Annotated in this window: 45 protein-coding genes (1 of these 45 cut by a window edge); 34 read left to right on the top strand and 11 right to left on the bottom strand. The window is 65.8% G+C overall.

The window, feature by feature from the left end:
- Nucleotides 1–684, top strand: partial view of an NAD(P)H-dependent glycerol-3-phosphate dehydrogenase gene (locus AC5RVN_RS03245; RefSeq protein WP_494039974.1) — the 3' portion only. 387 nt of this gene lie to the left of the window's left edge; 684 of the gene's 1,071 nt are visible here — the last part of the coding sequence; its start codon lies beyond the left edge, outside the window; its stop codon occupies nucleotides 682–684.
- Nucleotides 685–686: 2 nt separating this feature from the next.
- Nucleotides 687–1,835: a D-alanine--D-alanine ligase family protein gene (locus AC5RVN_RS03250; protein ID WP_494106445.1), complete on the top strand. Its 1,149-nt coding sequence runs from the start codon at nucleotides 687–689 to the stop codon at nucleotides 1,833–1,835.
- Nucleotides 1,836–1,921: 86 nt separating this feature from the next.
- Here the strand turns inward: AC5RVN_RS03250 and AC5RVN_RS03255 are convergent, their stop codons facing one another.
- Nucleotides 1,922–2,425 carry a DUF3515 domain-containing protein gene (locus tag AC5RVN_RS03255; RefSeq protein WP_494039972.1) on the bottom strand — a complete coding sequence of 168 codons (504 nt, stop codon included), beginning with the start codon at nucleotides 2,423–2,425 and terminating at the stop codon, nucleotides 1,922–1,924.
- Nucleotides 2,426–2,530: 105 nt separating this feature from the next.
- Here AC5RVN_RS03255 and thiL point away from each other — a divergent pair, with 105 nt between their 5' ends.
- Genes thiL through rsmD form a run of 4 tightly spaced genes read left to right on the top strand, consistent with a single transcriptional unit; the run spans nucleotide 2,531 to nucleotide 7,518 of the window.
- Nucleotides 2,531–3,574 (top strand): thiamine-phosphate kinase, encoded by a 1,044-nt coding sequence (thiL, locus tag AC5RVN_RS03260; RefSeq protein WP_494039971.1) that lies wholly within the window; start codon nucleotides 2,531–2,533, stop codon nucleotides 3,572–3,574.
- Nucleotides 3,575–3,596: 22 nt separating this feature from the next.
- Complete coding sequence (locus AC5RVN_RS03265) at nucleotides 3,597–4,583, top strand: DAK2 domain-containing protein (RefSeq protein ID WP_494039970.1); 987 nt, start codon at nucleotides 3,597–3,599, stop codon at nucleotides 4,581–4,583.
- A complete protein-coding gene (locus AC5RVN_RS03270; protein WP_494106444.1) occupies nucleotides 4,573–6,837 on the top strand; it encodes an ATP-dependent DNA helicase RecG in 2,265 nt (754 codons plus the stop codon). The genes AC5RVN_RS03265 and AC5RVN_RS03270 overlap by 11 nt, the downstream gene beginning before the upstream one ends.
- A 45-nt stretch (nucleotides 6,838–6,882) precedes the next feature.
- Entirely contained in the window at nucleotides 6,883–7,518 is a 636-nt protein-coding gene (rsmD, locus tag AC5RVN_RS03275) for a 16S rRNA (guanine(966)-N(2))-methyltransferase RsmD (protein WP_494039968.1), read from the top strand.
- Here the strand turns inward: rsmD and AC5RVN_RS03280 are convergent.
- Together AC5RVN_RS03280 and AC5RVN_RS03285 are read right to left on the bottom strand one after the other, a co-directional pair.
- The gene (locus tag AC5RVN_RS03280) at nucleotides 7,515–8,303 is read right to left on the bottom strand and encodes a spermidine synthase (protein WP_494106443.1); all 789 of its coding nucleotides are present in this window, start codon (nucleotides 8,301–8,303) and stop codon (nucleotides 7,515–7,517) included. The genes rsmD and AC5RVN_RS03280 overlap by 4 nt on opposite strands.
- Nucleotides 8,303–9,532 carry an aminotransferase class I/II-fold pyridoxal phosphate-dependent enzyme gene (locus AC5RVN_RS03285; protein WP_494137068.1) on the bottom strand — a complete coding sequence of 410 codons (1,230 nt, stop codon included), beginning with the start codon at nucleotides 9,530–9,532 and terminating at the stop codon, nucleotides 8,303–8,305. Before AC5RVN_RS03285 ends, AC5RVN_RS03280 begins: the two co-directional genes overlap by 1 nt.
- Before the next feature lie 42 nt (nucleotides 9,533–9,574).
- Between AC5RVN_RS03285 and coaD the strand changes: the two genes are divergently transcribed.
- The 7 genes from coaD to ftsY all read left to right on the top strand — a co-directional run bounded on the left by coaD (nucleotide 9,575) and on the right by ftsY (nucleotide 17,646).
- On the top strand, nucleotides 9,575–10,075 hold the full coding sequence (gene coaD, locus AC5RVN_RS03290; protein WP_494039965.1) for a pantetheine-phosphate adenylyltransferase: 501 nt from the start codon (nucleotides 9,575–9,577) through the stop codon (nucleotides 10,073–10,075).
- Between the two features lie 123 nt (nucleotides 10,076–10,198).
- Entirely contained in the window at nucleotides 10,199–10,723 is a 525-nt protein-coding gene (locus tag AC5RVN_RS03295) for a YceD family protein (RefSeq protein WP_494040149.1), read from the top strand.
- Between the two features lie 36 nt (nucleotides 10,724–10,759).
- Nucleotides 10,760–10,963: a 50S ribosomal protein L32 gene (gene rpmF / locus AC5RVN_RS03300; RefSeq protein ID WP_009356569.1), complete on the top strand. Its 204-nt coding sequence runs from the start codon at nucleotides 10,760–10,762 to the stop codon at nucleotides 10,961–10,963.
- Nucleotides 10,964–10,983: 20 nt separating this feature from the next.
- Nucleotides 10,984–11,712, top strand: a complete 729-nt coding sequence (gene rnc / locus AC5RVN_RS03305; protein WP_494040148.1) for a ribonuclease III — start codon at nucleotides 10,984–10,986, stop codon at nucleotides 11,710–11,712.
- Nucleotides 11,713–11,717: 5 nt separating this feature from the next.
- A complete protein-coding gene (mutM, locus tag AC5RVN_RS03310) occupies nucleotides 11,718–12,677 on the top strand; it encodes a bifunctional DNA-formamidopyrimidine glycosylase/DNA-(apurinic or apyrimidinic site) lyase (RefSeq protein ID WP_494039964.1) in 960 nt (319 codons plus the stop codon).
- Between the two features lie 102 nt (nucleotides 12,678–12,779).
- Entirely contained in the window at nucleotides 12,780–16,367 is a 3,588-nt protein-coding gene (smc, locus tag AC5RVN_RS03315) for a chromosome segregation protein SMC (RefSeq protein ID WP_494137069.1), read from the top strand.
- A gap of 70 nt (nucleotides 16,368–16,437) precedes the next feature.
- The gene (gene ftsY, locus AC5RVN_RS03320; RefSeq protein WP_494137070.1) at nucleotides 16,438–17,646 is read left to right on the top strand and encodes a signal recognition particle-docking protein FtsY; all 1,209 of its coding nucleotides are present in this window, start codon (nucleotides 16,438–16,440) and stop codon (nucleotides 17,644–17,646) included.
- Here ftsY and AC5RVN_RS03325 read toward each other — a convergent pair.
- Complete coding sequence (locus tag AC5RVN_RS03325) at nucleotides 17,643–18,905, bottom strand: MFS transporter (protein ID WP_494137071.1); 1,263 nt, start codon at nucleotides 18,903–18,905, stop codon at nucleotides 17,643–17,645. The genes ftsY and AC5RVN_RS03325 overlap by 4 nt on opposite strands.
- A gap of 226 nt (nucleotides 18,906–19,131) precedes the next feature.
- Between AC5RVN_RS03325 and AC5RVN_RS03330 the strand changes: the two genes are divergently transcribed.
- Nucleotides 19,132–20,493 (top strand): ammonium transporter, encoded by a 1,362-nt coding sequence (locus AC5RVN_RS03330; protein ID WP_494039960.1) that lies wholly within the window; start codon nucleotides 19,132–19,134, stop codon nucleotides 20,491–20,493.
- Complete coding sequence (locus tag AC5RVN_RS03335) at nucleotides 20,490–20,828, top strand: P-II family nitrogen regulator (protein WP_050687078.1); 339 nt, start codon at nucleotides 20,490–20,492, stop codon at nucleotides 20,826–20,828. Before AC5RVN_RS03330 ends, AC5RVN_RS03335 begins: the two co-directional genes overlap by 4 nt.
- 128 nt (nucleotides 20,829–20,956) lie before the next feature.
- On the opposite strand, the gene AC5RVN_RS03340 is transcribed toward AC5RVN_RS03335, so the two are convergent.
- Complete coding sequence (locus AC5RVN_RS03340) at nucleotides 20,957–22,360, bottom strand: glucose-6-phosphate dehydrogenase (protein WP_494039959.1); 1,404 nt, start codon at nucleotides 22,358–22,360, stop codon at nucleotides 20,957–20,959.
- Between the two features lie 84 nt (nucleotides 22,361–22,444).
- On the opposite strand from AC5RVN_RS03340, the gene ffh reads away from it, so the two are divergent.
- From ffh to AC5RVN_RS03435, 19 genes are all read left to right on the top strand, one after another.
- On the top strand, nucleotides 22,445–24,028 hold the full coding sequence (ffh, locus tag AC5RVN_RS03345; RefSeq protein WP_494039958.1) for a signal recognition particle protein: 1,584 nt from the start codon (nucleotides 22,445–22,447) through the stop codon (nucleotides 24,026–24,028).
- A gap of 102 nt (nucleotides 24,029–24,130) precedes the next feature.
- A complete protein-coding gene (locus tag AC5RVN_RS03350) occupies nucleotides 24,131–24,865 on the top strand; it encodes an alpha/beta hydrolase (RefSeq protein ID WP_494039957.1) in 735 nt (244 codons plus the stop codon).
- Between the two features lie 80 nt (nucleotides 24,866–24,945).
- Nucleotides 24,946–26,028 (top strand): amidohydrolase family protein, encoded by a 1,083-nt coding sequence (locus AC5RVN_RS03355; protein WP_494106306.1) that lies wholly within the window; start codon nucleotides 24,946–24,948, stop codon nucleotides 26,026–26,028.
- A gap of 103 nt (nucleotides 26,029–26,131) precedes the next feature.
- Nucleotides 26,132–27,007, top strand: coding sequence for a VOC family protein (locus AC5RVN_RS03360; protein WP_494039955.1), 876 nt, complete (start codon nucleotides 26,132–26,134; stop codon nucleotides 27,005–27,007).
- Between the two features lie 131 nt (nucleotides 27,008–27,138).
- Nucleotides 27,139–27,579: a hypothetical protein gene (locus AC5RVN_RS03365; RefSeq protein WP_494106402.1), complete on the top strand. Its 441-nt coding sequence runs from the start codon at nucleotides 27,139–27,141 to the stop codon at nucleotides 27,577–27,579.
- 203 nt (nucleotides 27,580–27,782) lie between these two features.
- A complete protein-coding gene (gene rpsP, locus AC5RVN_RS03370) occupies nucleotides 27,783–28,199 on the top strand; it encodes a 30S ribosomal protein S16 (RefSeq protein WP_494039954.1) in 417 nt (138 codons plus the stop codon).
- Between the two features lies 1 nt (nucleotide 28,200).
- Nucleotides 28,201–28,443, top strand: a complete 243-nt coding sequence (locus AC5RVN_RS03375) for an RNA-binding protein (RefSeq protein ID WP_013601399.1) — start codon at nucleotides 28,201–28,203, stop codon at nucleotides 28,441–28,443.
- 102 nt (nucleotides 28,444–28,545) lie between these two features.
- Nucleotides 28,546–29,091 (top strand): ribosome maturation factor RimM, encoded by a 546-nt coding sequence (rimM, locus tag AC5RVN_RS03380; RefSeq protein ID WP_494137072.1) that lies wholly within the window; start codon nucleotides 28,546–28,548, stop codon nucleotides 29,089–29,091.
- Nucleotides 29,092–29,904, top strand: a complete 813-nt coding sequence (trmD, locus tag AC5RVN_RS03385; protein WP_494137073.1) for a tRNA (guanosine(37)-N1)-methyltransferase TrmD — start codon at nucleotides 29,092–29,094, stop codon at nucleotides 29,902–29,904.
- A gap of 259 nt (nucleotides 29,905–30,163) precedes the next feature.
- Nucleotides 30,164–30,523 carry a 50S ribosomal protein L19 gene (gene rplS, locus AC5RVN_RS03390; protein WP_494039951.1) on the top strand — a complete coding sequence of 120 codons (360 nt, stop codon included), beginning with the start codon at nucleotides 30,164–30,166 and terminating at the stop codon, nucleotides 30,521–30,523.
- 83 nt (nucleotides 30,524–30,606) lie between these two features.
- The gene (lepB, locus tag AC5RVN_RS03395) at nucleotides 30,607–31,284 is read left to right on the top strand and encodes a signal peptidase I (protein WP_494137074.1); all 678 of its coding nucleotides are present in this window, start codon (nucleotides 30,607–30,609) and stop codon (nucleotides 31,282–31,284) included.
- Nucleotides 31,285–32,112 (top strand): signal peptidase I, encoded by an 828-nt coding sequence (gene lepB, locus AC5RVN_RS03400; RefSeq protein ID WP_494039949.1) that lies wholly within the window; start codon nucleotides 31,285–31,287, stop codon nucleotides 32,110–32,112.
- A gap of 2 nt (nucleotides 32,113–32,114) precedes the next feature.
- Nucleotides 32,115–32,894 carry a ribonuclease HII gene (gene rnhB / locus AC5RVN_RS03405; protein ID WP_494137075.1) on the top strand — a complete coding sequence of 260 codons (780 nt, stop codon included), beginning with the start codon at nucleotides 32,115–32,117 and terminating at the stop codon, nucleotides 32,892–32,894.
- Between the two features lie 52 nt (nucleotides 32,895–32,946).
- Entirely contained in the window at nucleotides 32,947–33,273 is a 327-nt protein-coding gene (locus AC5RVN_RS03410) for a DUF2469 domain-containing protein (protein ID WP_013601392.1), read from the top strand.
- Nucleotides 33,274–33,418: 145 nt separating this feature from the next.
- Nucleotides 33,419–33,775: a YraN family protein gene (locus AC5RVN_RS03415; RefSeq protein ID WP_494137076.1), complete on the top strand. Its 357-nt coding sequence runs from the start codon at nucleotides 33,419–33,421 to the stop codon at nucleotides 33,773–33,775.
- On the top strand, nucleotides 33,776–35,320 hold the full coding sequence (locus AC5RVN_RS03420; protein ID WP_494137077.1) for a YifB family Mg chelatase-like AAA ATPase: 1,545 nt from the start codon (nucleotides 33,776–33,778) through the stop codon (nucleotides 35,318–35,320). It abuts the gene before it with no gap.
- Complete coding sequence (dprA, locus tag AC5RVN_RS03425; RefSeq protein WP_494137078.1) at nucleotides 35,317–36,516, top strand: DNA-processing protein DprA; 1,200 nt, start codon at nucleotides 35,317–35,319, stop codon at nucleotides 36,514–36,516. Before AC5RVN_RS03420 ends, dprA begins: the two co-directional genes overlap by 4 nt.
- Before the next feature lie 87 nt (nucleotides 36,517–36,603).
- Nucleotides 36,604–37,530, top strand: a complete 927-nt coding sequence (locus tag AC5RVN_RS03430) for a tyrosine recombinase XerC (RefSeq protein ID WP_494106399.1) — start codon at nucleotides 36,604–36,606, stop codon at nucleotides 37,528–37,530.
- A gap of 260 nt (nucleotides 37,531–37,790) precedes the next feature.
- Nucleotides 37,791–38,294: a DUF3145 domain-containing protein gene (locus AC5RVN_RS03435; RefSeq protein ID WP_104042113.1), complete on the top strand. Its 504-nt coding sequence runs from the start codon at nucleotides 37,791–37,793 to the stop codon at nucleotides 38,292–38,294.
- Between the two features lie 147 nt (nucleotides 38,295–38,441).
- On the opposite strand, the gene AC5RVN_RS03440 is transcribed toward AC5RVN_RS03435, so the two are convergent.
- The 6 genes from AC5RVN_RS03440 to AC5RVN_RS03465 all read right to left on the bottom strand — a co-directional run.
- Nucleotides 38,442–39,677 carry a beta-ketoacyl-[acyl-carrier-protein] synthase family protein gene (locus AC5RVN_RS03440; RefSeq protein WP_494039943.1) on the bottom strand — a complete coding sequence of 412 codons (1,236 nt, stop codon included), beginning with the start codon at nucleotides 39,675–39,677 and terminating at the stop codon, nucleotides 38,442–38,444.
- A gap of 171 nt (nucleotides 39,678–39,848) precedes the next feature.
- Nucleotides 39,849–40,094: an acyl carrier protein gene (locus AC5RVN_RS03445; protein WP_009359314.1), complete on the bottom strand. Its 246-nt coding sequence runs from the start codon at nucleotides 40,092–40,094 to the stop codon at nucleotides 39,849–39,851.
- A gap of 81 nt (nucleotides 40,095–40,175) precedes the next feature.
- Entirely contained in the window at nucleotides 40,176–41,237 is a 1,062-nt protein-coding gene (locus tag AC5RVN_RS03450; protein ID WP_494039942.1) for a beta-ketoacyl-ACP synthase III, read from the bottom strand.
- A complete protein-coding gene (locus tag AC5RVN_RS03455) occupies nucleotides 41,234–42,163 on the bottom strand; it encodes an ACP S-malonyltransferase (protein ID WP_494137079.1) in 930 nt (309 codons plus the stop codon). The genes AC5RVN_RS03450 and AC5RVN_RS03455 overlap by 4 nt, the downstream gene beginning before the upstream one ends.
- Before the next feature lie 88 nt (nucleotides 42,164–42,251).
- On the bottom strand, nucleotides 42,252–43,496 hold the full coding sequence (locus tag AC5RVN_RS03460) for a PucR family transcriptional regulator (RefSeq protein ID WP_494039940.1): 1,245 nt from the start codon (nucleotides 43,494–43,496) through the stop codon (nucleotides 42,252–42,254).
- Nucleotides 43,497–43,723: 227 nt separating this feature from the next.
- Nucleotides 43,724–44,571 (bottom strand): transketolase-like TK C-terminal-containing protein (locus tag AC5RVN_RS03465; protein WP_494137080.1); only part of this gene is annotated, 848 nt, incomplete at its 5' end.

Here is a 44,571-nt window from a genome sequence, read left to right on the forward strand (position 1 = left end):
CTTGAGGTGGGAACCGACGCCCGGATGAGCGAAGTCATCAGCGAGGAACTCGGCCTGCCCACCGAGCGCATTGCGATCGTCTCAGGGCCGAACCTTGCCATGGAGATCGCCCGGGAAGAGCCCACAGCCTCAGTGGTGGCCTGCACCGACGCGGCTGCTGCCGGCTGGATCGCACGCAGCTGCACCGCACCGTACTTCCGGCCGTACACCACCTCGGACATTGTCGGGGTTGAGATCGGCGGCATCGTCAAGAACGTCATTGCGCTGGCGGTGGGCATCTGTGAAGGCAGGCAAATGGGGGACAACACCAAAGCCTCCGTGATCACCCGTGGCCTCGCCGAAACATCCCGCCTTGCCCTGGCGTTGGGCGGGGAAGCGAAAACGATGGCCGGACTCGCGGGCCTGGGCGACCTCGTGGCAACGTGCTCCTCACCCCTGTCCCGGAACCACACCGCCGGACGGCTGCTGGGCCAGGGCCTCACGCTGGAGGAGGTGGGCCAGAAAATGACCCAGACTGCCGAAGGCATTAAGTCCGGCCAGGCCGTACATGATCTTGCAAAACAGCTTGGCGTGGAGATGCCCATCACGGCTGCCGTCGTTGCCGTGCTGGCAGGCAAGCTGTCCGTTGACCAACTGGGGCCGGTCCTGCTGGCCCGGGAACTGAAACCTGAAGGCGATTACTGACAATGTCCCATGACAAACTGACCGCAACAGAGCCGGCCGGCGGGGCAAAGCCCCGGGTGGCGGTACTTTTCGGCGGCCGTTCCAGCGAACATGCCGTCAGCTGTGTCACTGCCGCCGGCGTTCTTGGTGCGATCAACAGGGATAAGTACGAGGTCATACCGATCGGGATCGCCAAGTCGGGGCAGTGGGTGCTGGCTGCCGCCGATACCGCCCAGTGGTCCCTCGCCGCATCCTCGCTGCCGGAGGTGGTTCCGTCGCAGCAGACCGTGACGCTGGCCCAGATCGGCGGTGAACACCAGCTGATCGTTGCCTCCCCGAACGAGGTTCCGCAGGAACTCGGCACCGTGGATGTGGTGTTCCCGCTGCTGCACGGCCCGTTCGGCGAGGACGGAACCATCCAGGGATTGCTGGAACTCTCGGACACCCGGTACGTCGGGGCCGGCGTCCTGGCTTCGGCAGTGGGCATGGACAAGCACTTCATGAAAGTGGTCTTCGAAGCCGCGGGCCTCCAGGTGGGCCCCTACATCGCGGTAACGGACCGGCAGTGGAGCAAGGATGCCGAATCCGTGCGGAAAAAGGTGGACCGGCTCGGCTTCCCCGTATTTGTTAAGCCGGCACGGGCTGGATCGTCCATGGGCATCTCCAAAGTTGATTCGCTGGACGAACTGGACGCCGCCATCGAAGAAGCCCGGCGGCACGACCTCAAACTGGTCATTGAAGCTGGAATTGTTGGCCGCGAAATCGAGTGCGCGGTGCTGGAAGGCAGGGGCACCGACGCTCCCCGGACTTCCATGCCCGGCGAAATTTCCGTGGCCGGGGGAAACCACGAGTTCTACGACTTCAACGCCAAGTACGTTGAGGACGACGCGGCCTCGCTCAGCTGCCCGGCAGACCTTCCTGAAGAAGCGATCACCCGGGTGCGCGAACTTTCCGCAGCCGCCTTTGACGCGGTGGGGGCTGAGGGCCTGAGCCGGGTTGATTTCTTCTACACCCCGGACGGCCAGCTGATCATCAACGAGATCAACACCATGCCGGGTTTCACCCCGAAAAGCATGTACCCGCAAATGTGGGCCGCATCCGGTCTGGACTACGCCGGGCTCATTGACGAACTTATTCACCTCGCCCTGAACCGCAAGACCGGCCTCCGCTGAATTCCGGGCTGGATCGCCGGCGCTGAAGCCTCCCTACCCGCCCCTGACCTCGCTTCGGCCAGGGAAGCCGGCGGGCGTGGGCCCCACTACTGGCTTTGCGGCAGGTCCTGGAGCTCTTCCTGGCCCACGCAGTTCCGGGTGGGCGGGATTTCTCCTGCGGCGACGGCAAGATCGGCTAGGACCGTCGCGGAGCTGATCTTGTCCGGATCCAGAAGGATTTCGGTGGCGGGCTCCCGGCCGTAGGTTGTCAGCGTCCAGACGGGGTCGCCTTCCTTGATCACCCAGTCGATTCCGTTGACCGTGACGCAGCGGTCCGTCGTGGGGCCCGGCACGTTGACTCCGCAGCGAAGAACCACCAGGGAGGGTTCGCCCCACACCGCGGTGGCCTGGCTGTTCGTTTTGCGCAACGCAGCGTCACCGATGGCTTCCGGCAAGGCCACCATCATGGGAGCGCAGGCCGGGTTTGCCGCATCCCGGGCTGGGGGAACGTCGACGGCGGGGGAGCAGGCAGCCAGGGCCAGGCAAGCAACAGTCCCCATCACCGCCATCCCGGCAACGCGGGCGGGCAAGGGAAGCGTTGGGCGGTGCATACTCCAAGACTATCGGTGCAGCCGGGTTGTCCCGGACGCACTGCCCGTGCGGTACCTGAATGGGCGCAGGCCGCCAATGTCGGGGGCCCGCTGTAGCGTAGTGGCGTGCCTGAAAAGCGTTTGACAATCCAAGAGCATCCGCCCGTCGCAGCCCTCTCCGAAGCCGAGCTGCTGGCGCGGATTTTCCCGCGCCTGTCCATGGGAGGGGACCACGCCCAAGCCACGCTGCTCGGTCCCGGGGACGATGCCGCTGTGGTGGCGGCCCCTGACGGGAGGACGGTCATCAGCATCGACACGCAGGTGCAGGACCAGGATTTCCGGCTGGAGTGGCCCAACGGGTACCGGACCACCGGCTTTGATGTCGGCTGGAAAGCGGCAGCGCAGAATCTCAGCGATATCAATGCCATGGGAGCTGCAGCCACGTCCCTGGTGGTCAGCCTTACCCTCACCCCGGAGACACCGGTTGCCTGGGTGGAGGACCTGGCGGATGGGTTGACGGCCGGCATCAGGAGCTTGGGCGCCACCAGGTGTTCCGTGGCCGGAGGTGATCTGGGCAGGGGCAGGGAAATCTCCGTCACCGTGGCGGTCCTGGGGACGCTCGACGGCCACCACGCGGTTCTGCGGTCCGGAGCGCAACCCGGTGACGTCGTGGCCCTTGCCGGAACTGCGGGGCACGCGGCTGCCGGCCTGGCACTTCTTGAGTCCGCTGTCAACATCGAGGCCCTTCGCCCTGAACAGCGGGTCTTCCTGGATCGCCAGTGCAGGCCCCGGCCCCCACTGGCTGCCGGGCCTGCCGCCCGGAGCGCAGGCGCCACTGCCATGCTGGACGTCTCGGACGGCCTGCTGCGGGACGGGCTACGGTTGGCGGCGGCCAGCGGCATCACCATTGACCTGGACGCCGCGCCGCTGAGGGCGCTGGCGGACGTGCTGCGGCCTGCCTCGGATCTGTTGGAGACCGATCCGATGGCGTGGGTTCTTGGTGGCGGGGAAGACCACGGACTGCTCGCCACATTCCCACCGCGCGTTCAGCTTCCGGCCGTATTCACTGCGATAGGCTCGATACAAGCATTGGGAAGCAACGAAAGCCCGAGCGTCAAAACAGCGGGCCAATCCGCGGACACCGGGGGATGGGATCACTTTGCACACTAAGGTTGCCGCCAACGCGCAAGCGATGAAGAGGTGGCTGGGCAAGGCGGAGACCGTCCTGGGGAACCACAGCGACCGCCTCAATGCCATCAATATCTTTCCCGTGGCTGACGGCGACACGGGCACCAACCTGTACCTTACTGTCCGTGCGGCCTCCCAGGCTGCTGCAGCCGCGGATGACCAGGCCGCACACCTGGACGTTGGCGCTGTGCTGGCCGGCGCCGGCCAGGCGGCCCTGGAGGAGGCAAGGGGCAACTCCGGCACCCTGTTCTCAGTGTTCCTCTGCGCGGCGGCCGAGCCCCTGGCAGGGCACACCCGGCTGACGTCGACACTGCTGGCTGCAGCCCTGAACCGCGCCCAGATCCGGGCTTGGTCGGCGCTCAGCGATCCCGTCCCGGGAACGATGCTTTCGGTCATGGAGGCCGCTGCCCGCGCCGCCGCCGCCGTGGATGCCGGGCAGAACGGCGATGACAGCAACCACGCCCTCGGGCTGGCCCTCGATGCCGCCGTCGAAGCCGCCCTCGCTGCCGTCATCCGCACCGAGGACCAGCTGGACGCATTGACCACCGCGCGCGTCGTGGATGCCGGCGGAGTAGGGATGCTCCTGATCCTGGACTGCCTTCGGTCTGCTGTCCTGGGCGAGGAGCTCCAAAGCGAACTCCTCGATGGGCTCCACGGCTATGACGTGTCCGATCCCCACATCCACACGGCGCTGCCGGACGACGACGGCGTCGAAGTCATGTGCACCATCAGCCTCTCACCGCTGCAGGCCGCCACGCTTCGCCAGCAGCTTGACGAGATCGGCGAGTCGGTCATCATGAGCCAGGTGGGCAGCGGTTCCGACAGCGAGGGAAACTACCGCTGGCGCGTCCACGTCCACGTCCCTGCCCCTGAACCGGCTGTTGCCATCATCCGCTCCCTTGGTGATCCGGTGCAGATCAGTATCAGCGAACTCACCCTGCCGCAGGGACCGCAAACGGATGCAGTGAACTCCAGTGGGCATGAGCGCTGAACTGGACCTCGCGCTGGAACGCCGCATCGGCAAACGTTCCGCGGCGGTGATTGAAAAGCACCTTGGCATCACCACGGTGGACGGGCTGCTGAACTATTTCCCGCGCCGCTACATGTCCCGGGGAGAGTTGACACCCATCAACGAAATTCCGCGGGACGAGGAAGTCACGCTCATTGCCAGGGTGCTTTCCAGCAGCACCAGGTCCATGCAGGCCCGCCGGGGGACAATCACCGACGTGGTGGTCTCCGACGACGACGGGCAGCAAGGGCTGCGGCTGGTTGGCGGCACAGACTACCGGGGCAAAGTCCCCGGCACCCTCAAAATCAGCTTCTTTAACGGCTACAAAGCGAAAGCCGAACTCCTGCCCGGACGCCGGGCCCTGTTCTCCGGAAAGGTCACCAGCTTTAAGGGAGTCCTGGGTTTGACCAACCCCGACTTCCAGCTCCTCGACGAGGACCCTTTCAGCCAGGGCGTCCAGGACCCTGAAAAACTCGCGGCCATGCCCGTTCCGGTTTACCCGGCCACGTCCAAACTTCCCAGCTGGAAGATTCAGAAAGCCATTTCAACCCTGCTTGAAACCGTGGACCTCGACGCCCTGCCTGATCCCGTCCCGCCCGCGGTCGCTGCACGCGAAGGGTTCCTTCCGCTTGCCCAGGCGTACCGGCTCATCCACGTTCCGGAATCCCCTGACGACTGGCAGCGGGCACGGGACCGGCTCCGGTACCACGAAGCGCTGGTGCTGCAGTCCGCCCTGGCCCGGCGCCGCGCACAGCTCGCCGCTGAGGAAGCCACTGCACGCCGGCCCGTCCCTGACGGACTGCTCGCCGCCTTTGATGCCGGCCTCCCCTTCACCCTCACAGCCGGACAGGCCGCCGTCGGGACAACTTTCGCCGCGGAACTGGCCCGCGACTGCCCCATGAACCGGTTGTTGCAGGGCGAAGTTGGGTCAGGAAAGACCGTCGTGGCGCTGCGCGCCATGCTGCAGGTGGTGGACGCCGGAGGGCAGGCGGCATTGCTGGCGCCTACCGAGGTCCTCGCCGCGCAGCACTTCGAGTCGATCCGCCGCGCACTGGGGCCGCTTTCAAGGGACGGCCTGCTGGGAGGGCTCGATAACGCCTCCGTCCAGGTCACGCTGCTGACAGGTTCCATGCCGGCCGCGGCACGCAAGCAGGCCCTGCTCGACGCCGCCTCCGGGACCGCCGGCATCATCATCGGCACCCACGCCCTGCTCAGCGGCAATGTCACCTTCTACGATTTGGGGTTGATCGTGGTGGATGAGCAGCACCGTTTCGGCGTGGAGCAACGGGATGCGCTCCGGGCCAAAGCCAGGAAGCCGCCCCACCTGCTGGTCATGACTGCTACGCCCATCCCGCGCACCGTTGCCATGACGGTGTTCGGGGACCTTGAAACGTCCGTCTTGGACGAGCTTCCCGAGGGCAGGGCACCGATCAGCACCCATTTGGTGGGGCTGGCGGAGAATCCCGCCTGGGCCGGCCGCATCTGGGCCCGTTCACGGGAGGAGATCGATGCCGGCCACCAGGTGTACGTCGTGTGTCCCAAGATCGGGGCCGACGACGACGGCGACTTCAGCCCCGGGGAAGCCGACCTGGATGAAGGCTCCGACGGGGAAAACGGACGGGAACTGGCGTCAGTTACCGCCGTCGTCGAACAGCTCCTGGACGAGCCCGCCCTTTCCGGGGTCCCGATGGCACCACTCCACGGGCGCCAGCCGCCCGAAGTGAAGTCCGCCAACATGGCCGGCTTCACGGCAAACAGCGTCAAGCTGCTGGTCTCCACCACGGTGATCGAAGTGGGCGTGGACGTACCCAACGCCACCCTCATGGTCATCCTCGACGCCGACCGCTTTGGCATCTCCCAGCTGCACCAGCTCCGCGGACGGGTGGGACGGGGAGGCCTGCCGGGGACCTGCCTGCTGGTCACCGCACTGGAGCCTGAACACCCCAGCCGGCGACGGCTGGACGCTGTTGCGGCCACCACGGACGGTTTCGAACTTTCCCAGGAGGATCTCAAGCTGCGCCGTGAGGGTGACATCCTGGGCGCCTCCCAGTCCGGAGGCCGTTCCACTTTGAAGCTGCTGCGCGTGCTCGAACACGAAGCTGTCATCAGCCGCGCCCGTGACGACGCCCAGCACATCGTGGCCGAAGACCCCTCGCTGCGTGCGCACCCGGATCTGGCCGAGGCCATAGACAAGTACCTCAACCCCGAGAAGGAGGCTTTCCTTGAACGCGGTTAGCACGCACAAACCAGAAGCAGGCCGCGGCGCAGGCGCAGGTGCCCAATGAGCCGCATCATTGCCGGTGCCGCTGGCGGTACGCCTCTGCAGTCGGTTCCGGGTTCCTTGACCCGGCCCACCACGGACCGGGTCAAGGAGGCTTTGTTCTCGCGGCTGGATGCCTTTGAGGTCATCAGCGGGGCGCGGGTGCTGGACCTCTACGCTGGTTCGGGGTCGCTCGGGGTGGAAAGCGGCAGCAGGGGAGCCCTGACGGTGGACCTGGTGGAGTTTGATGCCAAGGCGAGCGCCGTCTGCCAGCGCAACGCCGACCTCATCAACGGGGTACTGGGGCGCAAAGCCGTGACGGTCCACCGTTCCAAAGTTGAGCCCTTCCTTGAGCGCGCCGACGACACCGCGGCCTGGGACCTGGTGTTCCTGGACCCGCCCTATCCGCTGGAGCAGGTGGCGCTGTCCGCCGTACTGGAAAAGCTCGCTGCCCACCTCTCGCCGGCCGCTGTGGTGGTGGTGGAACGTTCATCCCGCTCACCGGAACCGGGCTGGCCCAGTGGTTTGGCACGTTTCGCAGAGAAAAAATACGGCGAGACCCGGCTCTGGTTTGCGGAGCCTTTTGTGCCGGACGCCATCGATCCGGACGTTGTTGACGAGGACCCGGTCAGCCACGACGCCGCTGACCGGGACTAGGACGTCAAAGCGTCCAGGTCCACGCCGGCCAGGACCTTGGCGGGATGCGGGCCGCGGGACAGCAATTCCGCAGACCAGCCGTCCGGCCAGGACGTCTGGGTGCCGGCCAGGACGATGTTGCCCGGGTAGCGGCCGTCGAACATTCCGGCTTCAGCAAACGCCGCCACGTCGCCCATCGCCTGCCGCATGGCTGCGACCTGGCTGCGGACAAGGGTAAGCCCGGGCTCGTCGCCCACATTGACGATCAGCAGCCCGTGCGGGGTGAGCCGATCCCGAACCTCGCCGTAGAACGCGGCGCAGGCGAGATGTTCGGGCGCTTCGGGGCCGGAGAAGATGTCCAGGATGACGACGTCGAACAGCAACCCGGGTTCGAGTTCAGCAAGGGCGCCGCGGGCGTCCCCGATGGTGGTATGCAGGTCCGTCCCTTCCGGAAGGGGCAGCTGGCGCAGGACAAAATCCAGCAGTTCACGTTCCAGCTCCACCGCGTGCTGGACGGACCCCGGCCGCGTGGCCTGGATATAGCGGGCCAAGGTCAGTGCCCCGGCCCCCAGATGCAGCGCCGTCACCGGTGTGCCGGCAGGGGCAGCCAGATCCACCAGGTGCCCGATCCGCCGCAGGTACTCATAGAAGATCTCCTCCGGCCGGACCAGGTTTACGTGGGACTGCTCCGCGCCGCCAATGCTGAGCACGAAGCTGCCGTCAATGAAAGCGTCCGGTTCGATGGTTGCGTGCTGTCCGGTAGTTCGCAAAAACCGCTCCGCACGCCCGCCGCTGCGTGCAGGCATCAGAGCCGGTTCCTGAGCGTGGACAGCCGGCGGGCGGCTTCCTCCAGGACATCGGTTTTCTTGCAGAACGCGAACCGCAGCAGACTCCGGGTCCTCTCTGCCCCTTCCGGGTGGCAGAAGACAGGAACCGGAATGGCGGCCACGCCAACCAGGCCAGGGAGCTTGCGCGCCAATTCCACTGAGTCGCGGATGCCCAGCGGTGACGTGTCAACGTTGACGAAGTAGGTTCCCTGGGGGTTGAAAACGTCGAAGCCCGCGGCCCGGAGGCCTTCACTGAGGATGTCCCGCTTGTGCATCAGCTCAGCGGCAATGCCGTGGAAAAAATCGTCCGGCATGCCGAGCCCGGTGGCGATGGCCGCCTGGAACGGCGTGCCCGAACTGTAGGTGAGGAACTGTTTAACGGTGCGCACAGCGGAAACAAGTTCTTCCGGGCCCGTGAGCCAGCCGATTTTCCAGCCGGTCAGGGAGAAGGTCTTCCCGGCAGACGAAATGGTGATGGTCCTGTCTTTGGCTCCCGGCAGGGAGGCCACCGGCACGTGCCGGTGGCCGAACGTGAGGTGTTCGTACACCTCGTCACTGACGATCAGGCAGTCGTGCTTCCGGGCCTGGTCGACGATTCGCTGCAGCACCGGGCGGGGAAAGACGGCGCCGGTGGGGTTATGGGGATTGTTCAGCAGCACCACCCGTGTCCGCCCGGTGAAGGCCGCCTCCAGCGCTGCCATGTCCGGCATGAAGTCCGGAGCCAGCAGGGGCGCGGTCACATGCGCAGCACCGGACAGGCCGATGATTGCGCCGTAGGAGTCATAAAAGGGTTCGAAGGTCAGGACCTCGTCGCCGGGTCCGGCAAACGCCAGGAGGGAGGCGGCGATGCCCTCGGTGGCCCCGGTGGTAACCACCACCTGGGTCTGCGGGTCCGGGGTGAGGCCGTAAAACCTTTCCTGGTGGGCAGCCACTGCTTCCCGGAGTTCCACGACGCCTTTGCCCGGTGCGTACTGGTTTGCTCCGGACGTGATGGCCGCCCGGGCTGCTTCCCGGACTGCCAACGGTCCATCCTCGTCCGGAAAACCCTGGCCCAGGTTGATGGCACCGGTCCGGACCGCAAGTGTGGTCATCTCTTCGAAGATCGTGACCCCCAACGCGCCGTCAGGCCCCAGAAGGTTGGCTCCGAGTGCCGTCCGCTGCCAGGGGGCCGGGGCTGCAGGGGTGGAAACTTCCCGTCGTGGATGCATCCAGTCATGGTATCCCGGCCTTTTTATGGGTAGGTTCGGAACATGAGACGAGCTGTCTGCCCAGGATCCTTCGACCCCATCCACAATGGCCACCTTGAGGTCATTGCCCGGGCTGCGGGCCTTTTTGATGAAGTTCTCGTTGCGGTCTCCACCAACCCGGCCAAGAAGTACAGGTTCGCATTGGAAGATCGGCTGGACATGGCACGGGAAACCCTGGCCTCGCTGAAGGGCATCGTGGTGGAACCCGTAGGGGAGGGACTTCTCGCGGAGTATTGCCGCCAGCGCGGCGTCTCGGCGATCGTCAAGGGACTCCGGTCCTCTTCGGATTTCGACTACGAGCTTCCCATGGCCACCATGAACCGCCAGCTCAGCGGCGTGGAAACAGTGTTCCTGCCGGCCGAGGCCCACTACATTCATTTGTCATCCACCCTGATCAAGGAAGTTGCCGGCCTGGGCGGCAATGTCTCGGAATACGTACCCAGGTCCGTGCACCGGCGGATGCTTGCGGGCGAGCCGGCGCCGGAACAGCAGCAGAGAGGGTAGGCTGGTCCGGTACTTCGGCGCCGCCGGCTGCCTGGTTTGAGTCCCCGTGGCTCTTCAGGCTAAGATGGTACGTCGGTCATATGTTCAACAGGAGTTCTCATTAAACGAGATGCTGGTTCGCCCCTGGCGTTCGACGTCAAGGACCTCGGACGCAGTCCGGGAAGCATGCGGACACTGAAGGAACATGTACCCGCACCGGGTGATCTCGGTGTGGCGCTTATTGGTGTTCAGGAAGGCTCGGATATCGAGCTGGATCTGAGGCTTGAGGCCGTACACGAAGGAATTCTGGTATCAGGAACCGCCCTTGCCGGGGTAACCGGTGAATGTGGTCGATGCCTGGATCCCCTTGCGTATGACCTTGAGGTCAATGTGCAAGAACTTTTCTTCTATGAAGGCGTGGAGCTTTCGGACGGAGAAGATGATGAAGAGCAACGTCGAGTCGAGCACGATGTAATCGATCTTGAACCGGTGTTGCGGGACGCGGTTGTCACCAATCTGCCGTTCCAGCCGGTGTGCCGGGAAGACTGCCAGGGCCTTTGCTCCGAATGCGGAGCGCGCCTGGAAGACGAGCCGGGGCACCACCACGAGGTCTTGGATCCTCGCTGGGCTGCCCTAGCTGATATGGCTAAGCCTGACCGGCAAAATTGATTTGTACGTGTTTGTCTAGAGAGAAATGAGTTAGCCGTGGCTGTTCCCAAGCGGAAAATGTCTCGCTCGAATACCCGCGCCCGCCGCTCGCAGTGGAAGGCGACCGCCCCCCACCTGGTGAAGACCGTGGAGAATGGCCAGGTTACCTACAGCCTGCCGCACCAGGCAAAGGTCGTTACCGACTCGGCCGGCACCGCGCTGTTCCTTGAGTACAAGGGCCGCAAGGTCGCGGACGTCTAATCGGCCCTCCGGCTGACATGATGTCTTCAACTGAAGAGCTTTTGAAGCGTCTCGGTGTCTCTATTGACGCCGGGACGCTTCGTCTTGCGCTCACGCACCGTTCCTACGCCTACGAAAACGGCGGCATCCCCACGAATGAGCGGCTCGAATTTCTGGGCGACTCCATCCTGGGGTTCTCCGTCACGGACGCTTTGTACCGGGACAACCCGGACCTTCCGGAGGGAGATCTCGCGAAGCGCCGCTCTGCCGTGGTCAGCACCCGTGCCCTCGCCGGCATCGGCCGGAGCCTCGGCATTGGCGACTACATCTACCTCGGACAGGGCGAAAAGCTCACCGAGGGCAAAAACAAGGCCTCCATCCTGGCTGACACCATGGAGGCGCTGATCGGTGCCACCTACGTCTCCAACGACATCGAGACGGCCCGTCAGCTGGTGATGCGCCTGATCGGGCCCCTGCTCAAGGACGCCGCCGCCCTGGGCGCGGGGACGGACTGGAAAACCAGCATCCAGGAACTGGCAGCCAGCCGCCAGCTTGGCACCATCCACTATGCCGTGGACGGCTCCGGGCCCGACCATGCCCGGGTCTTCGCCGCTGCCCTGCACATTGGCGGCAAGGCTTATGGCAAAGGCACGGGACATTCCAAGAAGGAAGCGGAGCAGGAAGCTGCCGCCGACGCCTGGCGGGCCCTTACCGGCAGCGCCGGTTCCGCGCCGGCCGGCAAGTCTCCCGGTTCCGTAGCCGCCAAGTAGCCGGCGTGCCTGAACTTCCCGAGGTTGAGGTGGTCCGCCGCGGCCTGGTGAGCTGGGTCCGCGGCAGGACCATCGAACACGTGGAAGTCCTCGACCAGCGCTCGATCCGCCGTCACGCGCTGGGTACCGAAGACTTCGTCGGAAACCTCCAGGGTGCAACCGTTGCGGACGTGGTGCGGCGGGGCAAGTTCCTCTGGATGCCGCTGCTTGATGCGGCCGCAGGGGCTGAGGAACCCGACGGCGGCCCGCGGGTGGCGCTGATGGCGCACTTGGGCATGAGCGGCCAGCTGCTGATGCAGGACGTCAGTGTCCCCGACGAGAAACACCTCAAGGTACGGTTCCGGCTGAGCCCGTGCGAAGGCATGCCGGAACAGTTGCGCTTTGTGGACCAGCGCATCTTTGGTGGCCTGTTCGTCACGGCTCTGGTTCCAACGGACGACGGCGGCCCGGGTGGCCTGGCTGAGTTGCCCCTGCCGCTGATCGCAGAGGAGGCGGCGCACATTGCCAGGGACCCCCTGGATCCGGCGTTTTCCTTCGACCTCTTTTACCGGCGCCTCCGCAAACGCAGGACAGGACTGAAGCGGGCCCTGCTGGACCAGGGCCTCGTGTCAGGCATCGGAAACATCTACGCGGACGAGTCCCTGTGGCGTGCCCGGCTCCACTACGCCCGGCCCACCGACACCCTGCGCCGTGCGGAAGCGGAGAGGGTACTGGGCAGCGCCCGTGAGGTCATGCTGGATGCGCTGGCCGCGGGCGGAACCAGCTTCGATTCGCTGTACGTCAACGTCAACGGCGCTTCCGGCTACTTCGACCGGTCCCTCAACGCCTACGGGCGGGAAGGCCAGCCCTGCAGGCGCTGTTCCGCTGCCGGAATACACGCAACCATCCGCCGAGAGCAGTTCATGAACCGTTCCTCGCACACCTGTCCCGTGTGCCAGCCCCGTCCCCGCAACGGACGCTGGTAGTTCAGGCCGCGCAACCGGTCCAATCCGCGGCCTTCCTGCCGCTAAGCAGTAGATTTGGTGCAGGGAAGCATCCGTCCCAGCCATCCAGGAGATCCAAAAGCCTTGCACCTCAAAAGCCTTACCGTTCGGGGGTTCAAGTCCTTTGCGTCCGCCACCACCTTCAACTTCGAACCAGGCGTCACTGCCGTGGTGGGCCCTAACGGTTCCGGAAAGTCCAACGTGGTAGACGCCCTGGCGTGGGTCATGGGGGAGCAAGGTGCCAAGACCCTGCGCGGCGGCAAGATGGAAGACGTCATTTTTGCCGGTACTTCCGGCAGGGCGCCGCTCGGGCGCGCCCACGTCTCGCTGACCATCGACAACGCCGATGGCGCCCTGCCCATCGAATACAGCGAAGTCACCATATCCCGGACACTCTTCCGCGCCGGTGGTTCCGAGTACGCCATCAACGGTGCGGGATGCCGGCTGCTCGACATCCAGGAACTCCTGTCCGATTCCGGCCTGGGCCGGGAAATGCACGTCATCGTGGGCCAGGGGCAGCTGGACCGGGTCCTGCACGCCACCCCTGAGGACCGGCGTGGGTTCATTGAGGAAGCTGCAGGCATCCTGAAACACCGGCGCCGCAAGGAACGGACAGTCCGCAAGCTCGAAGCCATGCAGGCGAACCTGCAGCGCCTCACGGACCTCACGGGGGAGATCCGCCGCCAGCTGACCCCGTTGGGCAAACAGGCCGAGGTGGCCCGCCGCGCCCAGCGCGTCCAGTTCGACGTCCGCGACGCCCGGGCACGGCTTCTCGCCGATGAGCTCGTCCTGCTGCAGGAAGCACTGGAGCAGGACGTTGCTGACGAAGCCGCGCTGAAGTCCCGGCGGACCGCCGTCGCGCAGGAACTGGAAACCGGGCGCCGGCAGCAGGCTGCCCTGGAGCAGCTGGCAGCGGAAGCAACCCCGAAACTGAACGCGGCGAGGGACACCTGGTACCGGCTGACCGCTGCCCGTGAACGGCTCCGTGCCCTAGGAACCCTCGCGCAGGAGCGAAGCCGCCTGCTCGGGTCCAGCGAGCCCCCGCCAGCCGGCCGGGATCCGGAACAACTGGAGCGGCAGGCCGCCCGGGTCCGCGGGGAACTTGCCGAGCTCGAACGCCACATTTTGGATAAACGCAGCAGCCTTGAAGCCTCCAGCGCAGCGAAGGCAGAGGCAGAGTCGGCCGCCCTTGCCGAAGACAAGCGCCTCACCGCCGTGCTCCGGGCAGCGGCTGACAGGCGTGAAGGACTGGCACGGCTCGCCGGACAGGTCTCTGCCGCAAGGTCGCGCGTCGAATCGGCGCAGGCCGAGCTGGGCCGGCTCCGGGAATCCCAGGCTGCCGGGATGGAACGGCGGGCCAAGGCCCAGTCCGAGTTCACGGCGCTGGAGAACCAGGTGGCGGGCGTCGAAGAAGGGGAAGAATCCCTTGACTCCGAGTACGAGGCCGCCGGGGCAGCCCTTGATGCAGTGCTCCAGGACATCGCAGGCCTCAAAGCCGCCGTGAGCGAGGGAATTAGGAAGCGCGACGCCCTGGCCGCGCGCCGGGATGCCCTGCAGCTCGGACTGAACAGGAAGGACGGGGCAGCGCACATCCTGAAGGCGGGAATGGCCGGGGTACTGGGAACCCTCGCGGCGGAACTGACAGTGGAACCGGGTTATGAAACCGCAATAGCCGCCGCCCTGGGCGAAGCGTCGGAGGCGGTCCTCGTACGGGACCCCGGGGCGGCAGCACGGGCCGTTCAACTGCTCAAGGACGACGACGCCGGGAGGGCCGCGTTCCTGCTCGAACTGGCAGGTGCGGCCCGGGAGGCCGGGACCGGCGGGTTCCCGGCGCTGCCCGAAGGAGCCCGCCGGGCCGTGGAACTGGTGCAGCACGCCGGGCGTGCAGCCGCCGCGGTGAGGCACCTGCTGGCCGCCGCCGTCGTTGTCGCTGACACTCAGGCGGCCGCCGCGCTGGTGGCTGCCCGCCCCGGCACCACCGCGGTAACGCGGGCGGGAGATGTCTTCACCGCGGTTTCAGCCGCGGGCGGATCAGCGAAGGCGCCATCCCTCCTTGAGGTCCAGGCTGCACTGGACGACGCCGACAGCCGGCTCGCAGCCGTCACCGCGGAGCTGGAGCGGAACCGGTTCGCCCTTGCCGCGGCTGAGGCCCGGCGTGTCGGGGCGCAGGAACAGGCGGACGCCGCCCTTGACCGGCTGCACGAATCCGACGCCAGGCTGGCAGCGGTAGCGGAACGGCTGGGGTACCTCAACTCCGTACTTCGCAGCGCGGTGGGGGAGAGCGACCGGCTGGCCGCGTCGCTGGCAAGGGCAGAAGCAAACGTGGTGGCCGAGCAGGAAGCGCTTACCGCCGTGACCGCCCGGCTCGCCGCAGCACAGGAGGCGCCGCTGGAGCAGGAGCCCTCCACTGAACACCGGGATGCGCTCGCCAGGACCGCCGCAGCCGCCCGGGCGGCCGAGGTTGAGGTCCGGCTGGCGCTGCGCAGCGCCGAAGAGCAGCTCGCCGCCACCCGGAACCGGGTGGAATCGCTGGAACGCGCCGCTGCCACCGAGCGCCGCGCCCGGGAAGAAGCAGCAGAGCGGGCCCGCCGCCGCCGTGCCCAGGCGAAACGGGCTGCCGCCGTAGCTGCCGCCGCAGAGCTGGCCCTGCGGTACATGGACGTGTCCGTGGACCTGGCACGGCATGAACGCGACCTCGCTGAAGAGAACCGGGAACAGCGTGACAAGGAACTGCTGAACATCCGGACCGCCAATGACTTCCTGGCGCGGGAGCTGGCCGAACTGACGGACAATGTCCACCGCGACGAGCTGGCCCGCACACAGCAACGGGCCCGCATTGCAGCACTGGAAACACGGTCCATCGAGGAGCTGGGGATCACCCCGGATGCCCTGGTGGCGGAATACGGGCCTGCGGTTCCTGTCCCGGTCCCTGCCCGGGAAAGCGGCGACAAGTGGGCCGCGCTGCGGGCCCCGGTGGATTCCAGCGGAGCGGAAATCATTGAGGGAAAGCCGTATGTCCGCGAGGAGCAGGAAAAGCGGCTCAGGAAAGCAGAACGCGACCTGGCCGGCCTGGGCAGGGTTAACCCCCTGGCACTGGAGGAATTCGCCGCCCTTGAGGAGCGCCACCAGTTCCTCAGCACCCAGCTGGAGGACCTGAAAGCCAGCCGGAAGGACCTCCTGGACATCATCAAGGAAGTGGATGACCGCGTCCAGCGTGTTTTCACGGAAGCCTTCGAGGATACCCAGGCGCAGTTTGTGAGCGTATTCGCACGGCTGTTTCCCGGCGGAGAAGGACGGCTGGTGCTCACCGATCCCTCCGACATGCTTACCACCGGCATCGAAGTCGAAGCCCGCCCTGCGGGAAAGAAAATCAAGCGGCTTTCGCTTCTCTCCGGCGGCGAGCGCTCGCTGACCGCGGTGGCCCTGCTGGTGGCGATCTTCAAGGCACGGCCGTCACCGTTCTACGTGATGGACGAAGTGGAAGCGGCCCTGGACGACACGAACCTCGGCCGGCTCATCACTATCTTCGAAGAACTCCGGAAATCCAGCCAGCTCATTGTCATCACCCACCAGAAGCGGACCATGGAAGTGGCGGATGCACTCTATGGTGTGACCATGAGGGGCGACGGCGTCTCCACCGTCATCAGCCAGCGCCTGGGCCCCGAGGTGTAGGCAGGACGCACGGCGTTCAGCTGCGTCTGCGCCGCCCGTAACGCCCGCCCCGTTATGAGAAGCTAGGGGAGTGAACGACATCCTCCCCATAATTCTGTCCATTGTTGCTGCCTTGGCGGTTATTGGCGGACTGATTCCGGTCCTGCTCAAAACGCGGAAAAACATCACCCGGTACCCCGGAACCCGGGACGCCAATGATCCTGTCCTGCCCCGCAGCGGAAGCACAGCCGTTGAGGACCGCCCGGCCGCGCCGACGGACCGCAGGGCGCCGGACGGGGTGGACCTGGAGGGGCTTGATACCACCACGGTCCCCGATGATGCAGCCGGGCTGGAAGCCATTCCCGTGGACACGCCAATGCCGGTGGCCGGCAGGCTTGTGCGCCTTCGCGGACGGCTGGTGCGCTCCAACAACGTCATGGGCAAGGGACTGCTGGCACTGCTCTCCAGTGACAGGATCGACGAAAACGTCTGGGACGAAGTCGAGGAAACCCTCCTGCTGGCGGATCTTGGCACCGAACCTACCATGCAGCTCGTGGACGCACTCCGGGAGCGCGTCAAGGTGCTGGGCACCCGTACCCCCGAACAGGTCAAGGTGCTGCTCCGGGAAGAACTCATCAAGCTTGTCGACCCCACCATGGACCGGACCCTGAATGTCCAGCGCCATGCCGACAGGCCCGCCGTCATGATGGTTGTCGGCGTCAACGGCGTGGGTAAGACCACTACTGTCGGCAAACTCGCGCGCGTGCTGGTGGCTGAGGACAAGGACGTCATCCTTGGCGCCGCGGATACCTTCCGGGCTGCCGCCGCCGAGCAGTTGGCAACCTGGGGCCAGCGTGTGGGTGTTCCCACGGTGAAGTCTGACATTCACGGCGCAGACCCGGCGTCGGTGGCCTACGAGGCCGTGAAGGCAGGCATTGACCAGGAAGTCGACGTGGTGATGATCGACACCGCGGGCCGCCTCCAAAACAAGGTGGGCCTGATGGACGAACTGGGCAAGGTCAAGCGCGTGGTGGAAAAGCTGGCTGAGGTGGACGAGGTCCTCCTGGTGCTCGACGCAACCACCGGCCAGAACGGCCTGAACCAGGCACGCGTGTTCTCCGAGGTGGTCAACATCACCGGAATCGTCCTGACCAAGCTGGACGGTACGGCCAAGGGCGGGATCGTCGTCGCCATCCAAAAGAGCCTTGGTGTTCCGGTCAAGCTGATCGGACTCGGTGAAGGTGCAGACGACCTTGCCCCGTTCGAGGCGGAAGCATTCGTTGACGCCCTGCTTAACTAGGGCGAGTCAGCCGCCTCCGGTGCCTTGGCGGTCTTAAGGGTCTCACGGGTGCCGAGCCAGGTGCAGGCTGCAACCAGCATGATGCCGCCCGTCACGCCGAACGCCCAGCCGTAGCCCAGCCGGTCCGCAAGCACGCCCGCCAGCACCGGCCCAACGATCGCGCCGACGTCGGACGTCATCTGGTAGACCGCCAGGACCTTGCCGCCGGACCTCCCGTTGCCGATCACATCGGCGACCGCTGCCTGCTGGGCAGGTCCGAACAGTCCGGACCCGACGCCGGCCAGCGCCGAAGCCGCCAGGAACCACGCCAGATCCCCGGCGAAGCCGATCCCGGCCGTCGACGCGGCAGCCACAAACAGGCCCGAGACCATCATGGGCTTGCGCCCCACGCTGTCTGCCAGGCGGCCCGAGAAGGTCAGCGCCGCGGCGTTGCCCGCGGCGAACACCGCCAGGGCAAGCCCTGCTGCCTCGGGTCCGGCCCCAAAGACCGCGGCGGCAAACAGCGGAACGGTGGCCATACGGACCCCGAAAGTGGCCCACCCGTTGGCGAAGCTGGACACCAGGGCGGCGCGGTACGCTCCAGTCCCCAGGGCCTCTCCCAGCTTCATCGCCGGATCCCGCTGCTCCGCCTCGGCGGTTCCCCGGCGCTCGTGGCTCAGCTGCGTCTGGACCACAAGCGCGGCCACTGCCAGGGCCGCGGCGTAGGCCAGGAAAGGTACCCGGAGGCCGAACCCTGCGAGCAATCCGCCCACAATGGGACCGCAGACATTGCCGATGAGGAACGCCGAGGCGTAAGCGCCGGACACCCTGCCGCGGCTTTCCGGAGGCGCCAGCCGAATCACCAGCGCCATGGAGGCCACGGTGAACATGACTGACCCTGCACCGCCGAGGCCACGGAAGAGCAGCAGCTGCCAGTAGTCCTGGGCGAACGCGCACGCCGCCGTGGAAAGCGCCACGATCAGCAGCCCCGCGACGTAAACCGGCCGCTCGCCCAGCTTGCCGATCAAACTTCCGCCCGCCGGCGCAAACACGAGCCGCATGAACGCGAAGATGGCCACAATCACCGACGCTTCGGTGTTGCCCACCCCAAACGTGGTGGCAAACTGCGGCAATACGGGCGCAACAAGCCCGAACCCCAGCGCAATAAGGAACGCGGCGACGAGCATCACCTTGATGTCGCGGGGTAACCGGTCCCGCTGCTGCCGGAAACGGGCCCGGACCCTGGCTGTGGCGCCGCTTCCGCGGGGTGCTGCCGTCATGATGCGCAAATCCTTGCAGTCTGGAGTGCCGGGTGCCGGCGAAAACGATGAAACACAACGGTAACAAGCCAGATATGAACCATTTACTTCCTAGAGGTTGTTGTAACAGCCCGGCAATCTAAATCCTCCGCGGGCGAAACACGGCGCGCACAAACTCATTACAGGACGCGAAAAGGCGTTGGCAGGCGGAGGACTCCGCATTATTCGATCAGGAAGGACGTGCGCCATGGAACTAACCCCAGGTCACGTATGGATCATGGTGTCGGCAGCCCTCGTGCTGCTCATGACACCGGGTCTGGCATTTTTCTACGGCGGCATGACCCGAGCCAAGGCCGCGCTGAACATGATGATGATGAGCTTCATTTCCATCGGCATGGTGGGCGTCGTCTGGGTCCTTTGGGGCGCCTCCATGAGCTCCGGCGAGGGATTCCTGCAGATCGTCGGCAACCCGTTCGCCACCTTCGGCCTCGAAGGTATCGACACTCCTGATGGGCTGATCAAGATTGGCTACGCTGCCACGTTCGCCATCATCACTGTCGCCCTGATCAGCGGCGCCATCGCCGACCGGGCAAAATTCGGCGCCTGGAGCGTTTTCGTGCCCGTTTGGGTCACCCTGGTTTACTGCCCCCTGGCCTACATGGTCTGGGGCGGCGGTCTCTTCGGCCCCGAAGGCGCTGTGGGCCAGGCCCTCGGCCCCGCCATCGACTTCGCCGGCGGCACCGTGGTCCACATCAACGCAGGTGTCGCAGCACTGGTACTCGTCCTCATCATCGGCAACCGCAAGGGCTTCGGCAAGGATCCCAACCACCGCCCGCACAACATCCCGTTCGTGATGCTCGGTGCTGCCATGCTGTGGTTCGGCTGGTTCGGCTTCAACGGCGGCGCCGCGGCTACCGCTGAACAGGGCGGCCTCATCTGGGTCAACACCCTTGCAGCACCGGCTGCCGCAATGCTCGGCTGGCTGGTCACCGAACGCATCCGTGACGGACACCCCACCTCCCTTGGTGCAGCATCCGGTGTGGTTGCCGGCCTGGTGGCCATCACCCCCGCCTGCGCCAACGTCAGCCCCGTCGGCGCCCTCGGCCTCGGCGTAGTGGCAGGCGTTGCCTCCGCCCTGGCGGTGGGACTGAAGTTCCGCTGGGGCTTTGACGACTCGCTCGACGTCGTCGGCGTCCACCTCGTTTCCGGCATCATCGGCACCGTGGCCCTCGGCTTCATCGCACTGCCCGCCGACGGCGTGGGCGGGGGCCTCTTCTACGGCGGCGGCATGACCCAGATGTGGGCACAGCTTGCGGCGGCCGGCATTGCCATCGCCTACTCCGCAATCCTGACCGCCCTCATCGCCCTGGCCATTCACAAAACCATGGGTTTCCGGGTCTCGCAGGAACAGGAAACGGTGGGTGTGGACCTCAGCCTGCACGCCGAAACTGCCTACGAGTTCGGTGTTGGCGGCCACGGCGGCACCTTCCAGCCGCTGCATGACATGATCACGGGCAAGACCCAGCCGGAAGCCGCGGAGGTTTCCGCAGCCACGCCGGGCGACCGGAAGAACCAATCAGCAACAGGCAAGGAAAGCGTGGGGGCATGAAACTGATCACCGCAATCGTCAGGCCGGAAAAGCTTGAAGCCATCCGGGAAGGCCTGGAGTCCTACGGCGTGCAGGGCCTGACGGTCAGCGCGGCCAGCGGCTACGGCCGGCAGCGTGGCTACACCGAGGTGTACCGGGGGGCCGAGTACAACGTCGACCTCCTGCCGAAAATCCGGGTGGAAGTCCTTGCAACCGACGAGCAGGCCGATGACATCCTGGACGTCATCATCGCGAGCTCGAACACGGGCCGGGCGGGGGACGGCAAAGTCTGGACCATGGACGTCTTTGAGGCAGTGCGGGTCCGGACCGGGGAACGCGGAGTCGCCGCCATCTGAGGCGGAAACTAACCCGGCTAAAGCACCAACAGGGAAGCGGGCAGGAAACCTAAGGGTTTCCTGCCCGCTTCTCTGTTGCCCGCCTCCGCTTAGGAGCCCGCTGGGGCCAGCTGATCAGGCTTCCCGCCCTACTCAGCCCGCGCGGTACCTGCCCACGACGCCGGCCCGGACGATCCGGCGTCGTACTCCTCCAGCGGAACTGTGCCCTCCTGCCATGCCTTCAGGACCGGCTCGACAATCCGCCAGCAGTCCTCCGCCGTATCACCCCGGACCGAAAGCAGCGGATCGCCGGCCAGCACCCCCTCCAGCACTTCACCGTAAGGCAGGAGTGCAGAGGCGCTGAGTTCGGCTTCCAACGTGATCCGGCTAAGGCTGAGGATGTCGCCGGGACCGTTCACATCGACGTCGAACTGGAGTGTGTCCGGCCCGAAGCCGATCCTCAGCTGGTTTGGCGAGTCCACGCCCGTAAAGCCCTGGGGAAGGTGGGGGACCGGCCGGAACGTCACCACGGCCTCCTTGCGCTTGGCGCCCATGGCCTTGCCGGAGCGCAGGATGAATGGAACGCCCTTCCAGCGCCAGCTATCGATCCCCACCTGGATCTGCGCCAGGGTTTCGGTGCCGCGTGAAGCATCCACACCCTCCTCCCCGGCGTAGTCCGGCACTTCCTTCCCGCCAACGGTTCCGGCTGTGTAGCGCGCCCTGTGGGTGGAAGCCGCATAGGGGGCGCGCACGCTGCTGGCGCGCAGGACCGTGGAAACGGCGTCGCGCAGGTCCCGTTCACTGATGCTCGACGGCGGCTCCATTGCCATCAAAGCCATAATCTGGAGCAGGTGGCTCTGGATCATGTCCCGGAGTGCGCCAGCGCCGTCGTAGTAGCGCGCCCGGCCCTCCAGCGCGAGATCCTCGTCGAAGATAATCTCCACCTTTTCCACGTGCTGACGGTTCCAGACCGGCTCGAGGAAGTTGTTGGCGAAACGCAGGCCCAGGATGTTCAGCACCGTTGCCTTGCCGAGGAAGTGGTCGACCCGGTGGATATGGTCCTCCGGTACCAGCTGCACCAGGGTCTGGTTCAGCGAGCGCGCTGATTCCTCGCTGGAGCCGAAAGGCTTTTCCATGACCAGCCGCGTTCCGGCCGGAACCTGCCCGGGCCGGAGTGCCTCGCAGGCAAGCTGGCTGATTCGGGGCGGCAGGGCGAAGTAGATAGCAGTGGGACCGTCCAGCGCAGCGAGCAGCGATGCCAGCGCCCCGTCCGCCGTGACGTCCAGCTGGTGGTAGACCGTCTCCTTTTCCAGGTCCTCCAGTGCCTGCAGGCCATCCGGGCCCGCGGACTCGGCGGAGGCCGCAAAGGACGTCCGAACCCTGTCCCGCCACTGTTCCGGGGTCCAGGGATCTGACCCTGCCCCGACGAGCCGGAGCCCGGCCGAGCGGCCCGTTGCCACCAGCCGTGCCAGACCGGGCAGGAGCAGCCGGCCGGTAAGGTCGCCGGAAGCGCCGAGGATGAGCAGGGTTTTCACTGTTGTTTGGCTCGTCATTTTGCCAGCATGCCACCTTGCGGGCCCGAGTTGGTACCCTTGATAGTCGAGTCCCGATCATCCACTGAAAGAAGTGCACGGCGCGTGTTCAATTCACTCTCTGACCGGTTGACAGCAACCTTCAAAAATCTCCGCGGCAAGGGCCGCCTCACTGAGGCCGATGTTGACGCCACAGTGCGCGAGATCCGCCGCGCCCTCCTGGACGCCGACGTTGCCGTCCCCGTTGTCCGTGAATTCACAGCCCGGGTCCGCGAACGCGCCCTCGGCGCCGAAGTCTCCGGTGCTCTGAACCCCAGCCAGCAGATCGTCAAGATCGTCAACGAGGAACTGGTGGAGATCCTGGGCGGCGAAACACGCCGCATCCGCCTGGCCAAGAACGGCCCCACCATCATCATGCTGGCCGGCCTCCAGGGCGCCGGCAAGACCACCCTCGCCGGCAAGCTGTCCAAGTGGCTGAAGGCCCAGGGTCACAGCCCCATGCTGGTGGCCTGTGACCTGCAGCGCCCCAATGCCGTCACGCAGCTCCAGGTGGTTGGCGAGCGGGCCAAGGTGCCCGTCTTCGCGCCCCACCCCGGAGCAACGTACTCCGAGCTTGAGCACCCTGCCGGGGATCCGGTAGCGGTGGCCCGCGCCGGTGTTGAGGAAGCACGCCAGAAACTTCACGACGTCGTCATCGTGGACACCGCGGGCCGCCTGGGCGTCGATGCGGACATGATGGAGCAGGCACGGCAGATCCGCCGCGCCATTGTTCCCAACGAAGTCCTGTTCGTCATCGATGCCATGATCGGCCAGGACGCCGTCAACACGGCCCTCGCCTTCGATGAGGGCGTCAACTTCACCGGCATCGTGCTGTCCAAGCTGGACGGCGACGCCCGCGGCGGTGCCGCCCTCTCGGTCGCGTCGGTCACCGGCAAGCCCGTGATGTTTGCGTCCACCGGCGAGGGCCTGGACGACTTCGAACTCTTCCACCCGGACCGGATGGCCTCCCGCATCCTCGATATGGGTGATGTCCTCACGCTCATCGAGCAGGCCGAGAAGTCCTGGGACAAGGACGAAGCCGCCAGGATGGCGAAGAAGTTCGCCGACCAGGAGGACTTCACCCTGGACGACTTCCTGGCCCAGATGCAGCAGATCCGCAACATGGGCTCCATGAAGAAGATGCTCATGATGATGCCGGGCGCGCAGAACATCCGCCAGCAGCTCGAGCAGTTCGACGAGCGCGAAATCGACCGTGTCGAAGCCATTGTCCGGTCCATGACGCCGCACGAGCGCGTGGCTCCCAAGATCATCAACGGGTCCCGCCGGGCCCGAATCGCCCGCGGTTCCGGTGTGCACGTCTCAGAGGTCAACGGCCTTTTGGAGCGTTTTGCGCAGGCCCAGAAGATGATGAAGAAGATGGCCCAGGGCGGGATGCCCGGCATGCCCGGGATGCCGGGCATGCCCGGTGCGGGCGGCGGCGCGCGGAAGAACGCAAAGAACGCCCCCAAGAAAAAGGCCAAGTCCGGCAACCCTGCAAAGGCTGCGCAGGAGCGTAAGGATGCCGAAGCCCGCCGCGCAAACGCTGCCAAGGCACTGCCCACCGGAGCCGCCTTCGGCCAGCAGGGAGGCGACTTCGACCCTTCCCAGTTGAACCTGCCCAAGGGCTTTGACAAGTTCCTCGGCAAGTAACACGTCCGCAACCAGTCCGCGCCAAGGGTCGTTGTGAAGGGTTCACAGCGACACCGGGCGAAGCCCGGCTGTGAAGTCGGCGGAGTCGAATAGGGTTGGGTCATGTTCAAGCAGAGGGTAGTGTTCGTGCACGGTGCCGGCAGCTTCGGCTCCGCTGCCTGGCCGCGCCAGCACGGCATGGCACTGTCCTATGACGCACTGTTCCTGCGCCGCCATGGCTACGACCCCCTGGCGGAGCCTGTCCAGGCCTCTTTTGAAGAGGACACAGCCATTGTGCTGCGGTCCCTGGCTGACGACGGCAGGGGTGCTGCCGGAGGTCATGTCGTGGCACATTCGCAGGGAGCCATCGCGGCCATGATGGCCGCCGTGGAACGGCCCGACCTGGTCTTTTCCCTCACCTTGGTTGAGCCCGCCTGTCTGTCACTGACGGCCGAGCTGCCGGCCACGGCAGCGCACATCGGGCTGATGCAGCCCCTGTTCGACGTCCGGCAACAGATGAGCGACCAGGACTTCCAGCGCGAATTCGTCCGCAGGGTCTACGCCACGGACCTGCAGCAGCCGGCCACGGCGGAGGAAAAGCGATCCGCCAGGCGGCTCCGGCTTCAGGCCCCCTCCTGGGAAGCCCCGCTGCACATTGTCCCGGGCGTTCCCACCCTCGTCCTGACCGGAGGATGGGAGCCGCTCTACGAGGAGATCGCAGGTTACCTGCGGGAAACCGGGGCCCTGCACCGGACGGCGGCGGGAGGGCACCGGCCCCACGACTCCCTTGAAGGGGACCGCATCATCCGCTCATTTATCAGCGGCGTCAACCGGGTCCAGTCGGCGCAGGCCTCCTAGGCGTTCCGGTACCCCGCGGCGTTGTACGGGAGCCCATGGCCGCGGCCGGTAAGGGCTTCCGGACGGAAAGAGGCATGTGCATGGAAAAAACCATCCAGTTCACTGGAACCGTCCTGACTGGTCCCGACAGCCAGGAGCGCGGGCTGTGGTCCGTGGACGGAAGGCTCACGTTCCACCGGCCGCCAGGGAAGCCGGAACAAGTCCTGGACGGCTGGGTGCTTCCCGGATTCGTGGACGCCCACTGCCACATCGGGCTGGGACCCGGCGGCGCGGTGGACCCGGCGACGGCCGCGGAACAGGCCAGAACCGACCTGAACGCAGGCACACTGCTGGTCCGGGACGCCGGCTCCCCGGCTGACACGCGCTTCCTTCAGGACAGCCACGACGCGCCGGTACTGATCCGCGCCGGCAGGCATGTTGCCCGGACCCGGAGGTACCTGCGGGGCTTCGCTGAAGAAGTGGAACCGGACGGCCTTGTTGAAGCCGTCCGGAAGCAGGCCCGTGACGGCGACGGCTGGGTCAAGCTTGTGGGGGACTGGATCGACCGGGAGGCCGGCGACCTCGCGCCGTCGTTTCCCGCCGCCGCCGTCAGGGACGCCGTTCAGGCGGTGCATGACGAAGGCGCCCGGATTACCGCCCATTGCTTCGCCGAAGACACCCTGGACCAGATGCTGGACGCAGGCATCGACTGCATCGAACACGCCACCGGCCTCCTGCCGCGCCACCTCCCGCGGTTCGTGGAGCAGGGCGTCCCCATCGTCCCCACCCTCATCAACATCGCCGCGTTTCCGGACATCGCGGCGCAGGCGGAACCCAAGTTTCCCCGGTACGCCGCACACATGCGGACATTGTGGGAGCGCCGGGCTGAGCGGGTGCTGGAAGCGTATGAGGCGGGAGTGCGACTCTACGCCGGCACCGATGCCGGCAGCGTTATCCGGCATGGCAGGATCGCCGAAGAAATCCTCGCCCTCCACCACGCGGGACTGCCCATATCCGCCGCCCTTGATGCCGCCTGCTGGGGAGCACGCAACTGGCTGGGCGCCGAGGCGCTGCAGGAGGGGGCCCGTGCCGACGTCGTGCTGTGCCGGGAGGACCCGCGGAGGGTACCCGAGACCATCAGCGCGCCCGCGCATGTGGTCCTGGGAGGCCGCGTGCTTCGCTGATCCAGGGTATTCGGCTTCACCACTTGGAATAAATTGAAGCTTCAAGTAATTTTAACAGTCAAAGGCCTGCGTACCCCAAGGGCCCAAGGACCGGGAGAATTTGATGACTACAGAAGCCGCTACCCAGGATCTTCTTCCTGCCGAACTCACCATGGGCACCGTAATGCTCAAAGTGGGGGACATGAAGGTGATGACCGATTACTACCAGCGCGCCCTGGGGCTTGAGGTGGTCGCGGAACAGGACGGCGGGCTGTACTTGGGCCGGCTGCAAAAGCCCCTGGTGCACCTGGCGCCCGGGCCGGGGCTGAACCTCCCGGGCAGGGGAGAGGCCGGCCTCTTCCACACCGCCCTGCTGTTCGAAAACCAGGCAGACCTCGCGGCCACCATCGCCACTGCCGCCCAATTCGAACCCCGCTCCTTCACGGGCAGCGCCGACCACCTAGTCAGCGAAGCCTTCTACTTCAACGACCCCGAGGGCAACGGCATAGAGCTTTACTGGGACCGGCCCCGGAGCAACTGGTCATGGAACGGCACGGACGTGGTCATGGACAGCCTGGCCCTGCCACCGCAGCGCTACCTGGAACAGCACCTCACCGAGGAATCCCTTGAGCGCCAGCACGGCTCCGCGGCGGGAGTGGGCCACGTCCACCTCCAGGTGGGCGACGTCCAGTCGGCGCGCGACTTCTATGTGGGAATCCTTGGGTTCGAGAAAACCGCCGGCTGGCACGGGCAGGCGTTGTTCGTCTCGGCCGGCCGCTACCATCACCACATGGCCATGAACGTCTGGAACAGCCGTGGTGCCGGCCCGCGCAAGGACACCCTCGGCCTCGGCGAGGTGCTCATCGAGGTGCCGTCCGGCGACGACGTCGGGGCGCTGGCTGACAGGCTGAAGGTCGCGGGCGTGCCGGCGCACCACACCGGCGCCGAACTGCGGTTCGAGGATCCCTGGCGCAACCGCATCCGGGTAGCGGTCCACTAACGCCGGCGTGCCCGCGCCCAGGTCGGCCGCCGGGCAGCGGCGGGCTGTGTAATAGGCTGAAGCTGAACGGCCGGGGCGGCGGATGCCGATCTCCCCAAGGCCGTACCGTCGACGGAATGAGGGCAATTCCCATGGGCTTCACCGAAATCTTTGTGGCCACGCACGATGGCGCGCTTAAGCGCGCCGCACTCCTGGACCAGGGCGGACAGGCGCCTGCCGCCGACGCCGTCAGGATCCAGGGAATCAGCGATTTCGAAGTGGAACAGCTCGGTGACTTGGCGGGCACTGCTGTGCACGCCGGCGGGGCTGATTACGAGCTGACCATGGTGGATGTGGCCAGCGACTCGCTCCTGGCGGTCCCCGCAGCCATGGTCCGTGCCCTGGCGGACCTGCTCTCCTATGAAACCGAGGGGGAGGGCAACGTCCTCGACGACGTTGCCGAGCAGTGGGCCGCCCAGGACGACATGCCGTTTGGAGCAGACGAGGCACGCGGTTACGTTCAGCAGCTGGCAAAACTGGCCGGCGGAATCGACGATACGGAACGTACCGGCCTGTACGTCTGGTCCTCCTGACGCCCCCGAAGCATCCCGGGCAGCGGAAGGCGGGGCGCCAAGTCGAAATCCCGGCCTTCATCTGGCACAATAAACAGGTACTCGATCCGCGTGGCCCCTCTCTCCGCGTCCGGATCCTGTCCTTCGAACTCGCAAGTACGGCCCGCCCCACGGGTGCAGAACGCCGGGTTCAACCCCTTTCTGAAACAGGAGTGACCACAAAAGTGGCCGTAAAGATTCGCCTTAAGCGCTTTGGCAAAATGCGCGCACCGTACTACCGCATCGTCGTCGCGGACTCACGCACCAAGCGTGACGGCCGCGCCATCGAGGAGATCGGCAAGTACCACCCCACCGAAGAGCCCTCATACATCGAGGTCAACTCCGAGCGTGCCCAGTACTGGCTGTCCGTCGGCGCCCAGCCGTCCGAGCAGGTCGCCGCGATCCTCAAGATCACCGGTGACTGGCAGAAGTTCAAGGGCCTCCCGGGCCAGGAAGGCACCCTGAAGACCAAAGCTCCGAAGGACGCCTTCGTTGCTCCGGAAAAGGGTTCCGTGATCATCCCGGAAGCCATCACCAAGAAGGCATCCAAGTCTGACGCAGCCGAGGCACCGGCCGAGGCAGAGACCACCGAGGCTGAGTAAGTTGCTGGCAGAAGCGCTGGAACACCTGGTCCGGGGGATCGTCGATTCCCCGGATGACGTCAAGGTCAGCTCGAAGAGCAACCGCCGCGGGGACACCCTCGAGGTGCGGGTCCACCAGGACGACCTCGGCCGGGTGATCGGCCGTCAGGGCCGCACGGCACGCGCACTGCGCACCGTTGTGGCAGCCCTGGCCGGCGGCGAACCGGTAAGGGTCGACGTCGTCGACACCGACCGCCGCCGCTGAGCGCTCAGCACCACCAGTTTTGCTCCGGCCCCTCCACCAGCGGTGGAGGGGCCGGAGTGCTTTCCCCGGAACACCGCAACCACATTCAAGACAGAGGAACACATGCAGCTCCAGGTGGCACGAATCGGCAAACCCCACGGCATCCGCGGCGAAGTCACGGTCCAGGTACTGACCGACGCCCCTGAGGACCGGTTTGTGCCCGGTACTGAATTTGTGGTCGAACCGGTGTCCGCAGGCCCGCTCACCGTGAGCAGCGCCCGCTGGAACAAGGACATCCTCCTGCTGGGTTTCGACGAAATTGAAACCCGGAATGAAGCCGAAACGCTCCGCGGAGCCAAGCTCTTCATCGAAACCGAAGAGCTCGACGAGGACGATGACGAAGGCTGGTACGAGCACGAACTGGTCGGACTTGAGGCCCGCGTCGGCTCCCGCGTCGTAGGCAAGATAACGGCACTTAACACCATGCCTGTGCAGGACCTCCTGATGGTTACCACCCCGGATGGGAAAGAGCTTCTGATTCCGTTCGTCGAGCAGATCGTGCCCGAGGTCAACATCGAGGAAGGGTTCATCCTCCTCACTCCGCCCGACGGCCTCTTTAAAGTCAACTCGGACGATACCGCGGCGCCGGAAACTGAAGGCAAAGCGTAAATGCGGATCGACGTCTTCAGCATCTTTCCCGAGTACCTGGCGCCGCTGGAACTGTCGCTGATCGGCAAGGCGCGCCAGGACGGGCTGCTGGACCTCCGAGTCCACGATCTCCGCTCCTTCACCACGGACAGGCACCGGACGGTGGACGACACACCCTACGGTGGCGGCGCCGGAATGGTGATGAAGCCGGAACCCTGGGCGCAGGCACTGTCCTCCGTAGCCGCTGACCGTCCGGAAGCCGCCGGGAAGCCGGTCCTGATTGTTCCCTCGCCCGCCGGAGAGCGGTTTACGCAGGCCCTGGCCTACGAACTGGCCGGGGAGGAACACCTCACGTTTGCCTGCGGACGCTACGAGGGCATTGATGAGAGGGTCATCGAGTGGTCCCGGGAGCATTTCACCGTGCGCCCCGTCAGCCTGGGCGACTACGTCCTGAACGGCGGCGAGGTCGCCGTACTGGCCATGGTAGAGGCCATTGGCCGGCTCCTGCCGGGCGTCGTGGGCAACCCCGAGTCGCTGGTGGAGGAATCCCACTCGGACGGGCTGCTGGAATACCCGGTCTACACCAAGCCTTCCGTCTGGCGGGATCGTGTGGTGCCGGCCGTGCTCCTCAGCGGCAACCACGGGAAGATCGCCCAGTGGCGCCGCAGCGAGCAGTTCCGACGGACGGCGGAGCGCCGCCCGGACCTGCTCGAAACGTTCGACGCCGGGAAGCTGCCCCGCACGGACCGCGCCGCGCTGCAGGAACTGGGGTACGACGTCGTCGGCGGCCGGCTGGTGCGCCGCCCGGACGCGCCGGGTGAACACGCGGATTGATCGGGGACCGGCTCCGCCGGAAGGCTGCGTCAATTAGCCGTACCCGGCGGAGTGTGGCAAAATTGGTCCTTGTGTCTGCTGGGTCCGCACCTGCCACAGGGGGAGCGCAACCAACAGCTAAGACAACTGTCCTCTTCAATCAGTGCAAGGGGGCGGACCTACCTTTCGGCAGTAATTTCCGGCAGCGCTGCAAAGCGTCCGGGCTTGACTGCCGTGACCCAAAGTGAATGACCCGTGGCGTTCACCAGGAGTGCAAATCATGCATATTCTCGATTCCGTAGATGCAGCTTCGCTGCGCACCGATGTTCCCGAGTTCCGCGCGGGTGACACCCTCAAGGTCCACGTGAACATCATCGAAGGCAAGAACACCCGTGTCCAGGTATTCCAGGGCTTCGTCCTGGGCCGCCAGGGCAACGGCGTCCGCGAGACCTTCACGGTCCGCAAGGTTTCCTTCGGCGTCGGCGTGGAGCGTACCTTCCCGGTACACTCCCCGATCATCGAAAAGATCGAACTCGTCACCAAGGGTGACGTGCGCCGCGCCAAGCTTTACTACATGCGCGCACTGCGCGGTAAGGCTGCGAAGATCAAGGAAAAGCGCGACTTCAGCACCGCCAAGTAAGTCCTTCGCGGACCTACAAAGGCAGGGCCGCAGCCGTATCCGGCCAGCGCCGGAGCCATGCACCAGCGCCAGGATACGGACTTATGGACCACACAAAACGCCAGCCCGGGAAAAAGGGCTGGCGTTTTGTGTTCCTTGCCCTTGTCCTGGCCGTCGCCATCAGCGGGCTGGTCCGCTCGCTGTGGCTTGATGTGTACTTCATACCGTCCGAGTCCATGGAACCTCTGCTTGAAGGCGGGGACCGCATCCTGGTGTCCAGGACCGACTTCCGGGCCGAACCGATCCGCCGGGGCGACATCGTGGTGTTCGACGGACGCGGAACCTTCGCCCCGCTCAACAGCGGCAAGGGTCCGCTGGTGGACACCATTGCGGCAGCGGCGCAATGGCTTGGCCTTACCGGCAGCGACACCACCTACGTAAAACGGGTGATCGGCCTGCCCGGGGACACGGTAGTCTGCTGCGGGCCCGACGGGAAGATCACGGTCAACGGCCAGCCGCTGACTGAGCCCTACCTTTTCCCGGGAGACGCTCCCAGCACGCAAAAATTCGCTGCCGAGGTGCCGGACGGGCGGCTGTGGCTGCTGGGCGACCACCGCTCGCTGTCCGCTGATTCCCGGAGCCTGCTCGGCGCTCCCGGCGGGGGAATGGTTCCGGTGGACCGGGTTGTCGGCAGACCGGTCCAGATCATCTGGCCGCTTGATAGATTTGCTGAAGTACCTCGGCCGCCAGCGGCAGGAACCATAACAGAGAACGGACAGTAGATGCCCGAGAACCACGCGCGGACACCCGAACCGCGTCCCGACGGAGCTTCCGAGTCCCGGGCCGGCGCCGCACCTGAGGCAGCCGCCGCGGATTCCGGAGTACCTGCCCCCGAGGCGGCGGGCAGCCGCGCCGCAGCCAGGGCCGGGGAGAAGGCCGGCGGAAGCCAGGTGCTCGCCTGGCTGAAGGAAATTGCCACCGTGGTGGTGATCGCCGTGGTGCTCTCCTTCCTGATTAAGACCTTCCTGTTCCGTGCGTTCTTCATCCCTTCCGAGTCCATGGTCAACACTCTGGACATCGATGACCGGATCTTCGTCAACCTCCTGGTGCCCGAACCGTTCTCGTTGAGCCGCGGGGACGTCGTGGTCTTCCGCGACACCAAGGGCTGGTTGCCGGCTGCGGAGGAAAGGGCTGAAGGACCGTTCACCTGGGTCCAGGACGGCCTGACCTTCGTGGGCCTGCTCCCGGACAACTCCGAACAGCATCTGGTCAAGAGGGTCATCGGGCTGCCGGGGGACCATGTGGTCTGCTGTGATGCCGGCGGTAAACTGACCATTAATGGGACTGCCATTGACGAAAGCTACGTCAATTCCGCTGAGGTTCCACAGATCCGCAACTTCGATGTGACTGTCCCCGAAGGCAAGGTGTGGGTAATGGGCGACAACCGCAACCACTCCGCCGATTCCAGGGCCCATATGGACTCCGATGGCGGGTTCATCGACATCGCCGACCTCGAAGGCAAGGCCGCGGTCATCGCCTGGCCGTTGAACCGCATCACTGCCCTCGACAACCACGAGGACGTATTCGAGAACGTACCGGCGGCGCCCTGACCATGCCCTCCGCAGTTCAGGCCGGCGCCGCCAAGGCAAGGACCGGTTCCCCGAAGGCAGCCTCAAAAGCCCCTACCTTGAGGCACGAACGCACGTTCAAGGCCCAGGGAGCGCGGCTGGTTGCCGGCGTTGACGAAGTGGGACGCGGCGCCCTTGCAGGTCCGGTAAGTGTCGGAATCGCGGTGGTGGACCTGGAGCGCCAGAAGCCGCTCGCCGGTGTGAGGGACAGCAAGCTCCTTAGCCCCGCAGAACGGGAACGGCTGGACCCGCTGGTCCGGCGGTGGAGTGTCGCCTCGGCCGTGGGCCACGCGTCCGCGCAGGAAATCGATGACGTCGGCATCATCGCTGCCCTGCGGCTGGCCGGAACGCGGGCATGGCAGGAAATCCTGGCCGCGGGAGTCACCCCCGACCTGGTGCTTCTGGACGGAAGCCATAACTGGCTTTCACCCGCGGATCAACTGTCGCTGTTTGACGGGCCGGTTCTTGACGCCGGTTGCGACGCGCCTGTGCACACCAAGATCAAGGCCGACATGCAGTGCCAAAGCGTTGCCGCCGCCAGCGTCATCGCCAAGGTGGAGCGGGACAGGATGATGCGCGATCTTCACGCTGAGTACCCGGACTTCGGCTGGGACATCAACAAGGGCTACGCCACCGTCCTGCACCGGGATGTCCTTCGGGCGGCAGGGCCCACGCCCTACCACCGCGTAAGCTGGCGCCTGCTCGGCGGGGAGTTGCTGGACGGCGGGCTTGCCGGCGGGGACGAACCGGGGATCGAAGCCTGACTCCGTCCGGGCACGGCCACCAGCGGTACCGCCAATGGTGCAAGATGGAAACATGAGTGCTGAGGATCTTGAAAACTATGAAACCGACATGGAGCTGCAGCTCTACCGTGAATACCGCGACGTCGTCGGACTGTTCAGCTACGTTGTCGAGACCGAACGGCGCTTTTACCTGGCCAACCACGTGGACCTGCAGGCGCGCAGTGCCGACGGTGAGGTCTACTTCGACCTGACCCTGCAGGACGCCTGGGTATGGGATGTCTACCGGTCCGCCCGTTTTGTCAAAAGCGTCCGGGTCCTCACGTTCAAGGACGTCAACGTGGAAGAACTGCCGCGCAATGAGGAACTGGCCCTGCCCAAGGACGTCGACCTGGGCCAGTAGTCCCTGACATGCCTCGGCCTTCCGTGCGCTTCCGGCACTTCCTTAACTGCTGACTTTTCCTGCACAGGGGGCCTTAGTACACATAGGAAACAGGCCCCCTTACCTTTGCAACCCTGCAGCCTCAGGCTGGTTGCGGAGGTAGAAGATGAAATCAAAAGACCTGTTGGGCCGGCACGGCGAGGACCTCGCGGCCCGTTATCTTGAGTCGCTGGGCATGTTGGTGGTGGAGCGCAACTGGCGCTGCACCGAGGGCGAAATCGACATCGTGGCCCTCGACGGTGACGCCCTGGTTATTGCCGAAGTCAAAACGCGCCGTTCCCTCGACTACGGCCACCCTTTCGAAGCGGTGGGCCCGGAGAAGCTCGCACGACTTCACCGGCTCGGCTCCGCCTGGTGCCGGGACCGGGAGTTGCGGATGCCGCTGCGGCGCGTGGACGTGGTCGCAGTTGTGGACGACGGCGCCGGCGAACCCCTCGTGGAGCACCTCAAGGGGGTGGGATAAATGGCCCTCGGAAGAACGTACTCCATCGCGCTGGTGGGCCTCAACGGGTACATCGTGGAAGTTGAGGCTGATATCGGCCAAACGCTGCCGGCATTTGTGCTCCTCGGCCTGCCGGACGCTTCCCTGAACGAGGCCAAGGAACGCATCCGGTCTGCCGCCAAAAACTCAGGTATTCCGCTCAGCCGCCGGAAAATTACCGCGAACCTGATTCCTGCCTCCCTTCCTAAACGAGGGTCCGGGTTCGACCTCGCGGTCACCATGGCCGTGCTCCGCGCCGCGAACGATATCAAGCCCACCGGCAATACCGTCTTTATCGCGGAGCTGGGACTTGATGGCAGGCTGCGCCCGGTCCGTGGAATCCTTCCGGCCGTTATGGCGTCTGTGCAGGCAGGGTACCCGGACGTCGTTGTAGCACAGGCAAATCTTGCGGAGGCCGCCCTGGTGCCCGGCGCCAACGTCAGGGGATACCGGACCCTTGCCCGGCTGGCACTGGATTCCGGTGCAGACCCGCAGGAACTCGCGCTGGACTTCGAACCGGAAGACCCGGAGCTTCCCTGCGACGGTCAGGAGGAAGCGGCGGTGCATCCGGACATGGCGGACGTCTCAGGCCAGGGTGATGCCCGGCAGGCCCTCGAAGTCGCGGCCGCCGGAGCCCACCACCTGCTCCTGACCGGACCTCCCGGTGCCGGCAAAACAATGCTGGCGGAGCGCCTCCCCGGACTCCTGCCGGACCTGGGGGACCAGGAGGCCATGGAAGTCACTGCCATCCACTCACTGTGCGGCCTGCCGTCGTCATCGGTCCAGCTGCGGCGGCGGCCTCCCTTCGAAAGCCCGCACCACTCGGCTACGGCCGCAGCCATCATAGGCGGCGGTTCGGGCCTCCCCAGGCCAGGCGCTGCCTCCCGCGCGCACCGGGGCGTCCTGTTTTTGGACGAGGCGCCCGAGTACGAGCGCCGGGTGCTCGATGCCCTGCGCCAGCCCCTGGAAAGCGGTGAGCTGGTGATCCACCGATCCGCAGGAACAGCTGCCTACCCTGCCCGCTTCCAACTGGTCCTGGCAGCCAACCCCTGCCCCTGCGGCAAGGCCTCCGGCAAAGGGCTGGACTGCACCTGCACCCCCATGATGCGCAGGCGGTACCTTGCCCGGATGTCCGGGCCACTGCTGGACCGGGTGGATATCCAGCTGCAGGTAGAGCGGGTATCCCTGGCTGAGTTTGGTCAAGCGGGCGTGGAAGAGGATACCGCTTCCGTTGCCGCCCGCGTCCGAAATGCGCGCGGACGTCAGCTTGAACGGTTGATGCCCCTCGGACTGGAAACAAACTCGCAGGTGCCGGGGCGGGTGCTGCGCGGAGAACTGCGGCTCGCTCCGGCCGCCACCCGCATTCTCGACCATTCACTCGAGCGCGGTGTCCTCACCGCCCGTGGCTATGACCGTGTATTGCGCCTTGCCTGGACGCTGGCGGACCTTGGGCATCGGGAAAGGCCGGACACAAACGATATAGGGCAAGCTTTGGGCCTGCGGCAGGCAGCGGCGGTGGCCGCATGAATGGAACGGCAGTAGACACCGAGAGACTTTCCCGTGCGGCGCTTGCCCGGCTCATGGAGCCCCAGGACGCAGCAGGCCTGGCCCTCGTGCAGGTATGCGGGGCAGTGGACGCTCTCCGGATAGCCACCGGCCAGGTGGCAGCCGGGCCGGGGTTGGAACAGGAAGTCTCCGCGCTGCTCGCGGACAGTGGTTCCACTACCAGCTGGGCCGGGATGGCGGCAGCGATAAAACGCTGGCAGCCGCGGATCCCGGACCTCGCCCCGGAACGGGACCTCGCCACCGTGGCGCGGCTGGGCGGCAGGCTGATCATCCCCTCAGACGAGTTATGGCCGGTGCAGCTGGCCGACCTTGAAATTCAGGAACCGATCTGCCTGTGGTGGAGGGGACACGAGCAGCCTCTTCCCGCCGCAGACAAGTGCATCGCCCTGGTAGGGTCCCGCGACAGCACCAGCTACGGTGCGTCGGTGACGGGGGACATCGCCTACTCCCTCGCGCAGCGCGGCCTTACCGTGGTGTCCGGCGGAGCCTACGGCATTGACGCGCATGCCCACCGTGCCGCACTGGCGGGCGGTTCGAGCACCATGCCAACCATTGCCGTGATGGCCGGGGGCGTAGACCGCTTCTACCCGTCGGGCAACGAGGACCTCCTCCGCGCCGTCTGCAACCAGGGGGCGGTGATCGCGGAGGTTCCGCCGGGCTCGGCCCCCACCCGCTACCGCTTCCTTCAACGGAACAGACTCATCGCGGCTCTGTCCGCAGTGACCGTCGTGGTGGAGGCCCGATGGCGGTCCGGGGCGCTGAACACCGCACACCATGCCGAAACGCTCGGCCGCGCCGTCGGGGCTGTCCCCGGTTCTGTCCACAGTGCCAACTCCGCCGGCTGCCACCGGCTGCTGCGGGACGGGGGTGCCATCTGCGTTACTGACGCCGCAGAAATCGCTGAACTTGCAGCGCCCAGTGGAGGCGGGCTGCCAGAACCGCGCCGGGTTGCAGCGGAAGTCCAGGACGGGCTGACCCTGGAGGATCTGATCCTTCTGGATGCATTGCCGCTTCGCTCCACCACATCGGTAGAAAAACTATGCTCCGTCGCCGGCTTGAGCAACGAGTCCGTCCGCGCCGGGCTGGGCCGGCTCGGGCTGCTTGGGTTGGCTGTGTCCGAGAAAGGCGGCTGGAAGCGGGGCAAGGGGACAGCTTGAAAAGCTGGTCAAGGGCGGGACGCGACGCCGCGCAGGACGTACCGTGTCAGTCATCCGAACCGGACCAACAGCTGAGACAGTAGAAACGTGGAGAACCAGGAACTGCCGCCGGAGCTGAGTCAGGCATTGGATGCCTTCTCCAAATACCTGTCGGGGGAGCGGGCCATGTCCGCCCATACCCTGCGGGCGTACCTGGGGGACCTGCGCAGCCTCCTCGCCCATGCCGCCTCCGAAGGTGCCACCCGGCTGAAGGACCTTGAGCTCGGAACCCTCCGTCGCTGGCTCGGTGCGCAGAGCCAGATTGGTGTTGCCCGCTCCACTCTTGCCCGCCGGGCTGCCACCGCCCGTTCCTTTACGGCCTGGGCCCTCAGGGAAGAGCTCATCGACCTGGACCCCGCTTTGCGCCTCAAGGCCCCCAAACGGGAACAGAGCCTGCCCGGTGTCCTGCAGTCACAGCAACTGGTGCGGCTGCTCACCAGCCTCGAGGAGGCCGCTGCCGGCGGCGAGCCGATGCCGGTCCGGAACCGGGCCATCGTCGAACTGCTCTATGCCACAGGCATCCGGGTCGGCGAGCTCGCAGGACTGGACATCGATGACCTCGACCCCGACCGCCGTACCCTCCGTGTTATCGGCAAAGGCAACAAGGAACGCACCGTTCCTTACGGGGTTCCGGCGGCACTGGCCCTGGACGACTGGCTGCGGCGCGGCCGGCCGCTGCTTGCCAGGGACAACAGCGGCCCAGCCCTCTTCCTTGGCTCCAGGGGCGGCCGGGTGGACCAGCGGCAGGTCCGGGAGCTGGTCAACAAGCTCCTGGAGGCGCTGGGAGACACGTCGGCGTCGGGCCCGCACGCCCTTCGCCACTCGGCCGCCACCCACTTACTGGACGGGGGCGCTGACCTCCGGGCCGTGCAGGAAATCCTGGGCCACAGCAGCCTCGCGACCACCCAGATTTACACCCATGTCTCGGTGGACCGGCTGCGGAAAAGCTACCAGCAGGCTCATCCCAGGGCCTGAATCCAAACCCTGCGGGCTTATACTGCCGGTGCGAATCGCACTGGCGTAATTACGCGCCGTACGGCACAATAAGAGTCACGTCCGGCAACTTTCAAGTCCCGCTTGAGGCTCCTTTGCTTCGTGCGGACCAGCAAGTCCGGACACTGTTATTGCTGAACAAGTGAATACCGGCTGGGAGCAGTCCCCGCAGAGCAGGGCACAGCAGTTCCATCCAGGCAGAGGTCGTTGGGGAAGACGTACCTAGAGCTATGGAGGATGGAATGTCTGTTGCAATGACCCGCGGTGTGCTGTTTGTTCACTCAGCCCCTACTGCTTTGTGCCCCCACGTGGAGTGGGCCATCGGCTCCGTCGTGGATAAGCGGACGGATCTTGAGTGGACCCCTCAGCCTGCTGCGCCCGGCATGTTCCGGGCTGAGCTGTCCTGGACCGGCGCTCCCGGTACAGGGGCCCAGCTGGCCTCATCCCTGCGGGGATGGGCGCACCTCCGCTATGAGGTCACGGAGGAACCGAGCCAGGGCGTTGACGGCGGCCGATGGTCACACACGCCCGAGCTCGGGATTTTCCATGCCGTCACCGACGTCCACGGCAACATCATGGTCTCAGAAGACAGAATCCGTTATGCCTACGAGTCGGGCGCAGGCGATCCCGCCGCGGTGTACCACGAGCTGTCCCTGGCACTTGGCGAGGCCTGGGATGAGGAGCTGGAACCCTTCCGCCATGCTGCCGAGGGCGCCCCTGTCCGCTGGCTCCACCAGGTGGGCTGACGGCCAGGCCGCCGGCCGCCGTCGTCTATCCCCAACGCAGGCAACAGCAGCAGCAGTAGAACCAGGAAGCAGTCTCCATAGCAAACAGGAGGCCCCGCCAGCCGGCGGGGCCTCCTGTTGTGTACCGGGGTGAGCCCGGGCCGGAGACTAAACGCTGCGCACCGCAACTACGGCGTTGTGTCCGCCGAAGCCGAAGGAGTTGCTCAGGGCCACGATGTTGCCGGCAGGCAAGTCACGTGCGGAGGTGACCACATCGAGCGGAATCTCCGGGTCCTGGTTTTCAAGGTTGATGGTGACGGGCGCCTTCCGGTCGTAGACCGCGAGCACGGTGAGCACGGCCTCAACGGCACCGGAGGCACCAAGAAGGTGGCCCATCTGTGATTTGGTAGCGGATACGGCTACGTTGTCGAGCTGGTTGCCCAGGGCGGCCCGAAGGGCGGTGTACTCGGGCTTGTCACCGACGGGGGTGGAGGTGGCGTGGGCGTTCACATGGACCACGTCCTCCGCCTGAATGCGGCCGTCGAACATGGCTGCCTTGAGGGCACGGGTTGCACCGAGGCCCTCAGGGTCCGGAGCAGTGATGTGGTAGGCGTCAGCCGTAACGGAGGTGCCGGCGAGCTCGCCGTAGATCCGGGCTCCGCGGGCCAGGGCATGTTCCTCGGCTTCGAGGACCAGGGCGCCTGCGCCTTCGCCCATCACGAAGCCGTCACGGCCCAGGTCGTACGGACGGGACGCAGCCTGCGGGTCGTCGTTGCGGCGGGACAGGGCCTGCATGGAAGCAAACGCCGCCAGGGGCATCGGGTGGATAGCTGCTTCGGCGCCGCCGCACATCACCACGTCTGCCTTGCCCGAACGGATCAGGTCCAGGCCCAGGTGCATGGCTTCGGTGCCGGAGGCGCAGGCGGATACCGGGGTGTGCGCGCCGGCGCGGGCACCGAGGTCAAGGCTGACGGCCGCGGCAACACCGTTGGGCATCAGCATGGGAACGGTCATGGGGAGGACGCGGCGGGGGCCTTTTTCCTTCAATGTGTCCCAGGCATCGAGCAGGGTCCAGACCCCGCCGATGCCGGTGGCGAAGGCGACCGCCAGCCGGTCTTTGTCGAACTCGGTGATGCCGGAGTCTGCCCAGGCCTCACGGGCGGCAATGACGCCGAACTGGGTGGAGGGGTCCATCCGCTTGGCTTCGACCCTGCTCAGGACGTCGACGGCGGGCGTGCTGCAGCGGGCTGCGAAGTGGACGGGAAGTTCGTACTTGGCTACCCAGTCGTCCTCCAGGGTGCGGGCACCGGAGACCCCCTTGAGCGCGTTGTTCCACATCGTGGGTACATCGCCGCCGATGGGTGTGGTGGCACCCAGACCGGTGATGACTACTTTGCGTGTCATGGGATCACTCTTTCGTCGGTGGGGATTCCTGCCCGGGTTTTCCCGAGGGTCCCGCATGGTGGTGGTCGGCACTGTCCCGCGTGGAGCGGGGTGCCGGAAAAGTGCTGCGGGCTGCCGGTCCGGCTGTCCGGACCGGCAGCCCGCGAGGCCGATAAACGGCGGAAGCTGTGACTAGGCCTGTGCTCCGGCGATGAAGCTGACGGCGTCCCCGACGGTCTTGAGGTTCTTGACCTCTTCGTCCGGGATGCGCACGCCAAACTTCTCCTCAGCGTTGACCACGATGGTCATCATGGAGATGGAGTCAATGTCCAGGTCCTCGGTGAAGGACTTGTCCAGCTCTACGGCCTCCGGGGCAAGTCCGGTTTCCTCGTTGACGATTTCAGCCAAGCCGGCCAGGATCTCTTCGTTGCTAGCCATGTGATGGCTCCTTTTCTTGTTATTGCCGGCAGGGGCTGCCGGAAACGGTCCAGGACGCGGTTGCGGCCTGTGGGGGCGTTGCTAGGGAAGGACAACTACCTGCGCGCCGAAAACGAGCCCGGCGCCGAAGCCGATCTGGAGGGCCAGCCCGCCGCTCAGTTCCGGCTTCTCCACGAGGAGGCGGTGCGTGGCCAGTGGAATGGACGCCGCAGAAGTGTTTCCTGCATCGGCAATGTCCCGTGCCACTGTAACGGTCTCGGGCAGCTTCAGTTTCTTCACCATTTCATCAATGATGCGCATGTTGGCCTGGTGCGGAATGAAAGCCACGAGGTCTTCCGCTTCCACGCCGGCTGCGTCCAGGGCCTGCTGGGCCACCTTGGCCATTTCCCAGACTGCCCAGCGGAAGACCGTCTGGCCGTCCTGCCGCAGCGTGGGGTAAAGCTCCTGGGCTTCCTCAAGCAGTGCAAGGTCTCCGGTGGAGTCGGACTGCCGGGCGGCCATGCCGAGGTCGCGGACATCGAGCATGGAGCGGGTCATGCCGATGGCTTCCCACTTGCTGCCGTCCGAGCCCCAGACCGAGGGCGAGATACCGGGAGTTTCCGAGGGGCCGATGACGACGGCGCCGGCCCCGTCCCCGAGCAGGAAGGAGATGGTGCGTTCCCGGTTATCGATGACGTCGGACAGCTTCTCCGCGCCCACCACCAGGACGTACTTCGCGGTGCCGGAGCGGACCAGAGCATCGCCCTGGGCGATGCCGTAGCAGTAGCCGGCGCAGGCCGCGGAGATGTCGAAGGCGGGCGCCGGGGTGGCGCCAAGGCGGTCCGCGAGGCTGGCCGCGGCGGACGGCGTGGCGTAGGGGTGCGTGACCGTGGAAACGATGACAGCGCCGAGGTCCGAGGCTTCAATTCCGGCCTTTTCCATGGCCTCGCGGGCAGCGCCCTCGGCCATGTCGATGACGCTGACATCAGCGGAGGCACGGTGCCTGGTTACGATGCCGGTCCGCTGGCGGATCCACTCATCGGAGGAATCGATCCACTGGCAGACATCTTCGTTGGTGACGATGACATCCGGCCGGTATGCACCGAGGCCGAGGATGCGGGTGTGTTCCTGAAGGGGAGCCTGTTTCAGTGTGGGGACGCTCATGCGTTGCCCTCCAGTTCTGCGAAGAGCGCCAGGGCGGCGGAAAGATCATCGGGGGTCTTGACCGCAACGGTCTTGACACCAGGCATGCCGCGCTTGGCAAGCCCGGCCAGGGTTCCGGCAGGAGCAAGCTCAATGACGCCGGTGACACCGCGCCGCACCAGGCTTTCCATGCACAGGTCCCAGCGGACGGGACGCGATACCTGGGCGATCAAGCTGTCAACTGCGGCCTGACCGTCGGTGACTTCCCCGCCGTCGTAATTGGACAGCAGGGGCATTTTGGGTGCCTGCGGCTTCAGCGCCGGCGCCAGTTCCGTGAGGGCGCTGACGGCAGGGGACATGTGGCTGGTGTGGAACGCGCCGGCCACCTTGAGCGGGATGACGCGGGCTTTGGCCGGCGGGTTGTCAGCGAGGGCCTTGAGCTGGTCGAAGGTGCCTGCGGCCACAGTCTGGCCGGCGCCGTTGACGTTCGCGGGGGTCGCGCCGGCGGCTTCGATGGCTGTCAGCACCTCGGCGGGGTCCCCGCCCACCACGGCACTCATGCCGGTGGGAGTGACTGCCGCGGCGGCGGCCATGCTGTTGGCGCGCTCCCGGACGAAGGTCATGGCTTCCTGTTCCGTCAGGACGCCCGCAAGGGCCGAAGCGGTGATCTCACCAACGGAATGGCCTGCGAGGATGACCGGCAGGGAGCCGAGTTCGACGTCGAAGAGGGACGCTGCGGCCACCAGCCCGGCGGCAACAATCAGGGGCTGCGCCACGGCAGTGTCCTTGATCGTTTCCTCGTCCGAGGTGGTGCCGTGGGCAATCAGGTCGATGCCTGCGATGTCGCTCAGGGTGGCCAGGTGGCCTGCCACCGGGGGCAGTTCCAGCCAGGGGGCCAGAAAACCCGGGGTTTGCGAGCCCTGTCCAGGGCAGACTATTGCAAGCACGTATCCAGCTTTCCAAATTACTGTGTGATTCAGCGGTGTTTGTCCGCACCAAGCTCACGGGGTCAGGTTGTAGGAAGTCTACAACGGTTCAGGGCTGGTTCCGCGACGGTTGACGCTCAACAGCGGCTTTGGGCGGGGCGGAAAGCCGGCCAACCACAAGGGCGGCCTGGAGCACAAACGCCTCCCGGGGAAGGAGCGGGTCCCAGCCGGTGACGTCGCAGACACGCTTCAGCCGGTATCTCACCGTGTTGGCATGGACGAAGAGTTCCCGGGCTGTTGCCTCCAGGGAATGACCCAGTTCCAGGTACGTTCCCAAGGTTTCCACCAACCCGTTGGAGGCGGCCAGGAGCGGGCGGTAGATGTTTTTCACCAGCGAGCGGCGGGCGGCGTCATCACCTGAAATCACCCGCTCGGGAAGCAGGTCGTCGGCGGCAACAGGCCGGGGCGCGGAGGGCCACGCCCGGGCTGCTGTCAGGCCGGCGAAGGCGGATTGGGCCGAGCCGCTGGCCTCGAGCAGGGAGCCGGCTTCGGGCCCGTACACCACGGGCCCGGGAGCGAACATGTCGCTGAGCTTGACGTATGCGGTTTCCCGATCCGAAACGCCGCCCAGGATCAGGATCAGGCGGTCACCCTGAATTCCCACGAGGGCATCTTCGGCGTAACGGCCTGCCATCCGGCGGAGCTCGCTGACATAGCTGGCGCTTGGTTCAGAGGGCGAGTTGCCCACCATTACGGTGAACCGTTCCTGTGCCTTCCAGCCCAGGGCGGCGATCCTTGAGCGCAGGGCGTCGGTGTTCTCGCCGCGGAGGATGGCATCCACGATCAGCGCTTCCAGCCGGGTGTCCCAGGAGCCGCGTGATTCGGCGGCACGTGCATAAACATCGGCCGCGGCAAACGCCACTTCGCGGGAATACCGAAGTACGGCCTCGCGCAGGGAAGGCTGGTCGGCCTCCGGAGCGATGACCGGCACCTGTTCCTCCACCACCTCCACCACGATCCGGATCAGCTGCAGCGCCTTCTGCAGACTGATGGACCGGGTCAGTTCTGTCGGGGCTGTCCCGAAAACGTCGGTGAGGATCCAGGAGGGGGAACTGGGGCGTTCATACCAGGTGACAAAGGCGGCGATGCCATTCTGGGCAACCATGCCAAGAGCGGAACGTTCATCGGAGCTGAGCCGGCCGTACCAGGGCAGCGATTTCTCCAGCTCCCGCAGGGTGGTGGTGGAAAGCTGGCCCACGTTTGCCCGCAGCTTTTTGAGTGTTTCGGATTTCTCCGGGGTGACGCCCGGCGGGGACGGTTTGCGCTTGGCGGACGGGGCGGCTGGTGCTGGCATTCTTTGAGCATACGGCTACTGCCCGGCAAGCTCCATTTGTGCAAAGGCTACAATCCCGTTGGTTCTGCGTCACAGCCTGTCCGTGCCTATAAAGAGACGACGGCGGCCCCCCGCCTTTCGGTGAGGGGCCGCCGTCGTCTGTTGCTTGACCCGGAGTTACCTACAGCTCCCGAGGCTTCACGTGCCCGCAATTCCCGGTATCTGCAAACAAGTTCACGGGGAGAGTGTCAGGACTCGCCTCCGGCGTTGCCGGTGGAACCGGCATTGACGTTGTGCAGCCGATACTTGTCGATGGCCTTCATCGGTGCCTGCGCGTCGACCTCACCACGGCGGGCCAGCATCTCCAGGGAACGCACCACGATGGAGTGGATGTCGTTTTTGAAGAAGCGGCGGGCTGCGGCGCGGGTGTCGGAGAAGCCGAAGCCGTCGGCGCCGAGGGTGGCGAATTCGTTGGGGACGAATTGGCGGATCTGGTCCGGGACGGCTTTCATGTAGTCCGAGACGGCGACGACGGGTCCGGTGGCGCCTTCGAGTTGTTTGGTGACGAACGGAACGCGGGCGGGCTGGCCGGGGTTGAGGAAGGCTTCTTCTTCGGCGGCCATGCCGTCGCGGCGCAGTTCGTTCCAGGACGTCACGGACCAGACGTCTGCGGAGACGCCCCAGTCATCGGCCAGGAGCTGCTGGGCTTCCAGGGCCCAGGGCACGGAGACGCCGGAGGCGAGGATCTGGGTCCGGGGACCGTCGATCTTTGCCGGGTTGAGCAGGTAGATGCCCTTGAGGACACCTTCGACGTCGAGTTCTTCGGGTTCGGCCGGCTGGGTGATGGGTTCGTTGTAGACCGTGAGGTAGTACATCAGGTTCCGGTCATCTGATTCCGGCCCGTACATGCGTTCGAGGCCGTGACGGATGATGTGGCCCATTTCGTAGCCGTAGGCGGGGTCGTAGGTGACCACGGCGGGGTTGGTGGAGGCCAGGAGGGGGGAGTGGCCGTCGGCGTGCTGGAGGCCTTCGCCGGTGAGGGTGGTCCGTCCTGCGGTGGCGCCGATGATGAACCCGCGGGTCATTTGGTCTGCTG

The organism is Arthrobacter sp. sptzw32, assembly GCF_059089735.1.

Coding starts and splice junctions, on each gene's coding strand:
- AC5RVN_RS03250 (WP_494106445.1), top strand. CDS start 687: ATGTCCCATGACAAACTGACCGCAACAGAGCCGGCCGGCGGGGCAAAG.
- AC5RVN_RS03255 (WP_494039972.1), bottom strand. CDS start 2,425: ATGCACCGCCCAACGCTTCCCTTGCCCGCCCGCGTTGCCGGGATGGCG.
- AC5RVN_RS03265 (WP_494039970.1), top strand. CDS start 3,597: ATGAAGAGGTGGCTGGGCAAGGCGGAGACCGTCCTGGGGAACCACAGC.
- AC5RVN_RS03270 (WP_494106444.1), top strand. CDS start 4,573: ATGAGCGCTGAACTGGACCTCGCGCTGGAACGCCGCATCGGCAAACGT.
- rsmD (WP_494039968.1), top strand. CDS start 6,883: ATGAGCCGCATCATTGCCGGTGCCGCTGGCGGTACGCCTCTGCAGTCG.
- AC5RVN_RS03280 (WP_494106443.1), bottom strand. CDS start 8,303: ATGCCTGCACGCAGCGGCGGGCGTGCGGAGCGGTTTTTGCGAACTACC.
- AC5RVN_RS03285 (WP_494137068.1), bottom strand. CDS start 9,532: ATGCATCCACGACGGGAAGTTTCCACCCCTGCAGCCCCGGCCCCCTGG.
- coaD (WP_494039965.1), top strand. CDS start 9,575: ATGAGACGAGCTGTCTGCCCAGGATCCTTCGACCCCATCCACAATGGC.
- rnc (WP_494040148.1), top strand. CDS start 10,984: ATGTCTTCAACTGAAGAGCTTTTGAAGCGTCTCGGTGTCTCTATTGAC.
- AC5RVN_RS03325 (WP_494137071.1), bottom strand. CDS start 18,905: ATGACGGCAGCACCCCGCGGAAGCGGCGCCACAGCCAGGGTCCGGGCC.
- AC5RVN_RS03330 (WP_494039960.1), top strand. CDS start 19,132: ATGGAACTAACCCCAGGTCACGTATGGATCATGGTGTCGGCAGCCCTC.
- AC5RVN_RS03335 (WP_050687078.1), top strand. CDS start 20,490: ATGAAACTGATCACCGCAATCGTCAGGCCGGAAAAGCTTGAAGCCATC.
- AC5RVN_RS03340 (WP_494039959.1), bottom strand. CDS start 22,360: ATGACGAGCCAAACAACAGTGAAAACCCTGCTCATCCTCGGCGCTTCC.
- AC5RVN_RS03350 (WP_494039957.1), top strand. CDS start 24,131: ATGTTCAAGCAGAGGGTAGTGTTCGTGCACGGTGCCGGCAGCTTCGGC.
- AC5RVN_RS03355 (WP_494106306.1), top strand. CDS start 24,946: ATGGAAAAAACCATCCAGTTCACTGGAACCGTCCTGACTGGTCCCGAC.
- AC5RVN_RS03360 (WP_494039955.1), top strand. CDS start 26,132: ATGACTACAGAAGCCGCTACCCAGGATCTTCTTCCTGCCGAACTCACC.
- AC5RVN_RS03365 (WP_494106402.1), top strand. CDS start 27,139: ATGGGCTTCACCGAAATCTTTGTGGCCACGCACGATGGCGCGCTTAAG.
- rimM (WP_494137072.1), top strand. CDS start 28,546: ATGCAGCTCCAGGTGGCACGAATCGGCAAACCCCACGGCATCCGCGGC.
- trmD (WP_494137073.1), top strand. CDS start 29,092: ATGCGGATCGACGTCTTCAGCATCTTTCCCGAGTACCTGGCGCCGCTG.
- rplS (WP_494039951.1), top strand. CDS start 30,164: ATGCATATTCTCGATTCCGTAGATGCAGCTTCGCTGCGCACCGATGTT.
- lepB (WP_494137074.1), top strand. CDS start 30,607: ATGGACCACACAAAACGCCAGCCCGGGAAAAAGGGCTGGCGTTTTGTG.
- lepB (WP_494039949.1), top strand. CDS start 31,285: ATGCCCGAGAACCACGCGCGGACACCCGAACCGCGTCCCGACGGAGCT.
- rnhB (WP_494137075.1), top strand. CDS start 32,115: ATGCCCTCCGCAGTTCAGGCCGGCGCCGCCAAGGCAAGGACCGGTTCC.
- AC5RVN_RS03410 (WP_013601392.1), top strand. CDS start 32,947: ATGAGTGCTGAGGATCTTGAAAACTATGAAACCGACATGGAGCTGCAG.
- AC5RVN_RS03415 (WP_494137076.1), top strand. CDS start 33,419: ATGAAATCAAAAGACCTGTTGGGCCGGCACGGCGAGGACCTCGCGGCC.
- AC5RVN_RS03420 (WP_494137077.1), top strand. CDS start 33,776: ATGGCCCTCGGAAGAACGTACTCCATCGCGCTGGTGGGCCTCAACGGG.
- dprA (WP_494137078.1), top strand. CDS start 35,317: ATGAATGGAACGGCAGTAGACACCGAGAGACTTTCCCGTGCGGCGCTT.
- AC5RVN_RS03435 (WP_104042113.1), top strand. CDS start 37,791: ATGTCTGTTGCAATGACCCGCGGTGTGCTGTTTGTTCACTCAGCCCCT.
- AC5RVN_RS03440 (WP_494039943.1), bottom strand. CDS start 39,677: ATGACACGCAAAGTAGTCATCACCGGTCTGGGTGCCACCACACCCATC.
- AC5RVN_RS03445 (WP_009359314.1), bottom strand. CDS start 40,094: ATGGCTAGCAACGAAGAGATCCTGGCCGGCTTGGCTGAAATCGTCAAC.
- AC5RVN_RS03450 (WP_494039942.1), bottom strand. CDS start 41,237: ATGAGCGTCCCCACACTGAAACAGGCTCCCCTTCAGGAACACACCCGC.
- AC5RVN_RS03460 (WP_494039940.1), bottom strand. CDS start 43,496: ATGCCAGCACCAGCCGCCCCGTCCGCCAAGCGCAAACCGTCCCCGCCG.